The following is a 55,587-nucleotide window of genomic DNA, read 5'->3' as shown; positions in this document are numbered from 1 at the left end:
GACGGAACCTCGGCTTCCGTCACACTTTCGCAAGTGGGTACCCACCCGGCGCTGAACGCGGCAGCCGCCACGGCCGCGACGGTGGTGTAGGTGGTCATCGGCCGCGGTGCTTCATGTACGCGTCGAAGGCTCGGTAGATCAGGGGGCGTAGGGGCAGGTCCCATTCGCCGACGTGGCGTACCGCGCGGCCGCCGGTGCCGACCTTGAACTGGATCAGACCCGTGTGCGGGTCGTCGGCGTCGAGGGTGGGGGTGATGCCGCGCAGGTCGTAGACGTCGCAGCCAGAGGTCAGTGAGTCGCGGATCATCGCCCACTGGCAGGCGTTGGAGCCGCGCACCTCGCGCTTCTCGGTGGAGGAGGCGCCGTAGGAGTACCAGGCGTGGGTGCCGACGCGGACCAGGACGGTGGCGGCGACCAGGTCGCCCCGGTGGCGGGCCAGGTAGAGGCTGATGCGGTCGGGGTCCTCGGCGTTCAGCGCCGCGAACATGGTCTCGAAGTAGCGCAGCGGGCGGGGTGTGAAGCGGTCGCGCTCGGCGGTGTGGACGTAGAGGTCGTGGAACGCCTTCAGGTCCCCGCCCGTGGTGACCTCGCCGCCCCTGACCTCGCCGACCCTGACCTCGACCCCTTCTTTCGCGGCCTTCTTGATGTTGCGGCGCCAGAGCTGGTTCATCGCGCCGAGCAGGTCGTCCTCGGTGCGGCCGGCGAGCGGGAGTTCGTATCGGAACTGTGGATGGCCGACCCCGAAACCGTCCTCCGGACTCTGCGGCAGCCAGCCCGCCGCCTTGAGGCGGCCGGTCACGCGGGCGCCGACCGGGTCGGTCCACGGGTCGGGGATGTCGGTGAGCCGTCGCGTGCCCGGGTCGGCGATACCCGCTTTGACCTGCGCGGCATTCCAGGTGTGCGTGCGCACCGGTGGGCCGAGCCGGATCGCGAACGCGCCCCGCGCCTTGAGATACGCCGCGAGCGGGTCGAGCCACGCGTCGATCTCGTCGGTCCAGTCGATGACCGGGCCTTCGGGGAGGTAGGCCAGCGTGAAGCGGTCCAGCCGCGGTACCGGGCGGTGCAGGACGAGCCCGGCACCGACCAGCCGCCGCCCGTCGAACCAGCCGAGCGACTCGCTGCGCCACTCGGTCTTCACGCGCCCCCACGCCGGGGTCTGTAGAAAGCTGACCGACCGCCGCGCCCGGACGAACGCCAGATGCTCGGCGGCGCCGATCGGCTCAACTGTCGGACGCCGGGCTGCTGTTCGGGCTCGCTCGTTGTGGACCATGCCCCCAGTGAAGGGGGCGCGGTGTTGCCGGCGCGTATGCGGTTTCCGATACGGCGACGATATGGGCCGCGCGTGTTCACCAACTGATCCCGGCCGCCACCGGCAAGTGGTCGCTGCCCGTGGCCGGCAGCACCCACGACCGGGTCGGCCGTACGCCCCGCACCAGGATCTGGTCGATCCGGGCCACCGGGAACTCCGCCGGCCAGCTGAAGCCGAAGCCGTCCCCTGCCATGTCCTGGGCCGAGCGCAGTCGTGAGGTCAGGCCGGTGAACGCACGGTCGTCCGTGGTGCCGTTGAGGTCGCCGAGCAGCACCACCCGCCGGTCCGGCTCGGCGGCGACGGCCTTGGCGAGCGCCCGCGCGCCCCGGTCCCGGTCGTCCGTGCTGAAGCCGCTGCCGGGAAGCACGCGTACGGATCCCAGATGGGCCACGTACACCGCGAGCGGCCCCCGGTCCGTGGTCACCGTGGTGCGCAGCGCCCGGTTCTCGGCCGCCCTGGCACCGGCCGGCAGGCGGTCCGCGAGCGGCCCGACGTCGATCGCGGTGTCGACCGCCCGGGTGTCCGAGAGCGGCAGCCTGCTCCACACCCCGACCGTGCCCAGCACCGCGTGGTACGGGTACGCCGTCGCCAACTCCTTCTCGTACGTGCCGCTCGCCCGCGCGGTGAGTTCCTCCAGCGCCAGTACGTCCGCGCCGGAGGCGGCCAGGGCGCGGGCGGTGCCGGTCGGGTCGGGGTTGTCGGCGGCCACGTTGTGGCTGACCACGGTGAGGTCGCCGACCCCGTGGGACTTGTCGCCGAGCAGTCCGCCGAAGAGGTTCAGCCACACGGCGACGGGCAGCACCAGCGCGACCGTCGCGGCGGCGGAGCGGCGCCACAGCGCGCGGGCCAGCAGCACCGGCACGCACAGGCCGAACCACGGCAGGAAGGTCTCCACCAGGCTGCCGAGCCCGCCGATCCCGTTCGGGATCCACGAGTGCAGCAGCAGGAGCAGCCCGAGCGACAGCGCCAGCGCGGTCGACATCGGGGCACGCTTCCAGGGCCCCGGCCGGGTGCCTGGGTCGCGACGGCCCGCACTTCCCTCTCGCCCGACGCCGTCCACTCGACCGACGTCCACCTCTGCGCTCATGCCGTCAGTCCAAACCACCTCGTGTTGCCGCCGCGTATGAACTTTTCGATACGTCACCGATACGCGCGGGCTCGTAGCCTCGACGGCATGCGTGTGCTGATCGTCGAGGACGAGCCCTACCTGGCCGAAGCCGTCCGCGACGGCCTGCGCCTGGAGGCGATCGCGGCCGACATCGCGGGCGACGGGAACACCGCCCTGGAACTGCTGGACGTCAACGCCTACGACATCGCCGTCCTCGACCGTGACATCCCCGGCCCCTCCGGCGACGAGGTCGCCCGCCGTATCGTCGCCTCCGGCAGCGGCGTCCCGATCCTCATGCTCACCGCCGCCGACCGCATCGACGACAAGGCGTCCGGCTTCGAACTCGGCGCCGACGACTACCTCACGAAACCCTTCGAACTCCGCGAACTCGTGCTCAGGCTGAGAGCCCTCGACCGCAGGCGCGGCCACAACAGGCCGCCCGTCCGGGAGATCGCGGGGCTGCGGCTCGACCCCTTCCGCCGGGAGGTGTTCCGCGAGGGACGCCATGTCGCGCTCACCCGCAAGCAGTTCGCGGTGCTGGAGGTCCTCGTCGCCGCCGAGGGCGGAGTCGTCAGCGCCGAGGACCTGCTGGAGCGGGCCTGGGACGAGAACGCCAACCCCTTCACCAACGCCGTCCGCATCACCGTCTCCGCCCTGCGCAAACGGCTCGGCGAACCCTGGCTGATCGCCACGGTGCCGGGCGTCGGCTACCGCATCGACACAGTGACCGACAGAGCCGCGACCGACGGAGCCGCGACCGACGGAGGCACCCATGGATAGGCCCCCCGGTCCGGCGGACAGGCCCCCCGGTCTCAGCGTCCGCGTCAAACTCACCCTCAGCTACGCCGGGTTCCTCATGGTCGCCGGTGTGCTGCTGCTCTCCGCCGTGTGGGTGTTCCTCAGCCGGGTGCCGCACATCGGGCTGATCCTCATGCCCGGCTACCAGGGCGCCGTCGTACGCGCCTTCGCCCCGATCGCGGTCGTGTCGCTGGCGGGCCTGCTGGTGTTCGGGCTCGTCGGGGGCTGGTTCCTGGCCGGACGGATGCTCGCCCCACTGACCCGTATCACCGGCGCCACCCGGCTGGCCGCGACCGGATCGCTCTCGCACCGGATCCAACTGCCGGGCAGCAACGACGAGTTCCGCGAACTCGCCGACTCCTTCGACACGATGCTCGCGCGGCTCGAAGCACATGTCGCCGGTCAGCGAAGGTTCGCGGCCAATGCCTCGCACGAACTGCGCACCCCGCTGGCCGTCTCGAAGACGCTCCTCGACGTGGCCCGCACCGACCCGAGCCGCGACACCGGCGAGGTCATCGACCGCCTGCACACCGTCAACACCCGGGCGATCGACCTCATCGAGGCCCTACTGCTGCTCAGCCGCGCCGACCAACGGTCCTTCACCCCGGAACACGTCGACCTGTCCCTCCTCGCGGAGGAGGCCACCGAGACGCTGCTCCCGCTCGCGGAGAAGCACGGCGTCACCATCGAGACCGGCGGCGACATCACCCCCACCACCGGATCGTCGGCGCTGCTGCTCCAGCTGACCACGAACCTCGTGCACAACGCGATCGTCCACAACCTGCCCGCGGAGGGCACCGTGCGGGTGACCACCGAGGTCCGCCCGAGGACGGTGGCGCTCACCGTCGAGAACACCGGCGAGAGACTCACCCCGCAGCTCGTCTCGACCCTGACCGAACCGTTCCAGCGCGGCACCGAACGCGTCCACACCGACCAGGCGGGCGTCGGCCTGGGCCTGGCCATCGTCAAGACCATCACCGACGCACACGACGGCACCCTCACCCTCACTCCGCGCCCCTCCGGCGGACTCCGCATCACCGTGGAACTCCCCACGCGGAACCCCCGGCCGTACGAACGGCATCCCGCCGTCGGCCGATTCTGATCTCCGTGTGACAATTCCCGCCTTGATGTTCGAAGCCGCTCGAAGCTGTTCGAAGTGGGCTTCAAAGAGGGTTCGAAGAGAGATCGAAGAGAGATCGGGCTGCCATGCCTTCCCACAGACGCCGCTTCCTCGCGGTCCCGGTAGCGGCCCTCACGGCCCTCGCCGTGGCCCAGGCCGTCACCACCGTCCCGGCCGTCGCCGCACCCGCGACCGGATCCGCGACCGACGTGTCGGCGACACTCCCCGCGCGGACGACCTCCGTGCCCGACGCCACCGACCTGTCCGGTTCCGGCCAGACGGTCGTCTGGAGTCAGACCACCGCGGCCGACACGGCGGCGCACGGCTGGCTCGCCGTCGCCGGAGGCACCCCGCAGGACCTCGGCCGGCTCGCCGACACGGGCGAGACGGTGACCGTCCACACGGTGTCCGTCCAGGACGGCGTCGTGGCCGCGGCCACCTCCACCAACCCGAACGGCGCCCTCGCCGACCACGTCACCCTGCGCCACCTCGACTCCGGCGCCGAGGACGTCCTCCCGGTCGCCTACGACAGCTCGGGCGCAGCGGGCGACGAGCGCTACCGGGCTCAGGCCGGCGACGGCATCCTCGTCCAGCAGAGCTACTACGACGACGCCTCCGCCTACCGCGTGCGCCTGCTGCTGCGCGCCCCCGGCGCCACGGACCGCACCCTCCTCTCCGGCGACGCGCAGTACGAGGTCCTCGACTCGGACGCCGACGGCGCCCTGGTGGAGCGGCGGACCGCGCCCGGCTGGGGCTACGAGATCGTCTACGTCGACTTCGCCACCGGCACGACGGTCACCGTGGCCGAGCCCACGACCGGCGAACTGCCCCAGGCCCTGGAGTTCACCCCCGCCCACTTCGGCGTCGTCGACGGCGCGACCCTGACCGAGTGGCGGCGCGCGGCGCCCGGCGACGGCCCGTCCACCGTCAACCTGCCGGTCGCGAACGCCCGTTGGATCAGCGACGACACCCTCGCCTGGTACCAGCGCAACGACTCCGACGCCTCGAACGAACTGTTCGCGATACCCCGGGACGGATCCGCCGTGGCCAAGGACCTCGGCGGCACCTTCCGCGAGGTCGAGGTCGGCGACGACGGCCGGATGCGCACCTCGCTCTACCGCCCCGACGTCGACGCCGCGATCCAGACCCTCACCGACGGCCGGATCTCCACCACCGCGGGCGACGCCACCACCATCCCCGCCGGACTCGCCCGGCTGGACGCGCTGGCCCTGTCCGGCGGCACGCTCTACACCGCCGACGACTCGTCCCGGCCCGACGGGGTCGTGCTCCGCTCGGATCTGACGGTCGGTGCGTCCGGGGCCTCGGCGAGCACGCCGTCGCGGGTGCTCGCGTACTCCGGCGGCGTGGTGCACCAGACGCTGGCCGCGGCCGGCGCACGGATCCTGGTCGAGCAGACGCAGGCCGGGAACGCGGGCCAGTTCCAGGTCTACGAGAACGGCACGCAGGTCGGCACACCGCTCGCGTACACGGACACCTCGGTGGTGGCGGTCGAGGACTTCGACGGCGCGCACGCGCTGCTCTCGGACAAGACCACGGTGTACGGCGGCACCCTGCTCCTCTACACCTTCGCGGACGGGCACTCCCAGCGGGTGCCGTCCGGCAGCGCCCTGTCCGACGGCGGTCTGTACACCTCGGAGCGCAACGGCACCACGACCACCTGGTCGATCCACCGCACCGACATCACGACCGGCGCGGTCACCACCGTCGCCACGGTGAACTGCCAACCCGGCGGTCTCCAGGTACGAGGCTCCCGCATCCTGGCCCTCTGCGGAGCCACCTCCTCCACCTACCTGCTCCTCACGGCGGGCAGCTCGGCGACCACCACCGTGGACGACTCCGATTTCGTCCGCAGCCCGATCCTCGGCACGGACGTCCTCTACACGTTCACCAAGGCCTCCGGCAGCGCCGCCGTCACGCTCGACGCCCAGTCCCTGACCGGCACGGACACCACGGCACACGCCCTCTTCACGCTCCCCGACCGCGCCGACTCGGCCGCCGCCGAACGCTGGACGGTCGACCGTGACGCCCCCTGGGCGGCCTGGATGGACGACTCCGGAGTCACCCACGTGACCTGGGCGGGCGTCCCCACCGCGGCCAAGGCCGCGACCGCCCCGACCGGCTTCAGCCCCAACGGCGACGGTTCGTCGGACAGTTGGACCCCCACCTGGACCTACGACCGTCCGGTGAACTGGACGCTCACCCTCAAGTCAGGCTCCACACAGGTCCGTTCACTGACCGGCACCAGCGCCACCGGCAAGGTCGCCCCGTCGTGGAACGGCACCACGGGGACCGGCACGTCAGCGGGTGAGGGCGCCTACACCTGGACGCTGACCGCGACCGACACGGTCACCGGCCGCCCGGCGGCCGACGCCACCGGCAAGGTCACCCTGCGCCGGGCCGTTCCCGCCGCCACCGTCACCGCACCGGCCGTCGCGAGCAGCGCGGGAACCACCGCGGCCGTGCCGGTCACCTGGTCGGCGAAGACGGCGGGCGTGAAGTCGTACGACATCGCCTGGCGCGTGACCACCCGCAACAGCGCGGGTACTTGGACGCTCGGCCCGCTCCAGACCTGGCGCACCGCGACCACGGCGACGTCGGCGACCTTCGGCAAGTCGGGCAGCCCCGTCAAGCCCGTGCCCGGAGTCACCTACCGCTTCTCCGTCCGCGCCCACGACGACGCCGGCCAGACCGGCGCGTGGAGCAAGGCGGCGACGACGGGCATCCCGCTCGACGACCGGGCCACGGCCCTGCACTACACGGGCAATTGGAAGTCGGCGTCCTCGACTGCCGCGTGGGCGGGCACTGTTCGCACCTCCGCCAGCAAGGGCGCGTACGTCTCCTTCACCGCGAACGGCACCCAACTCCGCGTCGTGGCCACCAAGAAGTCCAACGGAGGCCGCTTCGCGGTCGTCGTCGACGGAAAGACGGTCGGCACGGTCAACACCTACGCGGCGAAGACCGCCTACCGCCAAGTGGTCTTCACCCGCACCCTCGGCACCACGGTCAAGTCCCACAAGGTGCAGCTCCGCGTCCTCGCGGGCAGCACCTCGGCCCGCTCGACCGTCACCCTTGACGGGGTGCTGACCACCCTCTGACCCGCTCACCCCGTCGCCGACCGCCAGATCTGTTCCGTGGTCTCCGTGGCGGACTGGGTCGGCGGCGGGTCGTTCGGGAGTTGGGCCGGTGCGGTGGTGTTCTTCTTCTTGCCCGGGCGGTCGGCGAACAGGGCCACCGTCAGGGCGAGTTGGGAGTCCAGGCGGGTGGACCACACGGTGCGGCGGGTGATTCCGCCGCCCGCGCCGGCCGTGAAGACGGTCACCGGGGCGCGCTGCGCGGCGGGGACCGCGGGGAGCGCGCCGACATACGACTTGGACAACATCGCGTTCACCATCAAGGCGTCCTTCTCGTCCAGCGCGCGCCGGGTGTCGGGGTGCGCGGTGTACACCTGACGGCCGTCCCGGGTGATCTTCGTGACCGTGTACGGCGCCGCGTAGATTCCGTTCGCCGCGACGGTCGCGTATGCCGAGGCCAGCTTGAGCGGGGTGGGCGCCGCGGTCTTCGGCAGCGCGGTCAGCGGGGCGCCGAGCGGGAACTTGGCGAAGGGGTCCAGGGCCGTCCCGGCCTCCACCGCGCCGCCCACCGCGTCGTTGAACGGCTGCCGGGCATAGTCGGAGCCCCCGTACAGCAGCCGTACCGCCCCGTCGCCGGGCACGATCGCCACGGCGGCGGTGTGCAACGTGATGCCCTTCCCGCCCTTGATGTCCTTGACCGCCTCGGTGGTGGCGTCCTGGAGCGCCAGGTCGAAGGTGGTGTGCACGGTGTAGCCGCCGCGCGCCAACTGGTCCTCGGTGATGCCCAGTTGATCGGCGGCCTCCTGCGTCGCCACGTCGATCATGTACTGCCGCTGCCCCTCGGTCGCCCCCGGCGGATAGAAACGGAACGCGGGGAACGCGGCCTCGGCGCGCTGCTTCGCCGTGATGCTCCCGCTCGCCGCCATCGCGTCGAGCACCCACTCCCAGCGCGCCCGGAGCGTCGCCGTCACCTTGGGGTCGGAGCCCGCCTTCTCGTAGTACGACGGGATGTTGACGATCGCGGCCAGCGCGGCGCCCTGGGAGACGGTCAGGTTCCGGGTGTCCACGCCGAAGTAGTTGCGCGCCGCGGCCTCGATACCGGCCGAACCCCGGCCGAAATACACGGTGTTGAGATAGCCCGCCAGGATCTCGTCCTTGGAGCGGGTGCGGTCGAGCTTGATCGCGATCAGTGCCTCGCGGGCCTTGCGCGACAGCGACTGCTCCGGGCTCAGCAGCGCGTTCTTGACGTACTGCTGGGTGATGGTGGAGCCGCCCTGCCGTTCGCCGCCGGTCAGCGAGGCCAGCACCGCGCGGGCGAGGGCGCGCGGCGACACCCCGTCGTCGGTGCGGAAGGTGCGGTTCTCGGCCGCGATCACGGCGTCCTGGACATACCTCGGGACCTGTGACAGCGGCACCTCCTGGCGGTCGACGGGACCGCGCCTGCCCAGATAGGAGCCCTTGTCGTCGACGAAGACCGTGCTCTGGGTGACGGTCTCCGGGTGCGGATCCGGGATCCCCGTCAGCCGGTACGCGACGACCGCGGCCGTGCACAACGTCACGACCAGCAGGAGAAGGGCGATGATCAGCCGCCGCAGCAGACGGCCCCGGTTGCGGCGGAGCCGCAGGCGGAGCGGGACGCGCGGCCTGGCGGACCTGGCGGTGCGCTTCACCAGCCGACCCCGCCCCGCGCGACGACCTTGCCGGCCGCGTCGTACACGGTGACGGTCGGACCGCCGTCGCCGTAGCTCGACTTCAGCTCCGCCAGGGACAGCGACGCACGCGTGTACCAGACGCCCCAGCCCGGACTGCCCGCCAGCGTGAGGACCGTGCCGGTCATCCTGTTGTCGTCGACGGTGATCTCGACGCGCGCCGGGTCGGCGGACAGGCCCCGGTACAGGCCGGACAGGAAGTACGAGCTGTTCAGCCGGTCGGGCTGCATGGAGGCGGCGGGCTTCCCGGCGCCCGCCTTCGAGCCGCTCGCGTAGCTGCCGTCGGTCAACCCGACGAACTGGTTGGGCCGTTGCGGTGTCGACCAGTGCTTGCCGTCGCTCGTCAGCCACACCTGCACCCCCGGCACGGCGGCCACCCGCTCGCCCGGCGCGACGATCCGTATCGGACTCCGCGCCACGTCCACCGCCCCGGCGACCGCCCCGCCCGCCGAGCCACCGCCCACGATCCGCCCGACGGCGAGGACACCCGCCGGAACCAGCAGCAGCGCGCAGACCGCCGCGCCCACGGCTCTACGGCGGCGGCGCAGCGCCCGGCCCCGCCGCTCGACGTCATCGAGCGCCACGCCGAACGGGACGTCCCCGGCGCCGACTTGGGCCGCCTCGGCAACCTCCGTCAAGCGTTCCCGCAGCCGCCCCGCGTCACCCCCGCACACCGCCAGCCCCCGCCGGGCCCTGCTGCCCACCGCACCGGCCGACCAGCCGAGCAGCTGGGCGACCTCCACCTCCCGCAGCCCCTCCCGGTGCAGCAGCACGAGCACCGCCCGCTGCCGCGCGGACGTGTCCTTCAACACACCGCCGGACAGGGCCCGTTGGCGGCGCGCCCCGCGCAGGAACTCCTTCACCAGGGACCGCAGCACATAGAAGTCCACGTCGTCCCGAGGTATCCGGCGCCACCGCGCACACACCCTCACCAGCGTTCTCCGCACCGGCTCGGCCGCCTCCCGGGGGTCTCCGGTGGCGCCCGAGAGCAGGTGCGCGGTGGTGACCAGCCGGGGCAGTTGCGCGTGCGCGTACGTGGTGAAGTCGTCGTGGGGGTCGGGCACTTCGGTGGTCCTCCGATGCGGCTGTCTCTGATACGACTGTGGGGGAAGTGGATCCTGGGACGCGTGTTCGCCGTCTTTCCTGTACGCACGGTGCGGCGGCCAGGTTGCACGGAATTCCAAGACGCCGGTGAGGTCATGACCGAGGACGAGTTCGACGCCTTCTACGCCGCCGCGTTCCCCCGGCTGACCGGCCAGCTCGCGGCGTTCACCGGGGATCGCGAGGAGGCGCAGGACGTGGTCCAGGAGGCGTTCGTACGGGCCTGGGACCGGCGCGGGGACTTCCTCGCGGACGAGGCACCCGAGGCGTGGATACGCACCGTCGCCATGCGGCTGGCGGTCAGCCGCTGGCGCCGGGCCAGACGCTGGCTGGAGCTGGTGCGCCGCACCCCGCCGCCCGAGTCCACGCCCGGACCCGGCCCCGACCACACGGCACTTGTCGCCGCGCTGCGCCAACTGCCCACGGCGCAACGGATGGTGATCGTCCTGCACCATCTGTGTGATGTGAGTGTCGAGCAGATAGCCTCCGAGACGGGTGCGCCCGTGGGGACGGTGAAGGCCAGGCTGTACCGGGGAAGGGCGGCGCTGGCGAGGCAGTTGGGTCCGGACGAGGCAGAGGGACCGGTTCGGAAGGAGAGCGGCCGTGTCGGATGAACTCTCGGTCGCGCTGCGCGAGTTGGCCGCCGAACAGGAGGCCCGTCCGGTCCTCACCGGCGCCGAGGTCCGTGGCCGTGCGGTGCGCCGGGCGCGCCGTCGGACGGTCGGCGTGCTGGGTGCGGGTGCGGTGGCTCTCGCCCTGGTGGGCTGCGCGCTGACCCTGGACCTCACGGGGAAGGAGAACGGCCGTCAGCTCCCGGGCGCCGCCGCGCCCCCCGTCCCGTCGCAGTCGCAGTCGGGGTCGGCGTCCCCGTCGCCTTCCGCCGCCGCCTCCGCCTCCGCCGCGGTGTCGACCCCCGTCTCCGCGGTGCCCGCCACCGGCACGCTGGAACTCACCAAGCGTGCCCTGTTCCTCGGGGGCCGGGTCATGCCGCTGACCTCGGACTCCTCCAACAGCCCAGCATTCGCCGGGCCGTTGACCGTGTACGCGAAGCACAACACCAAGGTGGTGACCGTCACCGACTCCACCGACGGAGTCGGCTCCTACACCGAGGTCATGCTCGCGGTCGAACTGCGTGACGCCGACAACACGCCGGTCTATGTCGGCGTCACCACCTTCTACAAGGGGAAGAGCCTCGGCAAGCAGGGCACCGGCGGCACCGGCGGCTGGATCGGCCTGGACGGCGGCGACGCCAAGTGGTTCTACCAGGACGTGAAGATCGGCACCGTCATCTCGGTCACCGGCGATTGAGCGCGAAGTCCCCGTCGTAGCCCATGAACCGGGCCCAGATCCGTGGCGGGAAGACATTGCCGCGGAGGGAATCGGCGCCACCCGTGTCCTTGAGGGGGAGCAGCGGGGCCTGGCCGGGCTTGTTGCGGAAGAGGGTGATCGCGGTGGACTGGTCCTTCGTGTAGCCCACGAACCAGGCCGACTTGGTCAGGTCGTCGGCGCCGGTGGCGACGGAGGCGGAGCCGGGGACGATCTTCTGGGAACCGTTCAGGGAGGCGACACCCCGGAGCACCTCGTCGACGGTGGCGGCCACTCCCGGAGTGAAAGCGGTCCGCGCGTCCGGGTGTTGGAGGCCGCCGACCGGCTTGCCGTGCCGGAGCACCCCGGTCACCGAGTAGGGGTCGTTCTGCCGGCCGCTGTTGGCGAAGGTCGCGTAGGCGTCGGCCGTCCGGATGGCGCTGGGGGTCGAGGTGCCGATCGGGAAGGTCTGCTCCAGTGGGGCCATGCTGCTCTTCAGCAGCCCGGCCTTGACGGCCGCGTTCCGGATCCAGACCCAGCCTATGGACTTGCCCAGTTGGACGAAGGGCGCGTGCGCCGAGGTCACCAACGCGCTCTGCATGTCGGCGATTCCGGGAGGCGGTGTCGCCACCGGCCAGTGGAGGCGGCGGGGGCCCCGCTCGCCGTCGACGATGGCGGCGAGCGCGAAGGGCTTGAACACCGACCCGGCCGGTACGCCGGAGGTGTCCGCGTTGTCGGTGAAGTGCTGGGTGGCGTCCGGGCCGCCGTACAGGGCGAGTACGGCGCCGTCCGCGGGCCGGACGGTGGCGGCGCCGACCTGGACGTAGCGGTCGGCGGCGCGGTGCTTCGGGTCGAGGCCCTGGCCGGTGACGTCCTTGACGGCCTGTTCCAGCCGCCGCACCTTGTCCTTCTCGAAGGTGGTGTGGATGCGGTAGCCGCCGCGTGCGAGGTCCTTGTCGGCGAGCCCGGTGCGCTTGGTGATGTACGCGTCGGCGACATTGACGAGATAGCCGATCTGGCCGGCCATGCTCGTCGCCACCGACTGCTTCCTCGGCTCCGGGAACGTGCGGTACTTGTTCCGCTCGGCCCGGGTCATCAGCCCGCTCGCCACCTCGCGGTCCAGGATCCAGCTCCAACGGGTCACCGCCCGGGCGTGGTTGGCGGCGCTCAGCGAGGGGTCGTACTGCTCCGCGCCCTTCAGTGTCGCCGCCAGCAGCGCCGCCCGGCTCGGGTCGAGGTCCTTGGCCGGGATGCCGTAGTAGGCGTAGGCGGCGGCCTGGATGCCGTAGGCCTGGCGGCCGAACCAGCTGCTGTTCAGATAGCCCTGGAGGATGAGGTCCTTGGACTTGGTGCGGCTCAGCTTCAGGGAGATGAAGAACTCCTTGATCTTGCGGGTGTAGGTCTGGTCCTGCGACAGATAGGTGTTCTTCACGAACTGCTGGGTGATGGTCGAACCGCCCTGCACGTCCTGGCCCTTGACCATGTTGACGACCGCCCGTAACTCGCCCGTGAGGGAGACGCCGGGATCGCTGTAGAAGCTCGCGTTCTCCGCCGCGACCACCGCGTTCCGCATCGGGACGGGGATCTGGGACAGCGGCACGATCTGCCGGTTCACCGCTCCCACGGCCGTCATCTGGCTGCCGTCGGCCCAGTAGTAGACGTTGGCCTCCTGCCGGGCCGCCGCGTTCTCGTCCGGGATGGAGACCCGCGCGTACCCGTAGGCGAAGAGCCCGCACAGGCTGCCGACGGTGAGCAGAAAGCCGCCGAGCAGCTGCCGCCAGGAGGGCAGCCAGCGGCGGAGGCCCCTTCCGCCGCGGCGCGGGTAGTCGAGCAGGCGCCCGCGGCCGGAGCGCGCGGCACGGTGGGATCGCATCGTGGGGGACTCCTCGTTCACCTTGTTCCCCGCCAACTGGAGTCGGCGGAAAGGGCGTTGTGAGGTGATCGAGGCTGGAGGAGCCATGTGATCGAGCCTGGCCCGAAAGGTCACGAGACCGTAACGGCCTGTCCGGACCGGCAAGTCCGGGTGATCGTCCACCAACTGCCGTCCGCGTACGGATACTTGTGCGCATGCCACGTGTCCTGCTGATCGAAGACGACCGCGCGGTACGCGAAGGTGTCCAACTCGCGTTGCGCCGCCAGGGACATGACGTGGCCGCCGTCGCGACCGGCGAGGACGGACTCGGACGGTTGCGGTTCCACGGCGCGGACGTGGTGGTCCTCGACCTGATGCTGCCCGGCATGTCGGGACTGGAGGTCTGCCGGCTGATCCGCGCCGACGACAACCAGGTCCCGATCATCATGGCGACCGCCCGCGGCGACGACGTCGACATCGTGGTCGGGCTTGAGGCGGGAGCCGACGACTATGTCGTCAAGCCCGTCCAGGCCAGGGTTCTCGAAGCCCGGATCCGCGCTCTGCTGCGGCGGGTCGGCGCGTCCCCCGACGGGGGCGGCCCGCCGAAGGTCGAGACACACGGCGAACTGACCATAGACCGGACCGCGTTGACCGTCAGCAGCAAGGGCGCACCGGTCGCGCTCGCCCCCTCCGAACTACGGCTCTTGCTGACCCTCTCCGCCTCACCGGGCCAGGTCTTCAGCCGGCAGCAACTCCTCGAAGCGGTCTGGGAGCACAACTACCACGCGGACGCACGACTGGTGGACGCCTGCGTCAAACGGCTGCGCACCAAGATGGGCGAACCCCCGGGCCGGCCGCGCTACGTCCACACCGTGCGCGGCTTCGGCTACCAGTTCAAGGACGCCCGCTGAAAGCCCTGCGCGGGGTGCGGGTCCGGCTGGTGCTGGCCTTCGCCCTGGTCGCCGGTGTCGCCACCCTCTCCACCGGCGCCCTCACGTTCCGGGAGGCGCGCACCGGGGTGCTCCAGCAGAGCCAGGACGCGGTGATCCGGCAGTTCCGCGACCATGTGAACAATGTCGTGGCCGACTACCGGCTGCCCCTGAGCACCGGCCGACTGCGGTCGTTCGCCGCCGCCGTGGCCAGGTCCGAACCCACCCAGACCTGGCGGGTCCTGGCCACCTACCGAGGCCGGAGCGCCACCTCCACGCCCGGGGACCCGTTCACCGAGCTGACCCCCGGCCTGCGCGAGGCCGTGGCCACCCACTCCTCCGCGGTCTTCCAGCGGGTAACGGCCCACGGCGGCCCCGCACTTGTCGTCGGCCTGCCGGTCCCCTTCCAGAACCCACCACGGGCGACCTCCCAACTGTCGGGACTCGACGTCTTCCTGACGATCCCTCAGACCACCGAACAACGCTCCATCGACGGCCTGGTCAGCGCCGTCGAACGGGCCACGGTACCCGCACTCGTCCTGGCCGTACTGCTCGCCCTGCTCGCCGCCCGCGGAGTGCTGCGCCCGGTGCGCGCGCTGCGCGACGCCACCCGCTCCATCGCCGAGGGACACCTGGACACCCGGCTCACCGTCGACGGCTCCGACGAACTCGCCGACCTCTCCCACACGTTCAACGAGACCGCCGCCGCGCTGGAGGGCTCGGTCGCCGAACTGCGCCGGATGGAGACGCGCGCCCGCCGCTTCGCCGCCGACGTCTCCCACGAACTGCGCACCCCGCTCGCCGCCATGTCGGCCGTCACCGACATCCTCGACGAGGACGCGGCCCAACTCGACCCGGACACCGCCACCGCCGTCCGGCTGATCAGCCAGGAGACCGTCAAACTCGCCCGCCTTGTCGACGACTTGATGGAGATGTCCCGCTTCGACGCGGGCGCGGCCACCCTTCAGCTGGACGACATGGACCTCGCCGAGTCCATCCACAGCACCCTCGCCACCCGCGCCTGGCTGGAGACCGTGCACACCCAACTCCCCCCGCCCGGCGCCCTGCGCGGCCGTCTCGACCCCCGCCGCTTCGACGTCATCGTCGCCAACCTCGTCGCCAACGCACTCCGGCACGGCGCGCCCCCCGTCCATCTGCGGCTGTACGCCTACGAACGCCGGGGCGCCGGGCTGTGGGCGGTGGTCGAGGTCCTGGACAGCGGCCCCGGAATCCCCCCGGACGTCCTGCCCCTGATCTTCGACCGCTTCTACAAGACCGACACGGCCCGCACCAGGACCGAGGGCAGCGGTCTCGGCCTCGCCATCACCACCGAGAACGTCCGCCTCCACCACGGCACGGTCCACGCCGCGAACCATCCGGGGGGCGGGGCCCTGTTCACCGTAGAACTGCCCCTGCCCCAGGAGGAGTTGACGGCCGTGGCGACGGAAACGGAAGAGGGGCGGTTGCCATGACGGCGTCCGTCAGGACTGTGCGCGGGCGGGCCGTCCGGCTCGTCGCCGGGTTGCCGCTGCTGTTGCTGGCCGGGTGCGGGGTGCCCGGGAGCGGGGTGGTGCCGGCGGGGGTGTCCGCCACCGGGATCGGACGGAACACGATGCTGTACTTCGTCCAGGGCGGCGGGCTGACGGCCCTGCCCGACGACAGCGGCCCGGACACCGATCTCAAGTCCGCGCTGGCGGCCACGGAGTCGCGTGCCGACGCGGTGCGGTTCGATGTGGAGCTGGCCGTGTGGCTGCTGTCCGACGGTCCGGGGAAGGGCTACCGGTCCCGGGGGGTGACCAGTGAATTCCCGCCGCTCCAGTTCACGAGACCGACCGTCCGTGTCACGGGCAGCGCGGTGACGGTCCAACTGCCGTCGCTCACCGTGCCGTTGGCCGCCCTCGCCACCCGCCAACTGCTCTGCACCGCCGCCGACGCCTTCCTCACCGCGAGCCCCGGCACCGAACCGGCGAAGCTGACGGTGAAGGTGCCGGGGCGTGCCGTGTGGCACGCGGACGGCTTCGACAAGACCTGCGGTTAGGCCAAGGCCTGTGCCTAGCTACAGAACCAAGACGAGACGAACCAGGGGCGGTCTTCGGCCGCTGGTCACATGGTCGCCGTACGCAACGCAACGCAACGTACCGGCGACACGAAGGAGAGAACGCTGTGGGTAGGCATGCGCTTCCGCGTGGCAGGAACGGGAAACTCGGGAAGAGCGGTCAGCGGGTGGCCGTGATCGCGGTTCCGGTGGTGGCCGCGATGGCGATGACCGCCGCCTCCGCGTCGGCGGCGAGTGCCCTCACGGCCGCCGACAAGGCGATGGCCGGGAAGCTCAACACGCGGGTGGGCACAGCCGAGTTGGGCACCAATGTGGTGGGTGAGGTGCGGGACGTGGCCTCCGGCCAGAAGGTGTGGTCGCAGAAGCCCACGACGGGGGTGATGCCCGCCTCCACCAACAAGCTGGCCACCGCTGTCGCCGCGCTCACCGTGCTGGGCCCCGGCCACACCGTGCGGACGAAGGCCGTCTACCGTTCCGGCACCGTCTACCTGGTCGGCGGCGGCGACCAGCAGCTCGGCTCCGCCGACCTCAAGAGCCTCGCCAGCGCCGCCGCCAAGTCCCTGAAGGCCAAGGGCCTGCACTCGGTACGGCTGATGTTCGACGACAGCCTCTTCGCCGCCCCCAGCCTCGCCACCGGCTGGAACAGCGGCTACTACCCGGACACTGTCGCCCCGGTCCGCGCCCTGCGCATCGAGGGCGACAACACGTCGGACACCGCGCTCACCGCCACCAAGTACTTCGCCCAGCAACTCGCCGCCCAGGGCGTCACGGTGGGCACACCCGCCCGCGCCAAGACCCCGGCGGGCACCACGGTCGTAGCCACCCACACGTCCAAGCCGCTGTCGACGACGGTCGAGTACATGCTCAAGCACAGCGACAACGACATCGCCGAGGGCCTGCTCCGCCTCACCGCGCTCGGCCAGGGCCGGGCCGCCACCTTCGCGGGCGGCGCCGCCGCGGTCCACGCGGTCCTCGTCCAGTACGGCATCCCCCTCACCGGCGTGAAGGAGTACGACGGCAGCGGTCTCTCCCGCAGCGACCGGATGACCGCCGACGCGCTCTCCGCCATCGCAGGCCTCGCCGTCGACACCCACTACCAGGCCAAGTTGTGGCCGATCCTGGCGGGCCTCCCGGTCGCTGGCGTCGACGGCACCCTCAGCACCTCCTACGGCCGCTTCACCACCACTCCCGCCTCCTGCGCCGTAGGAAAGGTCGACGCCAAGACCGGCACGCTGAGCGATGTGTCCGCGTTGGCCGGGGTCAGCAAGGGCGCGGACGGCCGCTGGAAGAGCTTCGCGTTCGTCGAGAACGGCACGGCGCCTACCGCGACCGTCACCCAGGGTCTGGACGGTCTCGCGGCGACGGTCGAGGGCTGCTGGTAGACAGCCGGGACGCCCCGGTCCGTGGTGCTGGACCGGGGCGTCTGTCGTGCGTGTCAGCTGGTGGTCGCCTTGGCGGCGTCCTCGATGAGACCGGCGACGATCTTGGGGTGACTGAGCATCACGACGTGCGAGGAGCCCGGGACCTCGACGACCTTGCGGGCGTTCGCGCGGCTGTACATCCAGCGCTCGCAGGCCGGCGGGATCGCCTTGTCCTGACCGGCGACCAGGCCCCACACCGGGATCGTCTTCCAGGCCGCGGCCGTGGTCGGGAAGGTGAACGAGTCGGCGTCGAACGGCCGTTGGGTCGCCTGGAGGACCTTGAAGTCGGCGGTGGAGATGTCGGCCGCGAACGCCGCCTGCCCGTCCTTGCTCAGATACAGGTCGATGCCGGTCGTCCCGTCGGCCTTCGTGTACGGCACCGGGACGCTCACCGGCTCGACCTCGCTGCCGGGGAACTTGGTGATCAGCTCGCCCTGCGTCTCGCCGACCTCGGGCACGAACGCGGCGACGTAGACGAGCGCCTTGACGTTGCTCTTCCCGGCGGCGGCGTTGGTGATGACCGTTCCGCCCATGGAGTGCGCGACCAGCACGACGGGTCCGGTGATGGAGTCCAGCAGGCTCGCGATGTAGGGGGCGTCGGTCGGGATGCCGCGCAGCGGGTTCGACCCGGAGATCGTGGTGTAGCCCTTGTGCTGCAACTCCTTGATGGTGGCGTTCCAGCAGGACGAGTCGGCGTAACCGCCGTGCACGAGGACGATCGTGGGCTTCACCTTGGACTTCTCCTTGCTCGTACCGGCCGGGGCGGTCGCCGCGTCGGCCGTTCCCGCGCCACCGGCGACCAGCGCTGCCGACCCGGCCACCGCCGCTCCGGCGGCGAGCACCTGACGGCGGGAAACATCGGAACTCATGGGACTCCTCGGGCGGCTGGGTCGGTGTGGCATGTCAAGGACCCTAGGAGGAGGGGGTGCGCGGAGGCATCCGCACAATGACCTAGTTCCCGGGCCGGTGAATGTCCGGTCGGCCGTCGCGGTGGGCGGTCGGGTGGCCGACCATGAGGTGTGCGATTCGATTCCGTTCCCATGCCGGCCACCGTCGGGGCCAGGCCTCGTGACAGCCGTGGCTATCCCGTGCCCGCCATCACTCCGTGGGAGGGCGACGAGCCGCGGTTCGCGCTCACCGACTACGGGCGCAGCGCGGAGTGCGCGCGGCGGCGGCTGTGCTCCGTCTGCGACACCCTGATGCCCAAGGGGCCGGTGTGGCGGGTGGTCGGCGCCGCGGAGAGCGCGGCGATCCGTACGGCGCTCGACGCTGGGCGGCCGTACCGCAACATGGCGGCGACGCTGGAGGCTCCGGGGCACCGCGCGTGCATGCTCTACGCCTCGATGGTCTGCCCGTACCTGGCGCGTCCCAACGCGCGGCGGGGCCTGACGGCGGAAAGCCCGGACGACATGACCGCTCATGTCGTCCGGGGCGCCGTGCGTGGGGACCTGGGTGCCGTGGTGGGGTTCGGCGACTACGAGTTCGCCGTGACCAAGACCCAGGTCCTGTTCCGTTTCCTCGATGTGGTCGAGTATCTGCCGCACGACACGGCCGACCAGCATCTGGCGGAGCTGCGGGCCGAACTCGCGCGCTCGGGCGGGCGGTTGGGCGGCGGTCAGCCGCGGTAGGCGGGCAGGCCGGTGTGGGTGGAGACCTTCACGGGCCTGCCGAAGCCGTGGGCGCCCTTGGTGATGGTGTACGTACCGGTCGGGGCGCGGAAGGCGATCGTCTTGCCGTTGGGGGACCAGGTGGGCTCGGTGTAGTCGGTGGTGGCGGTGGGGGTGACGTCCTTGACGGTGGTCGTCGAGCCGCCGAGGTCCTCCACGAAGAGGTGGTCGTGGCCGTGGACGGAACGGACGAAGACGACCTCCTCGTTGTCGGGGGAGAGCGCGGGCTCGGAACCCTTGGCCAGCGCGCCGCCCTGCTGCCGCAGGTAGTCGTCGCGGATGTAGACCTCGCCGGTGTGGGTGTTCGCGTAGACGGCCGAGCCGTACTTGCCGCCGACGTTCGGCCAGGTGTTGCCGGTCTGGGGGATGGCGCCCTCGCCCGCCTCGCCGTTCAGGCTGATCTTGGCCGGCCTGCCGTGATTGGCGGTGGCCTTGATTCCCTCCAGGACGGTGCTGCCGTGGATCTTCGCCGAGAAGACGATGTTGTTCTTCGCGGGGATCTGGTTCGTCCGGTCGGCTGCGGCCACCTGCCAGGTGGGGTGGGACCAGGTCTGCCCGCCCGGGTTGGCGGCGACGGTGACACGGTGGGTGCCGTCGGGGTTGGAGACGACGAGGCTGCCGTGCCCGTCGATGAAGGCGGCCTTGCTGCCGCTCGGGTTCCAGGCCAGGTCACGGACCGTGGTGCCGAAGTCGATCGACCTGCCGTTGACGATCACGTGGCGGGTGCCGTTGCTGAGGGTCAGTCCCCTCGGCACGGTGAGCGTGTGGGTGGACGCGGCCGCGGCGACCATCGCCGCGCTGCCCTTGGCCCCGCCGGAGCCGGAGGACGGGGCGGCCGACGCGGCACAGGCCGTACCGCACAGGGCGAGCAGGGCGGCGGCACCCGCGGTGACGATGGTTGCGCCGGTGCGCCGGCGATTACGAGCGGACATCGAGGTTCCCCCAGTGATGTGAGTGACGCTGCGGAGCATTCCCGCAGTGGGTGACGGGGCTGTGCGTCCGCTGTCACAGGTGTGCAATAGGGCGGCGGGCTGGAGGGGGCCCGAGTCGGTCGCCGCCGCTCGCCGCCGCGTTCTCGTCCGGGTCAGCCCCCGTCCCCCACACGCAGCACGATCTTGCCGCGCCGGTGCTCCTTGGCGAGGGACTCGTACGCGGCCCGGGTCTCGGCCAGCGGTACGACCCGGTCGACCGCCGGAGTGAGCCGGCCGCCGTCGATCAGCTCGGTGACGGCCTCCAGGCCGGCGCGGTCCGGTTCGACGACGAAGAAGACGCCGCGTGCGGTGGCGTCGGTGCTCGCGGCGGGATCCGGGGGCTCGACGATGCTGACGAGGGTGCCGCCGGGGCGCAGTACGGCCCAGGAGCGGGACTGGGTCTCGCCGCCGACCGCGTCGAACACCACGTCCACATCGGTGACTTGGTCCTCGAAGCGTTCGGTGCGGTAGTCGACGACCCGGTCGGCGCCGAGGCGCGTGACGAACTCACGGTCCTGTGGGAGGGCGGTCGTCGTCACCCGGGCGCCCAGGGCCCTGGCGATCTGGACGGCGAAGGAACCGACGCCCCCGGCACCGCCCTGGACCAGCACCTGCTGCCCGGACGCCAGCCCCGCGTGCCCGACCAGTCCCTGCCAGGCGGTGAGCGCGGCGAGGGGTACGGCCGCCGCGCTGTCGTGGTCCAGCAGGGCGGGCTTGGCGGCGAGGACGTCCGCAGGGACGGTGACGTACTCGGCGGCGGCTCCGTCACGGGTGAAGGGGATCAGGCCGTAGACCGCGTCACCGACGGCGAAGTCGGTGACGCCGGTGCCGAGTTGGGCCACCACTCCGGAGACCTCGTGGGAGGGGACGACCGGTGTGCGGTCGTGCCCGGTCCCGTCGAAGCTGTCGGTCCAGCTGGCGTCCCAGTCCAGCTCGCCCGAGGTGATGGACGCGGCGCGCACCGCGACCAGGACCTCGCCGGGGGCCGGTTCGGGACGCGGGGCCGACTCGTACGTCAACTGCTCGGGCCCGCCTCGCTCGTGGGCTCGTACGGCATGCATGGTGGTCGTGGTGGTCATGGTGCGGTCACTCCTCCGGTGGGGTCGGGTGCCGGTGTGTTCACCAGGTGGGGATGAAGCCTCCGTCGACGGTGATGTCGGCGCCGGTCACGTTCGCCGTGCGGTCGGCGGACAGGAGCAGGACCACGTCGGCGATCTCGGCGGGACGGGAGAAACGGCCGGTCACCGTCGTCCGCGCGGCGTTGTCGATGACGTCCTGGGGTTTCAGGCCGGTCGCCTCGGAGACCGTCGCGGCGACCCCGCCCTCGCCCAGCCAGAGATCGGTCTCGACCGGTCCCGGACTGACGGTGTTGACCCGGATCCCCTTCGGGCCGACCTCCTTGGACAGGGCCTTGGAGAAGCCCGCGAGGGCCGCCTTCGAGGCGCTGTAGTCGATGACCGCCGGGTCGGGGAGCGCCGCGTTGACCGAGCAGATGCTCACGATCGAGCCCCGGCCCCGGGCGAGCATCACCGGCAGGACGCTGCGGGTCGTACGGACGGCCGCCATCAGGTTGAGGTTCAGGGTGGTGAGCCACTCCTCGTCGGTGACCGAGAGGAATCCTCCGGTACGGGCCGGAGCCGTTCCCACGTTGTTGACGAGGATGTCGATCCGGTCGCCCGCCGCCTTGACGAGCCGCGCGGGTCCCGACGCCTCGCCCAGGTCGACCGGCACGATCCGCACGCTGCCCGTCGCGGCCAGTTCCTCCAGCCCGGGTGAGGAGTGCCGGGCCCCGGCATGGACCGTGACGCCCTCCGCGGCCAGCGCCCGTACGACCGCCAGCCCGATCCCCCTGCTGGCGCCGGTGACGACGGCCACCTGTCCGTTCAGTCCGAGATCCATCGTGAGTTCTCCCGTCCTTGCCTACATTCCACACGCCGGCCGGCGAGGTCGCCTGCCGACGTCGAGCACGGTCCCGACCCGAGCATGCGCCCACCGCGCCGTGAACCGCCGGTCTATCGGCGGAACGGCCTCCTGACCGGTCACTCGCCGTCACCGGACCGCTGCGGATAGAACTGCGCGTACCAGCGGCGCAACGCCTTGATGCCCTGTTCGTGGGGGAGCAGGACCGGGTGCGGGCGGTGGATCTTGTGGTCCCAGATCCGGAGCTCCTCGCGGACCTCGCCCAGGGCCTGCGTCCGGAAGACGAGCTTGAGCACGGGCGTCAGGAACGGGAACCGGGCCGGTTTGCGGAGGTAGTACAGCATCCGCATCTCGCTGGTGCGGTCGTCGACGGGGGTGGTGAGGGCGACGGCCGTCACCGACAGGGCGGGGCCGTGGGTGCGGACGACCATGACGCCCGGCCCGTACATGAACGCGTCGAAGCTGTTGTCGATGTCCCGGCCGAGGACGCGTCGGCGGATCCGGCCGCGGGCCTCGGCGAAGGGGCCGTCGGACCGCCAGTCCTGGACGAGGGGTTCGCGCTGACCGTGCAGGAAGTGGAAGTGGGACTCGTCGACGATGTTCTCGCGCATCTCCTGGACGTGGATGCGCGCGCGGCAGACGTCGTCGATCGGCCTGGCGAACCGCCCGGACACGGCCTCCGGTATCTCCGGCACCTCCCACAAGGGTTCGCCCGAGGATTCGCCCGGCCCGCAGTGGACCAGGACCAGCCCACTGTGCTCACGGACCGGAAAGCCGCCCAGGGACACCTTCGGAGTCCGGCGCGCGAACGGCGCCGCCACGCACTCCCCGTCCGGCCCGAACCGCCACCCGTGGAACGGACACTCCACCGCCCCGTCCACGACCTTGCCGCCCGCGCCGAGGTGCGCGCCGTAGTGCGGACAGTGCGCATCCCGTACGGCGGCTCGACCGTCCGCTCCGCGAAAGGCGATGAGCGCCCGTCCGAAGTAGTGGAGGCTGACGACCTCGCCCGGCCGGAGCTCGTCACTGCGGAGCACGGCGTACCAGCCGTACGGCACGGTCGGCATCGGATAGTCGTCGGCTCGTGGATCGCGGGGCAGGGCGGCGAGCTTGTCATGGCGCCGACGTAAAGGCATGGCCAGATGCTAGCGAGGGCCCGGTGGGCTGTCGGGCTCGCGGGCTGTCCCAACGCGTTGAACCAGGTATGACGGAGCATTCGAGGCAGAGGCGTGGAGGCAGGGACAGATGTCGATGACGTGGGACGAGGCGGGCCTTTCCGGTCTGCGGGCGCGACTGGCGCGTGAACTGCTGGGCCGTGCAACGGCGTTCACGCTCGGACCGGACGTCCGGCTCGTCCGCGGAGTGGTGACGCCCCCGGAACGGAGCGACGTCGGCCGCGTCGTCGTATGGGACGGGCGACGGCTCGACAGCTCGGTCGCCTTCGATCTGGGTTCCTCCGCCTGATCGCCGAGCACCGCGGGTCGCCACCTCGGAGTCGTAGGGTCGGAGGCATGACGACGCATCTTGCCGGTAGTGCCTTCGACCTGCTCCGTCTCGACGCCGTGTCCGACCAGGACGCGCTGCGCCGGGTCTACGACCTCCCCGGCGAAGCCGCCGTGCGGAAGCAGATGACCGAACTCACCGAGCAGACACGGCAGTTGATCGGCTGCTCGTCGCTGGTCATGGTCGCCAGCGCGGACGCCGAGGGCAGGTGCGACGTCTCCCCGCGCGGCGGTCCCGCCGGGTTCGTCACCGTCCTGGACGCCCGGACGGTGGCGATACCGGACGCGACCGGCAACAAGCGTCTGGACACCCTTCAGAACGTCGTCGCCACCGGACGGGCCGGGCTGCTGTTCGTCATCCCCGGGCGCACCACCACACTGCGGGTGAACGGCCGGGCCTGCGTCTCCACCCGCCCGGAACTGCTGGCGCAGCTGACCGCCGTGGGTAAGCCGCCCGCCAGCGCGCTGGTGGTGGGCATCGACGAGGTCTACCCGCACTGCCCCAAGTCCCTGCTGCGCAGCGGGGCTTGGAAGCCGGAGCAGTGGCTCCCGGCAGACGCCCAGCCGGCCTCGGCGGAGGTGACACTCGCCCAACTGCGGATGCCGGAACTCACGATCGCCGACATCGAGCAGCGGGAGGCGGACGCGCTGAAGTACCGGTACGAGTGACGGGCCGGGCCGGGCCGACCTGGCTCACCGCACTTGGGAGCCGCCGTGCTCAAGGCAGTTGAGGACTTTCTGTCACGGCCGTTGGGCCGGTCGCGGCGCGGTCATGTCACCCACGCCACTCACGCCACCCGCGTCACCCACATCGCTCATGCCACCCATGTCACCCATGTCGACCCTGTCGAGCAGCAGCATGGCGTCGTGGTCCGGGCTGCCCGGCTCGGAGGTGTAGACGCCGATGCGCTGGCCGGGGGTGCCCTCGATGTGGAGGGACTGGGAGACGAGGGTGAGCGTGCCGACCTGGGGGTGGTGGAAGGTCTTGTGGGCCGCTTTGCGGCCGGTGACCTCGTAGCGCTCCCAGAGTCCGGCGAAGTCGGGGCTCTTGAGGAGGAGTTCGCCGACGAGGTTGGTGAGATCGGGTGCGTCGGGGGCGGTGCCGGCGATGGCGCGCAGACGGGCGACGCAGGTGGTGATCTGCCGGTCCCAGTCGTGGCGGAAGAGGTCGCGGGCCGCGGGGTGCAGGAAGAAGTAACGGGCCAGGTTGCGCTGCTTGACCGGCCAGTCGTCCAGGCCCGCGTAGAGGGCGAGGCCGCCGGGGTTCCAGGCGAGCAGGTCCAGGCTGCGGCTGATGACGTAGGCCGGGTTCGGGCGGAGGGATTCCAGCAGCAGCTTGAGGTGGGGGCGGACCGTGCGGCTGGGCGCGGGCGGCGGTTCGGGGGCGTAGCGTGCGGCCCGGGCGGCGAGTTCGCGCAGGTGCTGGTGCTGCTGGTCGTCCATGTGCAGGGCGCGGGCGAGCGAGTCGAGGACGGCGGGGCTGGGGCGGGTTTCCTTGCCGCGCTCCAGCCGCACGTAGTAGTCGATGCTGATGCCGGCGAGCGTGGCCAGCTCCTCGCGGCGCAGCCCGGGGGTGCGGCGGATACCCGCGCCGACGGTGAGGCCGACGTGGCCGGGGCTGGTCTGGGTGCGGCGGGCGCGCAGATAGCGGCCCAGCTCGGCGCCCTCGCTGTGCGCGCTCTCGGTTGCCATGTCTCCAGTCTCGCCCGCCGCCCACGCGTCGCGCAGGCGGGAGGGGGGCCCTGTCGTTACCCCTGAAGAGCCCGCCCTGCCAGATCGCCGCGATCCGGGCGAAGGTTGAGGGGAAGCACGCCGCGACGGACCGGAGAGGGCGAAATGCACTACATCAAACTGCGTGACCTGGAGGTTTCCCGGATCGGCCTCGGCGCCATGGGCATGTCCCACGGCTACACCGGTTCCGGCACCGACGACGCGGAGTCGATCAGGACCGTGCACCGGGCCCTGGAGCTGGGCGTCACGCTCATCGACACCGCCGAGATCTACGGCCCCTACATCAACGAGGAGCTGATCGGCCGGGCGCTGAAGGGCCGTAGGGACGGGGTGGTGCTGGCCACGAAGTTCGGTCTGGTCTCGCACGCCGGTGCGGGCGCCTGGAACCAGGACTCCAGCGCGGCCAACATCCGTGCCGCCGTCGAGGGCTCCCTCAAGCGGCTGGGCACCGATCACATCGACCTGTACTACCAGCACCGCGTCGACCCGAACACGCCGATCGAGGAGACCGCGGGCGCGGTGGGCGAGCTGATCGCCGAGGGCAAGGTGGGCGCCTTCGGCCTCTCGGAGGCGGGCCCGGACACGATCCGGCGCGCGCACGCCGTGCAGCCGGTGACCGCGGTGCAGTCGGAGTACTCGCTGTGGACGCGGGGGATCGAGGACCGTGTCCTGCCCGTCCTGCGGGAGCTGAACATCGGCCTGGTGCCGTTCTCCCCGCTGGGCCGCGGCTTCCTGACGGGCACCATCCGCTCCACCGACCAGTTCGACGACTCCGACTTCCGGCGCGACAACCCGCGCTTCAGCGGCGAGAACTTCGACCGCAACCTCGCGCTCGCCGACGAGGTCAAGGCCCTGGCCGTCGAGGTCGGCGTCACCCCCGCCCAGATCGCGCTGGCCTGGCTGCTCGCCCAGGGCGACGACATCGCCCCGATCCCCGGCACCAAGCGGGTCGGCCGCGTCGAGGAGAACACCGCCGCCGACGCCGTCACCCTCACCGCCGAGCAGCTCGACAAGCTCAGCAGCCTGCCGCCCGCCGCGGGCGACACCCACACCGAGGCCCAGGCGCGGATGCTCGAACGCTGACCGTCCGCCCGCTATCTGGAGTGACCATGCGTGCAGCAGTGATGTACGGAGCCGGCGACGTCCGCGTCGAGAACCGGCCCGACCCCAAGATCGTCCGGCCCGCCGACGCCGTGGTCCGCGTCGTCGCCGCCTGCGTGTGCGGCAGCGACCTGTGGCCGTACCGGTCGATGCCCGCCACGGACACCGGCCGCCCGATGGGGCACGAGTTCCTCGGGGTCGTCGAGGAGACCGGCGCGGAGGTGACCGGCCTGAAGTCCGGTGACCTGGTTGTCGCACCCTTCACCTACAGCGACAACACCTGCGACTACTGCGCGAGGGGCCTGTACACCTCCTGCCGCAACGGCGGTCGCTACGGCTTCGCGGGCGTCGACGGCGGACAGGGCGAGGCCGTCCGCGTCCCGTACGCCGACGGCACTCTGGTGAAGCTCCCGGTGGCCGCGGACTCCGCCCTCCTGCCGTCCCTGCTGGCCCTGTCGGACGTGATGACGACAGGCCACCACGGCGCGGTCACCGCCGGCGTCGGCCGCGGCGACACTGTGCTCGTCGTCGGCGACGGCGCGGTCGGCCTGTGCGCGGTGATCGCCGCCCGGCGGCTGGGCGCCGAACGGATCGTGCTCGCGGGCCGCCACGAGCAACGCACCGGCCTGGGCCGCGAGTTCGGGGCCACCGACGTCGTCGCCGAACGCGGCGAGGAGGGCGTCGCGCGCGTCCGCGAACTGACCGGCGGTGGTGTGGACAAGGTGATCGAGGCGGTCGGCACCCGCCCCAGCCTCGACACCGCGCTCGGCGCGGTCCGGGACGGCGGCACGATCAGCCGGCTCGGCGCCCCGCAGTACGAGGAGGGCCCGATCGGCCCGGCCGTCTTCATGCGCAACATCACGCTGACCGGCGGCGTCAGCCCCGCCCGCGCCTACATCGAGGAACTGCTGCCCGAGGTCCTGGACGGCACGATCACCCCGGGCCGGGTCTTCGACCGTACCTTCCCGGTGGACCGGGCCCCGGACGCGTACCGGGCGATGGCCGACCGCGAGGTCCTCAAGGCCCTGATCACCCCGTGACCGAGGTGCGGACGGGCGTCGGTCAGGACGATCGCGGTGGCCTGGCGTCGCCCGTCGCGCGGCGGGACCCACCCCGCCGTACGGGCACCTGGTGAATGGGCTGTCGCAGGCCGCCGAGTTCCAGATGGACCTGCCAGGCGCGGGTCTGTGCCCGGTCGGCGTGGGCCGGGTTCCAGAGCCGTACCGTGTCGGTCGCCGTGACCTCGTGCGTCCGCCCCGGGATGTCCCGCAGCAGCCACCGGCCGCCGGGGCCGGGCACGGGCAGCCCGGTGAAGGTGCCGTCAGCGGTCTCCGCCTCCCAGACCAGGGCCTGGCAGAGGGGCCCGGCGACGTCGTGGCCGAGCCAGCGCGCGCCGAACCGTTCACCGGTCAACTCGGTTCCGGTGGCGAGGAGTTCGGCGAGGACACCCCGCTCACGATCGGCCCGCGCGGCGAGGTGCGGGAGTCGTAGCCGTAAAGCGGTCAGTTCGAGGACGTACCTCTCGTTGAGGTGCCGCATCGCGTACGACGTCACCGGCTGTCCCCGGTCGGTGCGGATCTCCACGCCGACCGAACCGTCCGGGCGTACGGCCAGGTGGGCCGTGTGGTGGTCGAGGGCGATCTCGCGGATCCCTTCGGGCAGGAACGCGTCGGCGATCGTGTCCAGCGCGGCGCGGGCCGCGGCGGCCGCCTCGGGCGGCAGCCCCGACAGGGCCCTGCGGTGCCGCCCCAGCCCCGGCATGCCGGCCGCGGCGCTCAGGGCGGTGACACCCGCCCGCGCCGGGAGAACGTCCCGGTCCGGAAGGCCCGGAAGCCGCCGTTCGAGGCGGCGGTCCAGGACCTGTGCGGCCACCAGCCCGATGAGGGCCGGGTCTCCGACGAGACAGGCCGCCCAGGCGGCCCCGGCCATGAGCCTCGCCTGTTCGAGGACGGACCTCTGCCTGCCGAGCGCTGATTCGGTCATGTGGTCGGGACGGCTCGTGTCCATGCGCAGCAGGGCGCCCACGACCTCGGGGGCGACCGTGAGCAGCTCCAGCCGCTCACGGACCTGGCCGAGCCAGGACTGGGCCGGACGGAAACCGTCGATGGTGAGAAGCACCGCGAGCAGGTCCAGCACACCGGGTTCGAAGACCAGCGTGCCCAGTTCGGCCAATACCCGGTTGCTGCCGTTGCCCCCGTCGGGGAGGACCCGCGGCAGCCGCTTGAGGACCTCGCGGTCGTACGGCAGGTCCAGCAGCTCGGTGGCCTCCTCGACGGAGAGATGCCAACGGCACTCCTCGGAGCGGGCCGGGTCGTGGTGGTCGAGGGCGCCCAGCAGGACGGTCCGTAACCGAGACCGGTAGCGGGCCCGCTCGGACGGCTCCTGCTCCCGCACGGCGGCGAGCGGCAACCCCAGGCACCGGCACACCCGGTGGAACCCGGAGGGGATGTGATCGAACTCCGGCAGAGTGAGGGCGAGCAGTTTCTCGGCCTCCTCGGGGGACCAGCCGCACGGGTGCCGTGTCAGCGCGGCCTCCACGCAGATGTCGCCCCTGGTGTGCTGCGGCTCGCTCAGCAACGCCAGCCCCAGCTGTCGGCGGTCCCGGGGTTCGAGGGAGTCGACAAGACGGTGACTGTGGCTCCACCGGGAGGGGTCGGCCGGGGCCAGCACGATGCCCCGCCGGACGTCCTCGTCCCACCTCGGGTGCCGTCCGAGGTCACGGCCCCGCGCCCGCGCCGCGGCTCTCCTCAGCGCGGCGGGCAGCGGCGGCACCACGGCACCGTTCCGGACCTGGTGGGGAAACGACCGGTCCCTCGCCCACCACGGCCACATCGGCCCCACCTCCGTGTCGGTGCCTTTCCCCACCCGGCGCCGAAATATCCGCACCGGCGGCCCGTCCCCCCGGCCTGAGGTGTCAGATCTGCGGCGGCTTGTAGGAGCTGGGCTCGAACAGGGCGACGCGGCGCAGGAGATCGCCGGACTTGGCGACTCCTTCGACGGCTCCCATGAGGAGCACGGCGCCGCCGCCGCACGCTCTTTGCTCGCCGAAGCCTCCCGGCCCACCGCCGGGATCGCCGTACCCGGCGAGATCTCGGTCGTCGGCTTCGACGACAGCCACCTCGCCCGGCTGGAGGGCAAGGGGCGGGAGGGCAAGGGGCTGGAGAGCAAGGGGGCTGGGGACAAGGGGCTGGGGACAAGGGGGTGGACGACACGGAGATCGTCATCACCCCCCACCTCGGCACCCTCGGCACCCGCGGCACCACGGCTCCGCCTCGGGCGTCCTGAACCGGCCCTCTCGCGGGAGGGCCGGTCCTCGGTCCTCGGTCCCCAGTCCTCAGCCCACGGCGTACGCGTTGTACACCGTGGTCGTCGAACTGTCGCCGTGGGTGTCGGTGACGGTCGAGCGCAGACCGACGCGGCCGGCGGCCGGGTTGTGGACGGCGGTGGTCCACTTGCCGCCGGACAGCTTCGCGGTGACGGCGTGCCAGGTGGAGCCGTTGTCGGTGGTGTACCAGGCACGTACGGACTTCACGCTGTCCGACAGCCGACCGATCGTGCCGTCACCCGTGCCGTCGCGCTGCATGCCCAGGCCGACGGTCGTGGTCGACCCGGCGGCCGCCTGGTTCCTGGAGTTCAGTGCCGCGGGCGAGAACCGGGTGATGTAGGCACGGATCTGCTGGTTCTTGCCGGCGTCGGCGTAGAAGTGCAGGGAGAGGCTGGAGGAGGTCGACAGCGAGCCGGCCGGGAGATGGTCGCGGTGAGCGGTTTCGGTGATCGTGTACCAGCCCGAACCAGGGATCCGCGGCTGCGGGCCGAGATCCTGCGCGGGGCTGAACTTGTGCGAGTAGAGCGTCCTGCCCGCGTGCGTCAGCTTCAGGGTGCCGGAGGCCAGCACCCCGCCCGCCGTGAGCGTGGGGTCGGCGAACGGGGTGCCGCTCCCGAAGTACAGCTGGTGGTACCAGGTGTACGGCAACTGCCCGCCGGGCCCCCAGACCGCGTGACCGAGGGCCAGCGTGGCGGTCTTGCCGGCCGCGTACTTGTGGAAGCCGTCGTAGATGAAGTCGTTGGCCTGCTGGCCCACCGCCCACTGGCCGGCCGGGACGTGGACGGCGAAGGAGTTGGGCAGTTCGCGCTGGAAGTCGAGGATGTCCATGGACGACGAGCAGTCGTAGCCGCTCGTCGGCTCGCCGTCGAACGAGAACCGTGCCTGTCCGCTGTCGGGACCGGAACGCGCGTACACCTTGAGGGTGGTCAGCCCCGACTTCCTGAGCGTCGCGGACACCCCGGACGGCACGCCACTGCTGTGCGTGGCGGAGGCCAGCCAGAAGTCGCCGCCGGTCGTCGACCGCGGTTCGTACGTGGTGCCGTAGGCCAGCTGGTACGCCTTGCTGCTGTTCGGGATGGCGTACAGGTCGCCCGGCGCGGCCGACGTGCTCATGGTCGCCGGGCTGTTGTCGCTGGCGCAGACGGCCGCGCTGACCTTGCGGTCGTATCCGCTGCCCGGGGCGGGACTGATCGAGACCTTGACGGGACGGCCCTTCCGGGCGTCGAACGTGGTCGTCGTGGCCCCGGAGACCTTCACACTGTGGCCGCCGACGATGCCGTCCTCGCCGTTGCCGCCGGTGAAGGAGGTGGCGAGCTCGTAACCGCCGTTGGGCAGCGACGTCTTCTTGTTGCCTTCGATGAAGCGGAAGTCGTTCGTCCGCGTGTTGTAGACCGCCACCTGCGCGTAGACCGGCTTACCGCTCCGGTCCAACGTCCTGACGGTGAGTGAGCCATTGGCCGCGGCCGACGCCGTGGAAGCGCCGACGCCGCCGCCGACCAGAAGAAGCGGCACGAGCATGGTGACGACACTCGCGGTTGCCGTGGTTCGCCGCATCAGACCCCCATAGGTGCGCGACATGAGCACGACACCGTAGCGCGGGGGGTGCGCGTCACCTTCACCGCCCCCCACTGATCCTTTACGGGCCCTCGTCGGCCCTCGTCGGCGATCACCGAGGCTGCTGCCCGTCCTTTTGCACGCGTTGACCATTGCGGCCGTACTTGCCGCTGCCATCACACCCTGCCACGCGCCGAGTTCCTCCCCAGTGCCCTGAACGGACGCGAGGACGACGAGATCAGGAGACGTTCACGGACTGGCTGTCCTGCACGACGATGCCGACTACCGCGGCCTTGCCCGGCAATCGGTAGTGCTTTGGCGTGCCCGATCTGCGCGCATCTACGGACAGGTCTCCGGCGGGAAACCCCCGCCCATAGACAAGCCCTAGACCACTGACCTGGGGCTTCAAAAGAGCGGGTGACGAGAATCGAACTCGCACTCTCAGCTTGGGAAGCGACGGCGCTTGGGGAGGTAGATGACTTCTGACCTGGTCATATGTGCTCCCGCGCGGACGCCGGAGAAGCGGAATTGCACCGCTGTTGACCGTGGTTGACTGCTCAGAAGGGCACGCTATGGGCACGCCGCCGACTCCTGGCGTGCGGGCCTTCCCTTGAGGGCTGATGACTGCCTAAGCGCCGGAGGCGAGCAGCGGCAAGGAATGGCTCCCTTGCATGAGCACACGGAGAAGGGTGCAGCGGCGACCGCCCAGCGCGGGCGCGCGTCCAGGACCGTCCCGCATGCTGTGTGCCGTGATGCCGAAGAGGCGTCGGTTCTTCTTGGTGTGACCGATGCGCTCATCTTCTGGGCGGGCGCGACGGTCGGCGACACGGCCTCCACCAGGCAGAGACCGCCGATCCATGGATAAACCTTCCTCTCCCGCCTCGCTGTGCGCGCTCCTACGGTCGGGGCTGCGGGCGCTCATCGGTCCGCCGTAGCGAAGGAGAGACCCCCATGAAGATGACCGGCAACACGATCCTGATCACCGGCGGCACCTCTGGCATCGGCCTCGGCCTGGCCCTCCGTCTGCACGAGGCCGGCAACAAGGTGATCGTCGCCGGCCGGCGCAAGGAGCTGCTGGACGAGATCACGGCCGAGCACCCGGGCATCGAGGCCCTCGTCCTCGACGTCACGGACCCCGACTCGATCGCCCGGGTCCATGAGACCGTGGCGGCCAGTCACCCCGAGCTGAATGTCCTGGTCAACAACGCCGGCATCATGCTGAAGGAGAACCTCCTCGACCCGGCCTCGCTTCCGGTCGCCGAGGACCACGTCACGGTCAACCTGCTCGGCACGATCCGGGTGACGTACGCGTTCCTGCCGCTGCTCGTGGGTAAGCCCGACGCGGCCGTCGTGAACGTCACCTCCGCGCTGGCCTTCGTACCGTTGCCGATCACCCCGACCTACAACGCGACCAAGGCCGCGCTGCACTCCTTCTCCGAGAGCCTGCGTGTGCAGCTCGCGCAGGCAGGCGCCGGCGTGCAGGTGATCGAGGTGGCCCCGCCCGGCGTGCGCACGACCCTGCTGGGCCAGCAGGACGACGAGAACTCCATGCCGCTGGACGAGTTCCTCGACGAGACCCTCGGGATCCTGCGCGACCAGCCCGACGCGAAGGAACTCGTCGTGGAACGCGCCCGGTTCGTGCGCGACGCGGAGGCCAACGGCTCCTACGACAACGTCCTCGCCTTCCTCAGCGGCGTCTGAGCGACAGGGACAGGAAGATCCGGCATGCGACCCACCCATGAAGACACCGTCGAAATAGCGCGCGTGCTCGCCCTGTGGGGCCACCTCATGGACGACCGCGAACTGGACCGGCTCGGCGAAGTCCTCACCGAAGACGCGGAATGGGACGGCAGCGTCTTCGGCTTCACCCCGGTCGTCGGGCTGGAGGCGATCACTTCCGTCCTCAGCGCCGACGGGCACGCGAGCGCCCATCACACGACGAACATCGTCGTGTCGGAGGGGCCGGGCGACGAAGTCCGCGTCCGTTCCAAGGCGTTGGGCCTCGTCGGCGGCACCGTCGTCAGCGCCGTCTACGCCGACGAGCTGCGCCGCACGGCCGACGGCTGGCGCATCTCCAAGCGGGTCATACAGGTCAAGTGACCGTCAGGGGCACGTGTCCACGGCCTCGGCCTCGTAGTGGCCGCCCTGGCGAAGGCGCCGCACGCGCATCAATTCGGTCCCCACCCCGGGAGATGATCATGAAGAACCCTGTTTCTCGCCGCTCCGCGGTCGCCGCGACTCTCGGTGCGTCCGCCGCGGTCGCACTCGCCACTGCGGGTACCGCTTCCGCCCGTCCGGAATCCGACGACAGGAGACACCGGCCCGAGAGCCAGGTGCAGCACAACAAGCGTGTCGCCGTCGCCTTCCTCGACCTGGCCTTCAACAAGAAGCAACCTCAGGAGGCAGCCGACCGGTACGTGGGCGCGCGGTTCATCCAGCACAACCCGCTGTCGGCCGACGGAACGGGGCCGTTCGTCGCGTACGTGACGTGGCGGACGACCCTGTCCCCGGAGCTGAGGTTCGACTTCAAGCGGGTGTTCGGCGAGCAGGACCTGGTGGCGGTGCACTACAAGAGGACCTACGACTCGGCCGATCGTGGCGCCGCGGTGATGGACATCTTCCGGTTCGAGAACGGCAGGATCGTCGAGCACTGGGACGTCATCCAGGACATCCCGGAGACGTCCGCGAACGACAACACCATGTTCTGAACCCGGCCGACATCTACTGGGCGGGGGAGACCAGCGCCCTCGCGAAGTCGAGCTGCTCCTTGTGGAAGGCCGCGCCGACGTAGTGGTGGTCGATGTTGTGGCCACTGCCCAGGACGCGCCGGGCAGTCACCGAGGGCGCGGCCGTGAAGGCGTTCCCGAAGGCGGCGACCGATGCGTCGCTGCTGTGCCAGAACCCTTCGTGCTCGGCCAGCCCGTAGTGGACGGGTACCTCGATCTTCGCGGCGATCCCCGCGAAATCCGTGCCCCACTGGCCCGCCACCTCCACCAGCTCCGCTACGGGAACGGGCGACTCGGTGTGCTTCGCGATGTCGAGCACACCCGGGTCGTACGTGTCCTCTGGTCCGTACATGAACCGCAGGAGGTGCTCACGGCTGAATTCCATCGAGCTGCCCGGCGGCGCTGACTTCAGCGCTTCGTTCGACCGCTGCGATTCGTGGTGGATTCCGGTGACGGAGATGCCGAGGAGCGGCCAGGCGCGATCGCCGGCTGCCAGGTGCAGCGCGATCGCACCGCCTACCGAGTGCCCTACGAGGACGATCCCGGGGGCGTTCGGGAGGTGCCGGCGCCAGAGGTCGGTGATGGCCTCCTGGAGTGCTTGAGCATTCCGGCGGAATGAGATCTCCCCCTTCAGCGCGGTGCTGCCGCCATAGCCCGGACGGTCGAGCGACACCACTGGAAAGCCCTCGCGCCGCGCGGCGTCCATCAGCGAATACCCGGGCACGTCGAAGTACGAGGCGTTGTAGCCGCCTCCGGGAAGGCAGACCAGCAACGGCATCCCGGGACGGCCTGCTTCCTCTATGCCGGTGATCCAGGTGTCCCCGAGGTTGAGCGCAATGCGGTTCGCAGTCATGAGAGATCCGCCTTCAGGAACTTCCGCAGCAGCTCGCTGTACTCCTCCGGGCGAGTCCGGTGGACCAGGTGCCCGGCGCCCTCGATCGTCGCCAGCCGGCCGTCAGGGAGGAGGCGAGCAGCCTCGGCCAGCCCCTCCTGGGGGGTGTAGCTGGTCGACCCGCCGCCGATGATGAGCGTCGGAGCGGTGATCTTGCGAAGGTCGTTCCACCAGGCCGGATCGGGGTGGTGGATCTGGTGCACCAGTGAGGTGGCCGCGGAGAAATCGAAAGGTGCCGCCCCCGGTACTTCCTCGGAGCCCTCAGGGAAGTCCACGTCGATGGGAGCGGTGTCTTCCCAGACCATCCGCTCGATCCGCTCAGGCCATTTCTCCGCGAAGACGCACCCGACCCGCGCGCCCATCGAGTGGCCGATCAGCGTGAACCGTTCCAGGGAGAGCGCGTCGGTGAAGGCTTCGAGATCGCCGCATCCCAGCTCGAAGGAGTACGCACCGGGCCAGGCGCTTTCGCCATGGCCGCGCTGGGTGAGGGCCAGGACTCGGTAGTCCTCGGCGAGGAAACCCGCTATCTCGTCCCAGTCGCGGGCGTCGTACATGAGGCCATGCAGCAGAACGACGGGCGGCGCATCCGGATCACCCGCCTCGCGATAGTGAAAAGGCAGGTGCGAAAGCTCGATGCTGTGATCGCTGAAAACGGTCATCGGCTCTTCCGTCCGTTCGGGAGGTGCTGGCGGATACCGGCGTCGACCGGTCGACCGTATGAGCGTCTTCGCGCGGGTGGGAGAGACGGTTCATCCATGGATCGGCGCTCCCTGCCTGCGATCTTTGGCATTCCGGAGGTCACGCCGGGCGGGGTGCTCAGCCATGGATCGGCGGTCTCTGGATAGCCCGGCGGCAAGCGGTGAGGATGGTGGGCATGGACAAGAAGGAACTGGCGGAATTCCTGCGCCACCGGCGTGAGGCGCTGCGCCCGCGTGACGTCGGCCTGGTCGAGGGGTCGCGCAGGCGTACCCGGGGGCTGCGCCGCGAGGAGGTCGCCCAGCTCGCCGGCATGTCCACCGACTACTACGCCCGCCTGGAACAGCAGCGGGCCCCGCAGCCCTCCGTCCAGATCACCACCGCCCTGGCCCGGGCACTGCGGCTGACCCTGGACGAGCGCGACCACCTCTTCGTGCTCATCGGCCACAACGCCCCGGCCCGTTTCCACCGCTCCGAGCACGTCAGCCCGACCCTGATGCGGGTCCTGGACCGCCTGGACGACTCCCCGGCCCTCGTACTGACCGACATGGCCGACACCCTCGCGATGAACCCGCTGGCCATCGCCCTGCTCGGCGACCAGACCCACCACACCGGCCTGGCCCGCAGCGCCTACTACCGCTGGTTCATGGACCCCGCCGAGCGCCTGGTGTATCCCGAGGAGGACCACGAACGCCACGGCCGCGCCCAGGCAGCGCGCCTACGGGTCGCACTGACCGCCGGCAGCGACATCCCCCGGGCCACCCGGATCCTGGCCGAACTCCAGGAACACAGCCCCGAGTTCGTCCGCCTGTGGGAACTCCAGGAGGTTGCCCAGCGCTACGACGAGGGCAAGACCATCCTCCATCCCGAGCTCGGCCGCATCGACGTCGACGGCCAGGTCCTGTTCACCGAGAACCGCGCCCAGACCCTGGTGGTGCTGACCACCCGCCCGGGCACGGAAAGCCACAGCAAGCTGGAACTGCTCTCGGTCATAGGGCACCAGCAGCTCACCCCCTGATGAGACTTAGGTCCATCTGCCGAGACTGCCTCGGACCGGCGCCGGATCCCGGCCCACTTCCACGTCGTTGGCCTCGGCGATCAGCCCCACTCACACGTGCCGCTCCGGGCCGGACGCCGTAGGCCACCGCCCGATGCACCCCTGTGAACCGGTTGGCACACCACCGGCGCCATGGATGCACCCGAGGAGAGCGCGATGTCCAGGAGCGGATACACGTACGTCTGCAGGTTCGACGCGCTGGAGGAGGGCGTCCCGCGGCGCTTCGAGGTGGAGGGCGTGCCCGTCTCGCTCGTCCTGACCGAGCGGGAGGTCTTCGCGATCCACGACGTGTGCTCGCACAGCGCCGTCTCGCTCTCCGAGGGGGAGGTGGACGGCTTCACCGTCGAGTGCTGGCTGCACTCCTCCCGCTTCGACCTGCGCACCGGCCATCCGCTCGACCGTCCAGCTACCCGCCCCGTGCCCGTGTATCCGGTGCGAATCGAGGACGGCGACGTGCACGTCCAAGTGACAGGAACACTGTGAGGGACGCACCGACCGACGCCGCCGAGCGGGCCGACGCCGCCCGCAACCGTGCCCGGCTGCTGGAGGCGGCGGCCCGGCTGGTGGCCGAGCGCGGGGCCGAACACGTGACGATGCAGGAGGTCGCGGAGGCCGCCGGCGTCGGCAAGGGCACGCTCTTCCGCCGGTTCGGCGACCGCGACGGTCTCCTGCTCGCCCTCCTGGGCGAAGCCGAGGCCGAATTCCACCAGGCGTACACCGAAGGTCCCCCGCCGCTGGGCCCGGGCGCACCACCGAGGGACCGGCTGGAGGCGTTCGGCCGCGCGCTGATCGAGCGCGTCGCCGCCGATGAGGACCTGGGCGCCGCGCTCGGACGCCAGGTGCTCCACGACCGCCGCCACGCCTCCGACACCGGCCGCGCCTTCCACCAGCACATCTCAACTCTCCTACGTGAGGCGGGAGTTGACGGTGACCACGACATGCTCGCCCACGCCCTGCTCGCCTTCGCGACCTTCGAGACGACGGACTACCTGCACGTCGAATGCGAGGTCCCCGTGGCACGCCTCCAGGCCACCTGGGTGGACCTGGTGCGGCGGATGATCCGCGCCGACGGCGTGTGAGTGAACCCCGGACAGCGCCCGGAACAAAGGGCCAGAACCGTCACAGGCCGTACATGGTCCGGAAGAACTGATCGATCTCCCGGCGGCCGGGGGCGGGTTGGGCGAGGGTCTCGGAACCAGGGGCGCGCAGCCCGTCCAGGAGTACGCCGACATAGCGGTCGGTCAGATCAGCCGTCGGGCCGTCGCCCCCCGGATCCTCCGCGTCGGCCAGGCGTGGCGGGATCGAGTTGAGCATCAGTACGACGTCGTAGGCGGTCACGTCGTCACGCATGGCTCCGGAGCGCTGGGTCCGGGCCACCAGGTCTTCCAGAGCGGTCAGGAGCTGTGTGCGGATGGCGGCCAGCTCGGGGCCCGGTTCCTTGGCGCGCCCACGGGACACGGGGAAGAGCTGGCTGCTGCGCAGGCGCACCATGTGACGTACCGCCCGGGTGAACGCGATCCACGTGGCCGGTTCCTCGGCCAGGGCGCGCCGCACCTCGGTCACGCTCTCCTGCATCACCTTGATCGCGATGCGCTCCACCAGGGCGGTCTTGTTCGGGAAGTGCCGGTAGATGGTGCCCAGACCCAGCCCGGAACGCCGTGCGACCTCCGCGATCGACGCCTGGTAGCCGAGGTCGGCGAAGACATCCTGGGCGACCAGGAGGATCTGCTCGACGTTCTGGCGGGCGTCGGCGCGCAGCGGACGGTCGGCAGGGGGTTCGGCAGGGGGTGTGGACGGGCTCATGTGACTGCCGATGTTAGCCTCCGAGCTAACCGGAAATTGAATTTCCGGTTAGCTGTACGACCCTGAGGAGGCCCCCACCATGACCGTTTCCGCAGATCCCTTCGCTGACTTCCCCACCGACTTCTCCGCTGGTTTCCGCGGCGCCGTGCTGCGGCCTGGCGACGACCGGTACGGCGCGGCCCGCGCGCTGTATCAGGGCCGCGCCGCCGACGAGGGCCCGGCGCTGATCGCGCAGTGCGCCGACGAGGACGACGTCGCGGTCGTCCTGCGGTACGCCTCCGTGCACGGCATCCCGGTGGCCGTGCGCGGCGGCGGGCACGGCTCGGACGGGTACGCGATGCCCGGCGGCGCGCTGGTCGTCGACCTCTCGGCGATGAAGACAATCGACGTCGACCCCGAGACGCGGGTCGTGCGGGCCCAACCAGGTGTCCTGCTCGGTGAGTTGGATGCCGCCGCGCAGGAACATGGGCTCGCCGTGCCCGCCGGAACGGTCAGCAGCACCGGCGTCGCCGGACTGACACTGGGCGGCGGCATCGGCCATCTGATGCGCCGCTTCGGCGCGACCGTCGACAGCCTGCTCGCCTGCGAGATGGTCACCGTCGACGGCCGTAAGGTCCGCGCCGACGAGGCCGAGAACCCCGAGCTGTTCTGGGCGCTCCGTGGCGGAGGCGGCAACTTCGGGGTCGTCACCGCCTTCGAGTACCGCGCACATCCGCTCGGCCCCGACGTCGTCGCCGGACAGCTGATCTTCCCCTTCGACCAGGCCGCCGACGTGCTGGCCAAGCTCCCCGCCCACATGGCCACCGCACCGCGCGAACTGGGCCTGCTGGCCGCGATCGCTCCCGCCCCCGCCCTGCCGATGCTGCCGCCGGAGGCACACGGCAGGCCGGTGCTGGTCCTCCTCCCCGTCTTCACTGGGGACCCCGCGACCGCCGACGAGATCATCGAGCCGCTCGCCGCACTCGGCCGGCCGGTCGCCAACCTGGTCACGAAGACGCCGTGGCTGCGGGCCAACAGCATGCTCGACGCCGTGGCGCCGTACGGAAAGCGCATGAACCTGCGCGGTGGCTACCTGTCAGCCCTGTCCGCCGACGCCATCGACACCCTGCTTCGCCATGCGGCCACCGCGCCGTCGAACCCCGGCGCCGCCACGGTCATCAACCTTTGGTGCATGGGCGGCGCGATCTCCGAAGACGTCGCCGAGGACGCCACCGCCTTCTCCCGTGCGGGAGCTGCCTGGCTGTGGGAGGCCGTGAACATGTGGGACGCCGCCGAGTACGACCCGCAGTACGAAGAGTCGGCGAAGCACATCACCGAGGCGATGCGGCCCCACTCACTCGCCGCCGGCTACACCAACCTCACCGACGACCTGGGCAAGGTATGGCGCCGCGGAGTCCACGGCAGCGAGGCCAAGTACCGGCGGCTCCAGGCGGTCAAGACCACCTGGGACCCCGACAACCTCCTCCGCTTCAACAAGAACATCACCCCGACCACCTGACGGCGTCAGCGACCCGACACGGCGACCTCCAGGAAGGACCCTCGATGACCACGTCGGACCCGGACGTGGTCATCGCCGGAGCCGGTCCCACCGACACGGCGCGATGTCGACTGCAGGATCGTGGAAGGGGAGAACACGGGAAGTTCTTGGTCCTTCGCGTCACCGATTCCGCGGCCTGCTCCGCGCCCGCGCCACGGACCCGATCCGCCGGCGGACAGTCGCCCTAGACTGACGGGAACCACGCCGGGCCCAACTGCCCCTTTGCGGAGGGCACGCCAGCCCCGCATTGAACGGGACAACAAACAACCCCCAGGCCGCTGACCTAGGGGCGATTTCTGGAGCGGGTGACGAGAATCGAACTCGCACTCTCAGCTTGGGAAGCGACGGCGCTTGGGGAGGGTATGCCTTCTGAGCTGGGACTACGTGTTCTTAGCTGGCGTCCGGGAGTGCGCGGTCGCACCGCCGTTGACCGTGGTTCTCCGGTCTTAAGGGCACGCTATGGGCACGGCGCTGTGATGGATGAGCCGAATGCGGGCGGGGGGTCCCCTCAAGGCTTGGGATGGCTCGGCCGACAGGCAGCCTGGGCAGGGGCATCGCGACTGCACACGTTTCATCCCGAGTCTTCCGAAGATGCCTGCCTCACCCGTTCTGCTGGGCTCAGGCTCACCTCCATCGTCACGTCCTCGTGGTTGTCGTTGATTCTGAGTGCAAGCGCCTGGATGGAGGTCTGGTCGAACCGGAACGGAGGCGGCCAGTCCAGCAGGGGATGAGTTGGGGGCCATATCTGTAGAACGGAGCCGCGGAAGTCTTCAAGGGGGGCGAGATGCCCGTCGAAGAAGGGAATGAGGACCTGAAACGCGACCTTGACGACTGAGAACGTGACGCATAGGCCGAGCAGTTCGTCTTTCCTATCCTCCCCAGGCATGTAGATCGGGCGGGTCACCATGGCCAGGGGGTTCGGGGCGTGGTAGGCGGCGATCCAGACCCGCATGCCGTGATGCGGCGCGCGGTGGATCTCCAAACCCTGACCGGCCCCGTGCGGAACGATGTTGCTGCTCACAGCGTCCATAAGGACGCCCATTTTGGCGGCCCACAGGGCGAGCCGACCTTGGGTGTGCTCGTCGAGTGACCTCACCTGGTTGAACATCGGGATGAGGATGTCCTTGACGTCGTTCTCAAGAGCCGACATCCACGTGTTGTTGCAGTGCTGGCAGACCGGTGTCGTCGGCCAGCTGATACGTCGCCGCTGCGGGTCCGTGCTCCGAATGCCGTGTCGCTTCATCTCGCGCACGAGCCACTTGGGATAGATGTCCTCGTCTGTGGACTGCCCATGTGGGTCGAAGCAGAAAGTGCAACAGCCGGGTGGAGCAGGCAACCAGTTCTCGGGTGCGCGGTCACCGAAGATCGATTCGATACTCATCACGGCCAAGGTTTCAGCGAGTTGGGCTCTGCCGGCACGGAGGAGCCCAACAGCGGTTGCGAGGCAGGATCTGTGCGCCGCGCCCAGGATGTACAGGTCCTGGTCGACCGGCGGAGGCAGCGGGTCCGCGAAGGCGCGGCCCACGTCGACGCGGGTCCCAATCAACCAACTGCCCGAGCGTGTACCGCCTATCTCGACCCAGGAGTGCCGGGCCCGCTTGACCAACTCCCCGCATCCGCCAAGGCAGTCGAGCCTGCGCCAGTCCGGCCTCCACGATCTGTACTCAGTCGCCATGTCTCAGGATGACACTCGCCGCGTTGCCGTGCTTCGAGATATGCGGCTGGGGCCGGTGCCTACGTCGGCCTGTCGAGAGTGTTGTCGCTTGTGCAGCGGCTGTGGAAACGGATCTAGGTAGTTCTCACTGGTAGCCGCCGTTTCCCAGGCTCATGTGCTCTGTCATCCGTACCGATTCCGCCGTTCAGGTCGTGCTTTCCAGTCAACTATCAGGAAACCGTGATGGGTTACTGGAGACCATCGACGCTTGAAGTCTCTTACGAGAGACCATCTGTCCGTCACCAACGCGGGTAGCACCAGCTCGGTATCTATCTCGGGGGTCTTCCACATGCTTGACGCAGCAGCCATAGCCATCTCCACCGGCGCCGCTGGCAACGTTTTCGCCTACCTGCTCCAAGGACGGATCGACGCCCTACGAACCCGGATCTCTACGATCTTCCAGCGCGGGACCGCGCAGGAAGAATCGAATGCGTTGCGTGTGCTTGAAGAGCACGCTGAAGCCCTGGCACAGCGGCGGACTACTGAGGCCCAGGTCACTGCTCAGTGGAGCAGCATGCTGACTGCCTTCCTCACCGCACACCCCGAAGCTCAAGCGGACATTGAGGAACTGCGCTCGTCCGCGCCTTCCGGTACGAAGACGGTCCACATCGGATCGCAGCACAACCACGGGCGCGGCACTTTCATCGGCGGCGACAACCACGGCACTATCCGTGTCGATGGGCAGGAGGAACGGTGACGGACGCTGATCCGGAGCCGCAGCAGTACATCACCGAGCAGCACAACCACGGAGACGGTGCCTTTGTCGGTGGTGACAACCACGGCGAGATTCACATCGAGGCGGTCGACGCGAAGACCAAAGCGCTGCTCAGGAAGATTTCAAAAGACTCCCCTGCCCTAGTCCAGCTGCTGGAAGAGGCTCTGGACGATGGGCTGATCTCCCCCGAAGTCGCGAGCTTGCTCGCCCTGGCGGCACGCAGCATCAACGAAGACGTCGCGCACACTCTCTGGCAGGCTTCGCGGCGCATCAACGAGGATGTCGCTGGGTTGCTCACGCGTGCTAGTTACAGCATCAACGAGGACGTCGCAGGCCAGATGTCCCACGCCGCAGAGACGCTCGACAAGGCATTGAAGCAACTCGACCTCGACGAGTTCAACAGGATCGTCCGTCGCCTTGAGGGCGCCGTCAGCTCGCCAAGTCGCGACGACCTCAGCGGTTTGGTCGTGCGACTTGAAGGCAGTCTGAGTTCTCTGGACCAACTGGTCAGAGACGTAGAAAGATTGCAGGGCAGGGACAAGCCTCTTGGCCGGATCGAGGGGATAGGGACCGTGCTGAGTGGCGTGGCTCAGCGGATCGAGGCCACGGTGACCCCACCTCCACCGAGGATCCTTCCCGATCACCGGGCGCGAGCCATCGCGTTCTTCTGGGGCCTCGGAATCGGCGCAGCCGTCATTCTCTACCTGGTCAACCGCTGAACTGTTCGGTCGACCTTCTGGACAACGCTCAACAGCACGCCGCCACCACGATCACCCGCCCCACACGCAAAGCCAGTTCAGATGGCACCCGATCGTGAGGCAGACCCGGTGTCGCCCGGCTGGCTGCGTGGCTGTGTCGAACTCTAGGTATGCGGGTTGTCCCCTCGGAGTGTCAGTGGTGCCCGGTAGGTTCTGCTGGGGCAGGACACCACGAACGGGGAGATATCTCGATCATGTACGACGCCGAATTAATGGCCGTGGCCACTGGTGCGGCCGGTACGCTCGTCGCGGCCATAGCCACGTCGGGCGCTGAGCAGATGCGCCTAAGGGTCGCGCACTTCTTCCGCCGTGCGACTCCGGATCAGCAGAGAGCGGCTACCCAGGCAGTGGATGACACCGCTGTGCAGCTCACCTCGCCCACTCCAGAGACTCAGGCGCTCGCAGAGACCGCCTGGGCGCAGCTCATCGCTCGATACCTTGCCGAGCACCGCGACGCCCTGAGCGAGGTGGACGCGCTCGCGGTGCCCACTCCGTCGGCGCCGAAGGTCTGGCACCAGCACAACACCGGCACAGGAACGTTCATCGGTGGTGACGTCCACGGTGGCATGACCTTCAACTATGGCGGGACGTCAGATGGCGGACGCTGAGCACCGGGAACAGCACAACCATGGCTCCGGCACGTTTGTGGGCGGCGACGTCCACGGTGGCGTCTGGCAGGTCATTCTTTCGCCCTACAGGAAGAGGACGTCCGGCAATCCGGCGCCGAGGAAGCGACAGCCCGAGCAAAATGACGAGGATGGGGATGACTACGAGGACCGCCTGGAGTCTCTGCTCGGGTCTGCATGGATTGCTAGTTCGGCCTGTCTGGCCGTCGTCTATGCGGTCATGGGCTGGCCGTGGACCGACCATGAGCCGACTCCGGGTATTGCTGCACGCATCGGCGTAGGACTAGTCGCCTTCTACGTTTGCTTGGCCGCGGTGGCTGCCTTCTTCGCCCGTCTCGCTCAGGTATTTGAGCTCTGGTCGGAGCAATGTGCGATCACGGCTACACAGAGCCGAGGTCGGTTGGTTGCCCGGCCCCCTGCGTCCATGTCCAGGGCGATGGCTGCATCAACGGCAGCAGCAGCTCTTGGAGCCGAACTGCTGGCATCTCTGTTCGGCTGGTCGTCGTTCGGGGGCGAGGTAGCGCAACGCGCACATCTAGCCCGGCTCAACGCAGCTACCAATGCAAAGTCGGCTCGCGTCGCTACGAAGAGGCGCAAGGCATAGTCACGGGCTGGCGGGGCTCACCGTAGGAAGGCGATGCCCGGCGTAGGGTGCGGGCGCCGCTGCCAATCTCCCAGACGCCGTGGTGTGTTCAAGCACGCGCCGTTACAGCCCGCATAGCTGCTGGAGGAACTTCGCTGCGTCGAACTCGGCCCGCTCTGCCAGTACAAGGATGTCTGCGCTCCCCACCTCCAACCTCGTGATCTCGGGCATGGCCTCAGGCCGGTCCCAGTTGCTCGGCGTATCGATGCGCCGAGCCGGTCGATGTCGAGTCACAGCACGGGTATCTGACGGTCGCTCAGCGATGTCAGTGGCGTGTCGTACAGTCCACCCACAGGGCGACTGCCGGTTCTCGTCGGCAGCTCCGTCCGAAATTCCGTACCGCATCGTTGCGTACATCTGTACTTTCTTTGGTGAGCGCGCGTACTTGTCAGAGTGAGGCGAGACACAGTGCAAGAACCCATACCTGTCACCGTCTACCAGTCCAGCTTTGCCGCCTGCACGCGAACGTTGGATCCTGGGCTACTCAAGGCACTGCGTATCAGTGAATCTGCCCTGCTCTTGATGGAGGCTTTCGTCTCACTGTGCAAGGTGCTGACCAATGACAGTGACCTGCGGCCGTGGCAGGAACGGGTTGAAGGCTGTTTTTCAGAAATTACGGAAGAGCGGCTGAAGGAAATGGTCCAAGCCTTCGTTGATGAATGCGAAGGTGAGCAGTTTCAACGCTGGGTGGAGCGGTTTAAGAACCAGAGCTACAGTAGCTTCGCTGAGCGCCTTCTGGGCGCGGCAGCCTATAAGCGCTTCATTGATTCCCTGAAGCAAGATGGGGCTGTGGTCGCGCTGGCTGTTCGGCGGGGGGTGCGCGCACTCACTCCTTTCGTTGTGGCATGGAATGACGCCGTCAAGATTTCTTCACTAAGCCAGCTCAAGGATGTCCAGCCAGCCAATATCATTGCGGTGAATGCCGTTGAAATGCTGGTTTCGCTCGATGACTTCCTCGGGGAGAAGGTCCTCGCCGTTCTTCCCATGGACGTGACGAGTGCGAAGGAATCTGATCTTGCAACGCTGGCGCCAGAAGGCATAGACGACCTCGTGGCCAGCTTTCGCTCCATGGTGGCGGAAGCTTCGGTCAAGCGTGTGGAGCGCAGGAATTCTCCGCTTGTAAGGAAAATTCGAGGCGCGCGGGACGCTCTTCGATTCTCGGAGGACGGCGTTTCCCAGGCCGCCAACTCTCTCATCGAGTTGCTTGATCGCATCATGCGAGAAAGCTTCAAGCCTGCAGAGGTTCTGGCCTGGGTGGATGCCAACCTTCCGGATGGGATGGATCTGACGCACGAAGTGCAAGCACAAAGGCGCCCAACCAAGCGTGCGGAAGCCCTGTGCTTTGTTTATGGCGGCGACCCCATCGCGCCACGCGAGGTGAGCGAGAATGACACTGGTCAAGGTCCCGACTTTGTCCACGACGTGATCGCTATTTCATTGGTTTCCATTCGGAATCAGTTGCAGAAGATGAAGCACGCTGATCACGGGGCACCTGAGGAGAAGAGTCAGCTCTTGAGCATCCTCGCGGCGCTTGAAGGGGCTCTTATGTTGGGCCTCACTATTGGCAGTCTGTCAGCTGAACCGGAACTTTCCGAGGAACTTCCTGCGGCGTAGCTGCTTTGAAGGGGGATGGGGCCTTCAAATCGACGGACAGGGTGTAGAGCCACTCGTTGGGATTGCGAGAGGGACTCACAACCCGGTAACAGGCTGTCCTGTGAGCGCCTGCGCGACTTGCCATAGCTGACCGCCGCGGGACGCCTTCACCAGAACGACGTCGCCGGGGCGGATGATGGAGTTCAAATAAGCGGCGGCTGTGGCGTTGTCACCGACCATTGCGATGTCCGGGACGCCGGCCGCGCCTGCCGCGAGGGCGAGTTGCTTGGCGAGAGCGTCGCCGACCGCGACGATGAGATCGACACCGTTCTCGGCCGCCATGCGCCCGACCTCGCGGTGGGCTTCGACGGCTTCGTCGCCCAGCTCCAGCATCTCTCCGAGTACGGCGATCCTGCGGCCGCCTGCGGCCTCGGTCGTGTCGCCGTCTGCCTCGCTCATCAAGACTCTCCGTTGTGAATGAGGGGCGCGAAAGTGATCGCGCGGTCGGTATAGGAAGCGGATACGCGGCTGAGGGGGACTCGATCGTGTGTCTGGCCCCAGGCCGACGGGTCTCGGAACTCGATCGTCGGGTCGGAGCCGTCCTGGTAGCCACGAAGGATGACGAGGTGGCCGCCTGCCCGGCCGTCGTCGGGGAACTGCTCGGTCACGGAGACGATGAGTGGGGCGCCGTCGAGCCGCCTCGTCAGGTCTTCGACCGGGACTGGTTCGGCGATCGAGGGGACCCCCAGGTCGGTTGCCAGGCTCGCGATCCCAGCGTGGAGCGCCCCACGCGGGGTCAGAACCTCGTTCTTGACCGCGAGTTTCAGTAGCTCCGTGACCGTGGGTGCCTCGCGCCCGTAGGCGAGCAGGATCATCCTCAGCGACGCCAGGCCGCACGCGCGGTTTGACCATTCCACTCTGTCCCCGAGTGCCCAGCCTCCGTGCAGATCCCATTCCGTGGGGTCGATGAGCTGTCGGCACATGGGGACATCGTGGACGCGCGACACAGCGGGCGGGCTCCTACGGTGAGACGGCAGCCTCCCGGGTCAGCGTGGTGCTGGAGAACGCGGGAGTGGGCAGGGGGACATCGTAGGGCGGTCGGGTCAACGCCTCGTGCAGCATGGCCACTACGACGTCCGTGTACGTGAGTCCGACCATCGCGGCGCCCACCACGAAGTTGCTGTCGCGGGACATGCCCGGCGTGCTGTTGACCTCCAGCACGTACGGCTCGTCGTCCTCGGCGAGGATGAAGTCGACGCGCGCCGAACCACGCAACCCGAGTCCGTCCCACAACGTCGTGGCGCACTCGGTGACCTTGGCCAGCACCTCCGGCGACAACTCGGCGGCCCGCACGGCCACGGCACCCCTGGAGTCCACGTCGAGCTTGGTGTCGGCGTCGTAGAACTCCGCCTCGGTCGCCTCGGTGGCCAGTGGTGGGAACACCACGACCGCGCCTTCAGGGAGTTCGAGGAGCCCGACGGTCAGCGGTACGCCGGTCAGGTAGTCCTCGACCAGTACGGCATCGCCTTCTTCGCCGGCAGCGTCTGCCAACGCACCTGGAAGGTCTGCCTGTTCGCGCACCAGGCTCATGCCCACGCTGGAGCCGCCGAACGGCGGTTTGACCATCGCCGCCCGACCGTTCCAGTGCATCGGGCCGCCGGACCACACCCACCACCCGGGGGTGGGGACGCCGAGGCTCAGCATCACCCGCTTGCAGAGGATCTTGTCGGCGGCGACCGCGGACGCTGCGACTCCGCTGCCGCAGTACGGCACGCGCAGGTAGTCGAGCAGGCCCTGGAGCCTCCCGTCCTCCCCGTACGGCCCGTGCAGGTTCGAGAGGGCGATGTCGTAGCCGGCCAACTCCGTGATGAAGTCCGGCTCGCACGGGTTCAGCACTTTCCAGCGGGCGCCGATGTCGTCGAGGGCCTTGGACAGGGCGGTCACGGAGCGCTGGTCCACAGGGCACTTCGAGTGGTAAAGCCGGTCCTCGGCTGACACCGGCCCGTAGACGAGGGCGACACCGAGCTCCTCGCGGTCGCGCTGCCAGTCGCGAAGGTTCTGGGCGGCCTCGCGCACCGCGAGGTCCGAGCTGGAGGTGAGGAACTGAGTCATGCGAGGACCCCTTCGAAGGTGTGGGTGACCGGACCGCCGACCCAGTGAGTCCGCTTCGGCCGGTCGGGATGCGGCCGGACCGTGAGCGGCTCTCCGGCGCGGTTGTGGACGGTGACGGCGTGCGGCGACACGAGTCCGCGCAGGGTGGCGATGACGACGGCCGCGACGGCTCCGCTCCCGCACGAGAGGGTTTCCGCCTCGACGCCGCGCTCGTAGGTGCGGATCTTCAACATCTGGCGGCCGGCGGCCTGTACGAAGTTGACGTTCGTCCCCAGCGGGGCCAGGTCCGGGTGGTGACGGACGAGGCGTCCGACGAGTACCGCGTCGATACCGTCGACGTCGTCCACGATGGCGACGACGTGTTCGGTGCCGGTGTGGGCGCTGTCGAACCAGGTCGGCTTGCCGTTGATGACGCTCTGCACGCGGCGGGGATGGACCGCGCCGACCTCGGCGGTGACCCACACGGAGTCGTCGCTCACGATTGCCTCGTGCATCACCCCGGCCATGCGCAGACTCATCTCGCGGAAGCCGTGGTCGTGGTGTGCGGCCCAGGCGGTACATCGCAGCGCGTTGCCGCACATCGTCGCGATCGAGCCATCCGCGTTGAAGCAGCCGACTTCGAAGACCAGCGGGCTAAGGCTGATCAGGCTGCTGACGACAAGGCCGTCCGCGCCTACGCCGGTTCGCCTGGCGCAGAGGCGCTCGGCCTCCTTTGGCCAGTCCTTCTCGCTGTCCGGAGCGGGGTCGGACAACAGGACGAAGTCGTTCCCCGCTCCGTGGATCTTGCGGAAGCGCATGGCAAAGCTCCTCGCTGGCGTGAGGTGACAGTTCTCGTGATGGCTGAATGGGGCTTCGAGTCAGAGGAGTTCGACGGGCCGATACGTCGTCGCCGACTCCTTCATGACCCACGGGCAGTGCCCGTCGAAGATCAGAACCCGGCGCCCCGCGGTGCCGGCGGACCTCATGTCGCGGACCTGCACGTACATCCCGTCGAGGAACACGAAATCGCCTACGTGGACATCGCCTGGCTGCCTGTAACCGGGGACGGTGCCGAGGGGAGCAGGCACAGGGGCCGGTTCGGTGGTGCGGCGCTCGTACATTCAGCCCCTCCAGACGGCCAGGAGGATCGAGCCGCCGAGTGCCAAGAGGCTTGCCACGTAGGCAAGTTGCTGGTTGCGGGGGCTCATGCGGCGCCGACCAGATGACCGCGCAGGCGCTCGCGGACCGACGTAATGCCGATATCGGCCACGGGCACCCAGGCAGCTGTGCCGGTTTCGATCATCGTGGGGAGGACAGCTCCCGAGTGGGCCCGGAAGAGATACCTGAAGCCGACCCTGATGCGGGGGCCGTACTCGGGCCTGGCCTTGGACACGTCGAGGAGGAAAGGGCCCTCGCTACCGGGCTCCGTCCACACGTCGCGGATGCCGACCTCTTCGGCCAGGAGTCGCAAGGCCGCGCCGCTGAGCGAATCGTCCTGGGGCTCAGGCTGGGCCTCGGCGAGAGCGAAGCCACCTCCGTGCCGCAGGGACAGCACACGCTGGTGCTCGTCCACAACGACCGCTCCGGTCATCACCAGGGGACAACGCATGTCGTGGAGGCAGGCTCCGCGCTGTGCGTGATCACGTGCAGCGTCGTACACGGGCATGAGCAACATCGTCTCGGCGGGGTGCGCGTGGATGTAGTGGGACAACTCCCGGACAATCTGGTCCTCTCGGATACTCACGGTGCACCGAGCCCGTGGCGCTGTGTGTAGATCCACAGGAGCCTTCGCGTGACGTCGGCGGCATCCCGGAGGTAGATGAAGGCGCCGAACGACGGTGTCTCCGCGGTCGGCCGGTTCTGCAGGTCGAGGAGCCGGTACCCCGTGCGGAACAACTCCCGTACGTCCTCGTCCTCGTCGGCCCCCAGATCCTCACCCAGCAGAAGGTTGAGGTGCCCGACGATCTCCGGCAGGGCGGTGTCCATGTCCTTGCGGGTGGAGGTGGCCATCTGCATGGAGAGGGCCGTCTCGGTGCTTTCCGAAATCGTCTCGACGTCGACGGGGAGAACTTCCGTTCCCGCGCTGTCGGTTGCTCTCGATGCCTTGCCGCTACTTGCCACAGTGATCACCGTCTCGCCCCTTCAATGCGCGTTTCCGGCCGTGCCAGTAACGCTAGGAAGGGCGATGGGAAGGGCTCTACGAGTGTGCCAGAACTTGCCCGGCATTCACCCCAGGGATTCGATGGCCGCTGTGATGATTTCGCGCGCCGCCGAGCCGTAGACGGCAAGTTCGGCCAGTTCCGTGAACGTCTGGGCATACATGGCAAGTTCGTGCTTCTGCGTGACGGCGAGATGGGCCGAGACGAGTTCGACGTGAACCGTGTGGTCGTCGTACAGGAAGAACCCCTCGACAGGCCAGAGACCGGAACGGTCTGCGTCCTCGGGAATGATCCCGATGCTCACCGAAGGCAGCGCCATAACGCTGAGCAGATAGCCGAGTTGGCCGGCCATCACCTCCGTCCCGCCTATGCGCTTTCGGAGTGCTCCCTCTTCCAGAAGGATCGCGAACGTGTGATTGCCGTACACGATCTGCTGCTTCTCCACGCGCACCCTGACGGCCGCCGGCACGTCATCAATGAGGCCGCGGCGGTCGCGAATTGATGTGAGCAGTGCAGTGATGTATGAGGCCGTCTGCACCGGGCCGGGAATGAGCCACGGGGAGTAGATGCGGAAGCGCTGGGTGCGTTCCCACAGGGGGAGGACGGACTCCTGCGCCTGTTTCAGGCCGGTGCGCTCCATCCGGCGCCACTCGACGTACATGCCCTCGATGCCGCGGGCTGTCGAGATGAGATCCTCTGCCACGCTCTCCGCACCGCAAGCGGTGGCCCACGCACGCAGGTCGCGCTCCGAGGGCGGACGTGTGCCGCTCTCGAAGCGCGAACACTTCGACTCGTGCCAGCCGAGGCTGCTGGCCAACGCGCGTTTCGTGAGCCCGGCTTCGAGCCGGATTTCGCTCAGGCGTTTCCCCAGAGCCCTGCGGGCTTCCTGAACGCTCGAAGATGGCGATGTCATGTCGTTGCGACGGTGCTGTTCGGGCTGTCAGACCGGCTGGAACTCTGCGTGCGGTGTTGCCCGCGCCCACACGGCCTCGAAGGCCGACTCGCAGAGCTTCGCGACCGCTGGGTCGTCGGTGAGTTCCACCTCCATATTCTCGCCTTCGCCGTCGAAGTGGTTGACGAGGACGAGGCTGGAGTCGAAGAGCCAGAAGTCGTTGCCCGGGAGCGCGAGGTCCGTGGCGCTTCGTCGGGAGAGCCAGCGGACGTCTTCGCCGGCGGCGATGTTGAGTCCGTCTGTCACGTCGTACTCGAAGCGGATGTACTCGCTGACGGGAGTCGAGACGACGCGGGCGCGGCGGACCTCGACGCTTCGCGAGGTCGCCTCCGTGACGATGGCGTGCCAGTCGCCCCAGCGCTCGGCCGGGTCGAGTGCGATGCCGGACTTCCAGTCGATGAAGGCCGGGTCCGACTTCATGTATGCGTCGCGCATCTCCAGATGGACGGCCGTCCGCTGGCAGTCGCGGAACAGTTCCTCAAACGTCGGGGTCCTCGTCAACCTTCTTCACCTCCAGGAAGAACTGCACCATGCGCCGGGGGATCTCCACCACCGACTCATGGCCTGGGATGTCCATCTGCCCGAGGCGCTCGATGTCCTCCACCTTCAGCCCCTGCACGAGGTAGCTGTCCTTCTCCTCGTCGAGGTAGATGGTGGGGGAGCCGCCACTGGGACTCTCCGGGTCCTTACCGAGCTTGCGTAGGGCCATGATGTCCTCCTCGGATGCCGGTAACGATCTCTGTGCCAGAGCTTGCCCGTGGGTGCGTCGTGGAGCTAGGAACTTGCCGAAACTTGCCAGATGGGCATGGGAGTTGACCTTACGTGGCTGAGGTCGGGGCGACGAGAAGTGGGCGCGACGCGGCCCTCGGGATGGCCGGATTCGATTGCTGTAGGCCCCAATTCACCAGTTCGCCGGAGGCAGACACGGAAGATCCCGAAGGGACTGGTGTTCCGCGACGGAGCATGTCAACGTACAACACCCTGCTCGGAGAGCCTTTCCGAGCCCATGGCCATGGAGGCGCCCCTGCTCCCGTACCATCCCGGCGAACCATCCCCTCCCGACTCGCCAGATCCCGTCTACTGGGTCACCCCGCGCCACTTGGCCGGTGACGACGGCATGCTCGCCGAGCGGATTGGCGACACCCTGGCCGACCTCGGCTGGCGCATGTGGCCCACTGCTCGCGACACCCTGCTCTACGTGAGTCCGGACGGGCTGCGCGGTGCGGAGTGGCTCCTCGCGGCCTATCCGTTCAAGCTGGGCGGGCTGTCCATAGCTTGGCAGTTGAGTGTCCGTCAGCATGCCGACGCCGCGATGGCGGAGTGGAACGCGTACTTCACCACCGGCGTTCCGTACGAGGTGCTCGCCGATCTCCTCATGGCGATCGATGCCCGTGAGGCGCCCGACCTCGCCTTCGAGGGAGCTGAGGTGGTGATCGACGCGATCAGCGCCCAGGGCTGGGTCCGCGACGTGGATCGCCCTCGTACGACTGCTATCGATCCCGGACTCACCTCCAGCGTCTCCCTCGAACCAGTGCCCCCGTTCATCCAGGACGCCGACCCACGCCCTGATCTGTTCGGTTGGCAGGCGTGGGCAGAGCCCGTTCTTGGCGTCCCGTACCTGTGGTGCGCCAGCTTCAGCGCCAGCGTCCCGCATGACCTGGTCGCTGTTTTCGCCTCCTCGCTCGCCTCGCCGGTCCCGGTGCCCCGCCGGGTGTTGCCCAAGAGCGCCGAGGGTCGGCTGACCATCCGTCGCCGCTGACGCGCCAAGTCCTGGGGGGCTGTCTGCCTCATCGGTGCCCCTCTGCCTGTCCTAAAGCGCGTTGCAGAAGGCTGTGATCTGGGCATTTCCCTTGTATGCGTGGGGTGTTGAGGACTGAGCCGCTGTGGGTGGAGACGTTCACGGGGCTGCGGATGAGGCAGTTCGAGCGCTTGCTGAAGGTGGTGCGGGAGCGGGGTGGCGATGGGCCGCGGATCGGACGGCCGTGGTGGCTGCCGCTTGCCGACCGGGTGCTGGTGGTAGCGGTCTACTACCGCAGGAACCTCACCATGCGGCAGCTCGCGCCGCTGTTCGGGGTCTCGCCGGCGACGGTGTGCAGGGTCATCCAGCGGCTGGGCCCCTCCTCGCGATCGCGCCGGTCTCGCGTCCGGCCGATGCCACGGACCGGTTGTGGATCGTCGACGGCACGCTGGTCCCGGTCCGCGACCGCACGGTCGGCGCCTCCAGTCGCAACTACCGGTTCTCCGCGAACGTGCAGGTCATCATCGACGCCAACACCCGCCTGGTCGTTGCCACTGCCCGTCCGGAGCGAAAGACGCCGTCGGTCGGTCGTACCACGGTTATCGCGGACGGCGGTTGTCGGGGCACCGGCCTGGTCATCCCGCACCGCCGCGAACGCGGACGGGCTGAACTCCTGGCCTGGAAGGAGGAGCACAACGCCTCCCATCGCAAGGTCCGCGCCCGCGTCGAGCATGCGTTCGCCCGTGTGAAGACCTGGAAAATCCTGCGCGACTGCCGTCTCAAGGGCGACGGCGTCCACCACGCCATGCTCGGCATCGCCCGCCTGCACAACCTCGCGCTCGCCGGATGACCAAGCGATCAGCCAGGTCAGCAAACATGCGTGATGTGACGCCGACCGGCGGGCTGCCATATCACCCTGTTTCCACTGCCCGAGACAGGTCCAAACGTCTGCCTGAGGCCCAGCAACTCGTCTTGGTTCGGTGACCCGCGTCACACCCAGGTCCTGTCAGGAATCGGAGCGCTGTCTCGTTCGAAGGGCACGCGAACGAGACAGGAGCAACGCCATGAAGTACCGCATTGCCGTACTCGGTGCCGGATATGCTGGGGCCTTCGCCGCCGGGAACCTGGCCCGTCGGCTTTCCCCCTCGGATGTCGAGATCACCGTCGTCAACGCTGTGCCCGACTTCGTCGAGCGGATGCGGCTCCATCAGCTTGCGATCGGCCGGAACCTCGCGTTGCGCAAGCTCGCCGACGTGTTCGAGGGCACCGGGGTGCGGCTGCGCCTGGCGCGCGTCATGGGCGTCGACCCTGGGCGCAGGACCGTCGTGGTGACCGGTGAGGACGGCGATGGCGAGCTCGCGTACGACACGCTTCTCTACGCGCTGGGCAGCTCCGTGGCCGACCACGGCGTCCCCGGCGTGGCCGAGTACGCCTTCGATGTGACCGGCCTGTCCTCGGCGCTGCGTCTGCGTGAGCGCTTGGCTGGCCTGGGTGAGGGCGCCGCCGTGCTGGTCGTCGGTGAGGGGCTGACCGGCATCGAGACCGCCACCGAGTTCGCCGAGTCCCGGCCCGACCTCTCGGTCGCGCTAGCCGCCCGCGGCGAGCTGGGCGCCTGGCTCTCGCCAAAGGCCCGCCGTCACCTGCGCCAAGCCTTCGACCGGCTCGGCATCACCGTCCACGAGCACACCGGCATCGAAATGGTCGAGCCGACCCGGGCGATCGCCGCCGACGGTACGTCCGTCCCGGCCGATGTGACTGTGTGGTCGGCCGGGTTCGCCGTGCACCCCATCGCGGCCGTCAGCGGCCTGGAGGTCGCTGACACCGGCCAGATCGTGGTCGACCGCACGATGCGCTCGGTCTCCCACCCGGACGTCTACGCCGCCGGTGACTGCGCGTACGCGATCGGCGAGAACGGCCGGCCGCTGCCGATGTCGTGCGCCTCGGCCGGCTCCACCAACATGCAGGCGACCGCCGCGATCATCGCGCGCTTGACGGCCCGTGACGTGCCGACCATCGGCCTGAAGTACTACGGCAACCACATCAGCCTCGGGCGGCAGGACGCAATCTTCCAGATGGTCGACAGGGACGGCAGGTCGAAGCCCTGGTACCTGGGCGGCAAGGCCGCCGCGCGGCTCAAGTCGGGCGTGCTCAAGGGGGCCGGGTGGGGTATCGATCACCCGACCTTCGGCATGCCGAAGCGCAAGCGCCGCCTGGCCACCGTGCCTGACCGGGCCGGTGTGAGGGCCGCTGCATAGGCTGCTTCGCATGGACAGCGCAGCCATCGACCGGTTCGAGGCCAGCCGGGGCCGGCTGGCC

At 69.5% G+C, this 55,587-nt stretch carries 55 protein-coding genes and 1 pseudogene; 28 read left to right on the top strand and 28 right to left on the bottom strand.

Annotated features, from left to right (window positions below; genetic code table 11):
• Positions 1-94: 94 nt before the first annotated feature.
• Both ACWIHT_RS32530 and ACWIHT_RS32525 read right to left on the bottom strand, forming a co-directional pair.
• Complete coding sequence (locus ACWIHT_RS32530) at positions 95-1,270, bottom strand: lipid II:glycine glycyltransferase FemX (RefSeq protein WP_456171868.1); 1,176 nt, start codon at positions 1,268-1,270, stop codon at positions 95-97.
• Positions 1,271-1,346: 76 nt separating this feature from the next.
• The gene (locus ACWIHT_RS32525) at positions 1,347-2,291 is read right to left on the bottom strand and encodes an endonuclease/exonuclease/phosphatase family protein (RefSeq protein WP_456171867.1); all 945 of its coding nucleotides are present in this window, start codon (positions 2,289-2,291) and stop codon (positions 1,347-1,349) included.
• Between the two features lie 192 nt (positions 2,292-2,483).
• Between ACWIHT_RS32525 and ACWIHT_RS32520 the strand changes: the two genes are divergently transcribed.
• From ACWIHT_RS32520 to ACWIHT_RS32510, 3 genes are all read left to right on the top strand, one after another.
• Complete coding sequence (locus ACWIHT_RS32520) at positions 2,484-3,197, top strand: response regulator transcription factor (RefSeq protein ID WP_456171866.1); 714 nt, start codon at positions 2,484-2,486, stop codon at positions 3,195-3,197.
• Positions 3,190-4,317, top strand: a complete 1,128-nt coding sequence (locus ACWIHT_RS32515) for a sensor histidine kinase (RefSeq protein ID WP_456171865.1) — start codon at positions 3,190-3,192, stop codon at positions 4,315-4,317. Before ACWIHT_RS32520 ends, ACWIHT_RS32515 begins: the two co-directional genes overlap by 8 nt.
• Positions 4,318-4,421: 104 nt before the next feature.
• Positions 4,422-7,451: a hypothetical protein gene (locus tag ACWIHT_RS32510; protein ID WP_456171864.1), complete on the top strand. Its 3,030-nt coding sequence runs from the start codon at positions 4,422-4,424 to the stop codon at positions 7,449-7,451.
• Between the two features lie 5 nt (positions 7,452-7,456).
• On the opposite strand, the gene ACWIHT_RS32505 is transcribed toward ACWIHT_RS32510, so the two are convergent.
• Both ACWIHT_RS32505 and ACWIHT_RS32500 read right to left on the bottom strand, forming a co-directional pair.
• Complete coding sequence (locus ACWIHT_RS32505; protein ID WP_456171863.1) at positions 7,457-9,097, bottom strand: transglycosylase domain-containing protein; 1,641 nt, start codon at positions 9,095-9,097, stop codon at positions 7,457-7,459.
• The gene (locus ACWIHT_RS32500) at positions 9,094-10,200 is read right to left on the bottom strand and encodes a sigma factor-like helix-turn-helix DNA-binding protein (protein ID WP_456171862.1); all 1,107 of its coding nucleotides are present in this window, start codon (positions 10,198-10,200) and stop codon (positions 9,094-9,096) included. The genes ACWIHT_RS32505 and ACWIHT_RS32500 overlap by 4 nt, the downstream gene beginning before the upstream one ends.
• Positions 10,201-10,335: 135 nt before the next feature.
• Here ACWIHT_RS32500 and ACWIHT_RS32495 point away from each other — a divergent pair, with 135 nt between their 5' ends.
• Together ACWIHT_RS32495 and ACWIHT_RS32490 are read left to right on the top strand one after the other, a co-directional pair.
• Entirely contained in the window at positions 10,336-10,851 is a 516-nt protein-coding gene (locus tag ACWIHT_RS32495; RefSeq protein WP_456171861.1) for a SigE family RNA polymerase sigma factor, read from the top strand.
• Entirely contained in the window at positions 10,841-11,545 is a 705-nt protein-coding gene (locus tag ACWIHT_RS32490; protein ID WP_456171860.1) for a hypothetical protein, read from the top strand. Before ACWIHT_RS32495 ends, ACWIHT_RS32490 begins: the two co-directional genes overlap by 11 nt.
• Here the strand turns inward: ACWIHT_RS32490 and ACWIHT_RS32485 are convergent.
• Positions 11,532-13,415, bottom strand: a complete 1,884-nt coding sequence (locus ACWIHT_RS32485) for a transglycosylase domain-containing protein (protein WP_456171859.1) — start codon at positions 13,413-13,415, stop codon at positions 11,532-11,534. The two genes, ACWIHT_RS32490 and ACWIHT_RS32485, sit on opposite strands and share 14 nt — an antisense overlap.
• Before the next feature lie 194 nt (positions 13,416-13,609).
• Between ACWIHT_RS32485 and ACWIHT_RS32480 the strand changes: the two genes are divergently transcribed.
• From ACWIHT_RS32480 to dacB, 4 genes are all read left to right on the top strand, one after another.
• Positions 13,610-14,305 (top strand): response regulator, encoded by a 696-nt coding sequence (locus tag ACWIHT_RS32480; protein ID WP_456171858.1) that lies wholly within the window; start codon positions 13,610-13,612, stop codon positions 14,303-14,305.
• 14 nt (positions 14,306-14,319) lie between these two features.
• Positions 14,320-15,795 (top strand): sensor histidine kinase, encoded by a 1,476-nt coding sequence (locus ACWIHT_RS32475; RefSeq protein ID WP_456171857.1) that lies wholly within the window; start codon positions 14,320-14,322, stop codon positions 15,793-15,795.
• Positions 15,792-16,361, top strand: coding sequence for a hypothetical protein (locus ACWIHT_RS32470; RefSeq protein WP_456171856.1), 570 nt, complete (start codon positions 15,792-15,794; stop codon positions 16,359-16,361). Before ACWIHT_RS32475 ends, ACWIHT_RS32470 begins: the two co-directional genes overlap by 4 nt.
• Positions 16,362-16,486: 125 nt before the next feature.
• A complete protein-coding gene (dacB, locus tag ACWIHT_RS32465) occupies positions 16,487-17,761 on the top strand; it encodes a D-alanyl-D-alanine carboxypeptidase/D-alanyl-D-alanine endopeptidase (protein ID WP_456171854.1) in 1,275 nt (424 codons plus the stop codon).
• A gap of 53 nt (positions 17,762-17,814) precedes the next feature.
• Here dacB and ACWIHT_RS32460 read toward each other — a convergent pair whose 3' ends face one another.
• On the bottom strand, positions 17,815-18,669 hold the full coding sequence (locus tag ACWIHT_RS32460) for an alpha/beta fold hydrolase (RefSeq protein WP_456171853.1): 855 nt from the start codon (positions 18,667-18,669) through the stop codon (positions 17,815-17,817).
• A 219-nt stretch (positions 18,670-18,888) separates the two neighbouring features.
• On the opposite strand from ACWIHT_RS32460, the gene ACWIHT_RS32455 reads away from it, so the two are divergent.
• Positions 18,889-19,428 carry a hypothetical protein gene (locus ACWIHT_RS32455; RefSeq protein WP_456171852.1) on the top strand — a complete coding sequence of 180 codons (540 nt, stop codon included), beginning with the start codon at positions 18,889-18,891 and terminating at the stop codon, positions 19,426-19,428.
• Here ACWIHT_RS32455 and ACWIHT_RS32450 read toward each other — a convergent pair.
• The 4 genes from ACWIHT_RS32450 to ACWIHT_RS32435 form a co-directional block, all read right to left on the bottom strand.
• Positions 19,416-20,399: a TolB family protein gene (locus ACWIHT_RS32450; protein WP_456171851.1), complete on the bottom strand. Its 984-nt coding sequence runs from the start codon at positions 20,397-20,399 to the stop codon at positions 19,416-19,418. The two genes, ACWIHT_RS32455 and ACWIHT_RS32450, sit on opposite strands and share 13 nt — an antisense overlap.
• Positions 20,400-20,551: 152 nt before the next feature.
• Entirely contained in the window at positions 20,552-21,517 is a 966-nt protein-coding gene (locus ACWIHT_RS32445; RefSeq protein WP_456171850.1) for an NADP-dependent oxidoreductase, read from the bottom strand.
• A 40-nt stretch (positions 21,518-21,557) separates the two neighbouring features.
• Complete coding sequence (locus tag ACWIHT_RS32440; RefSeq protein WP_456171849.1) at positions 21,558-22,337, bottom strand: SDR family NAD(P)-dependent oxidoreductase; 780 nt, start codon at positions 22,335-22,337, stop codon at positions 21,558-21,560.
• 140 nt (positions 22,338-22,477) lie between these two features.
• Entirely contained in the window at positions 22,478-23,494 is a 1,017-nt protein-coding gene (locus ACWIHT_RS32435; protein ID WP_456171848.1) for a Rieske 2Fe-2S domain-containing protein, read from the bottom strand.
• A gap of 115 nt (positions 23,495-23,609) precedes the next feature.
• Between ACWIHT_RS32435 and ACWIHT_RS32430 the strand changes: the two genes are divergently transcribed.
• Together ACWIHT_RS32430 and ACWIHT_RS32425 are read left to right on the top strand one after the other, a co-directional pair.
• Positions 23,610-23,822 (top strand): hypothetical protein, encoded by a 213-nt coding sequence (locus ACWIHT_RS32430; protein WP_456171847.1) that lies wholly within the window; start codon positions 23,610-23,612, stop codon positions 23,820-23,822.
• Positions 23,823-23,869: 47 nt separating this feature from the next.
• Entirely contained in the window at positions 23,870-24,529 is a 660-nt protein-coding gene (locus ACWIHT_RS32425) for an MSMEG_1061 family FMN-dependent PPOX-type flavoprotein (protein WP_456171846.1), read from the top strand.
• A gap of 72 nt (positions 24,530-24,601) precedes the next feature.
• On the opposite strand, the gene ACWIHT_RS32420 is transcribed toward ACWIHT_RS32425, so the two are convergent.
• Positions 24,602-25,552: a helix-turn-helix transcriptional regulator gene (locus ACWIHT_RS32420; protein ID WP_456171845.1), complete on the bottom strand. Its 951-nt coding sequence runs from the start codon at positions 25,550-25,552 to the stop codon at positions 24,602-24,604.
• A gap of 144 nt (positions 25,553-25,696) precedes the next feature.
• On the opposite strand from ACWIHT_RS32420, the gene ACWIHT_RS32415 reads away from it, so the two are divergent.
• A complete protein-coding gene (locus ACWIHT_RS32415) occupies positions 25,697-26,674 on the top strand; it encodes an aldo/keto reductase (protein WP_456171844.1) in 978 nt (325 codons plus the stop codon).
• A gap of 26 nt (positions 26,675-26,700) precedes the next feature.
• Positions 26,701-27,732: a zinc-binding dehydrogenase gene (locus ACWIHT_RS32410; protein ID WP_456171843.1), complete on the top strand. Its 1,032-nt coding sequence runs from the start codon at positions 26,701-26,703 to the stop codon at positions 27,730-27,732.
• Between the two features lie 22 nt (positions 27,733-27,754).
• On the opposite strand, the gene ACWIHT_RS32405 is transcribed toward ACWIHT_RS32410, so the two are convergent.
• The 3 genes from ACWIHT_RS32405 to ACWIHT_RS32395 all read right to left on the bottom strand — a co-directional run bounded on the left by ACWIHT_RS32405 (position 27,755) and on the right by ACWIHT_RS32395 (position 31,595).
• Positions 27,755-29,464, bottom strand: a complete 1,710-nt coding sequence (locus ACWIHT_RS32405; RefSeq protein ID WP_456171842.1) for a DUF4132 domain-containing protein — start codon at positions 29,462-29,464, stop codon at positions 27,755-27,757.
• 142 nt (positions 29,465-29,606) lie between these two features.
• The gene (locus ACWIHT_RS32400; RefSeq protein WP_456171841.1) at positions 29,607-29,810 is read right to left on the bottom strand and encodes a hypothetical protein; all 204 of its coding nucleotides are present in this window, start codon (positions 29,808-29,810) and stop codon (positions 29,607-29,609) included.
• Between the two features lie 216 nt (positions 29,811-30,026).
• Positions 30,027-31,595: a hypothetical protein gene (locus tag ACWIHT_RS32395; protein WP_456171840.1), complete on the bottom strand. Its 1,569-nt coding sequence runs from the start codon at positions 31,593-31,595 to the stop codon at positions 30,027-30,029.
• A gap of 927 nt (positions 31,596-32,522) precedes the next feature.
• On the opposite strand from ACWIHT_RS32395, the gene ACWIHT_RS32390 reads away from it, so the two are divergent.
• The 3 genes from ACWIHT_RS32390 to ACWIHT_RS32380 all read left to right on the top strand — a co-directional run bounded on the left by ACWIHT_RS32390 (position 32,523) and on the right by ACWIHT_RS32380 (position 34,279).
• Positions 32,523-33,272 carry an SDR family oxidoreductase gene (locus ACWIHT_RS32390; protein WP_456171839.1) on the top strand — a complete coding sequence of 250 codons (750 nt, stop codon included), beginning with the start codon at positions 32,523-32,525 and terminating at the stop codon, positions 33,270-33,272.
• A gap of 24 nt (positions 33,273-33,296) precedes the next feature.
• Positions 33,297-33,671: a nuclear transport factor 2 family protein gene (locus tag ACWIHT_RS32385; protein ID WP_456171838.1), complete on the top strand. Its 375-nt coding sequence runs from the start codon at positions 33,297-33,299 to the stop codon at positions 33,669-33,671.
• 98 nt (positions 33,672-33,769) lie between these two features.
• Complete coding sequence (locus ACWIHT_RS32380) at positions 33,770-34,279, top strand: nuclear transport factor 2 family protein (protein ID WP_456171837.1); 510 nt, start codon at positions 33,770-33,772, stop codon at positions 34,277-34,279.
• 13 nt (positions 34,280-34,292) lie between these two features.
• On the opposite strand, the gene ACWIHT_RS32375 is transcribed toward ACWIHT_RS32380, so the two are convergent.
• Together ACWIHT_RS32375 and ACWIHT_RS32370 are read right to left on the bottom strand one after the other, a co-directional pair.
• Positions 34,293-35,150, bottom strand: a complete 858-nt coding sequence (locus ACWIHT_RS32375; RefSeq protein ID WP_456171836.1) for an alpha/beta hydrolase — start codon at positions 35,148-35,150, stop codon at positions 34,293-34,295.
• Entirely contained in the window at positions 35,147-35,848 is a 702-nt protein-coding gene (locus ACWIHT_RS32370) for an alpha/beta fold hydrolase (protein ID WP_456171834.1), read from the bottom strand. The genes ACWIHT_RS32375 and ACWIHT_RS32370 overlap by 4 nt, the downstream gene beginning before the upstream one ends.
• A 215-nt stretch (positions 35,849-36,063) precedes the next feature.
• Here ACWIHT_RS32370 and ACWIHT_RS32365 point away from each other — a divergent pair, with 215 nt between their 5' ends.
• From ACWIHT_RS32365 to ACWIHT_RS32355, 3 genes are all read left to right on the top strand, one after another.
• Positions 36,064-36,903, top strand: a complete 840-nt coding sequence (locus tag ACWIHT_RS32365; RefSeq protein WP_456171833.1) for a helix-turn-helix transcriptional regulator — start codon at positions 36,064-36,066, stop codon at positions 36,901-36,903.
• Between the two features lie 195 nt (positions 36,904-37,098).
• Positions 37,099-37,425, top strand: coding sequence for a non-heme iron oxygenase ferredoxin subunit (locus ACWIHT_RS32360; RefSeq protein WP_456171832.1), 327 nt, complete (start codon positions 37,099-37,101; stop codon positions 37,423-37,425).
• Complete coding sequence (locus tag ACWIHT_RS32355; RefSeq protein ID WP_456171831.1) at positions 37,422-38,021, top strand: TetR/AcrR family transcriptional regulator; 600 nt, start codon at positions 37,422-37,424, stop codon at positions 38,019-38,021. Before ACWIHT_RS32360 ends, ACWIHT_RS32355 begins: the two co-directional genes overlap by 4 nt.
• Before the next feature lie 40 nt (positions 38,022-38,061).
• Here ACWIHT_RS32355 and ACWIHT_RS32350 read toward each other — a convergent pair whose 3' ends face one another.
• Complete coding sequence (locus ACWIHT_RS32350) at positions 38,062-38,745, bottom strand: TetR/AcrR family transcriptional regulator (protein WP_456171830.1); 684 nt, start codon at positions 38,743-38,745, stop codon at positions 38,062-38,064.
• 79 nt (positions 38,746-38,824) lie between these two features.
• On the opposite strand from ACWIHT_RS32350, the gene ACWIHT_RS32345 reads away from it, so the two are divergent.
• Complete coding sequence (locus ACWIHT_RS32345) at positions 38,825-40,243, top strand: FAD-binding oxidoreductase (protein WP_456171829.1); 1,419 nt, start codon at positions 38,825-38,827, stop codon at positions 40,241-40,243.
• Positions 40,244-40,853: 610 nt separating this feature from the next.
• Here ACWIHT_RS32345 and ACWIHT_RS32340 read toward each other — a convergent pair.
• The gene (locus tag ACWIHT_RS32340; protein ID WP_456171828.1) at positions 40,854-41,957 is read right to left on the bottom strand and encodes a hypothetical protein; all 1,104 of its coding nucleotides are present in this window, start codon (positions 41,955-41,957) and stop codon (positions 40,854-40,856) included.
• A gap of 328 nt (positions 41,958-42,285) precedes the next feature.
• On the opposite strand from ACWIHT_RS32340, the gene ACWIHT_RS32335 reads away from it, so the two are divergent.
• From ACWIHT_RS32335 to ACWIHT_RS32320, 4 genes are all read left to right on the top strand, one after another.
• Entirely contained in the window at positions 42,286-42,693 is a 408-nt protein-coding gene (locus ACWIHT_RS32335) for a hypothetical protein (protein ID WP_456171826.1), read from the top strand.
• Positions 42,690-43,430 carry a hypothetical protein gene (locus ACWIHT_RS32330; RefSeq protein WP_456171825.1) on the top strand — a complete coding sequence of 247 codons (741 nt, stop codon included), beginning with the start codon at positions 42,690-42,692 and terminating at the stop codon, positions 43,428-43,430. The genes ACWIHT_RS32335 and ACWIHT_RS32330 overlap by 4 nt, the downstream gene beginning before the upstream one ends.
• A 233-nt stretch (positions 43,431-43,663) precedes the next feature.
• The gene (locus ACWIHT_RS32325; RefSeq protein ID WP_456171824.1) at positions 43,664-44,077 is read left to right on the top strand and encodes a hypothetical protein; all 414 of its coding nucleotides are present in this window, start codon (positions 43,664-43,666) and stop codon (positions 44,075-44,077) included.
• A 1,069-nt stretch (positions 44,078-45,146) separates the two neighbouring features.
• Entirely contained in the window at positions 45,147-46,352 is a 1,206-nt protein-coding gene (locus tag ACWIHT_RS32320; RefSeq protein WP_456171822.1) for a hypothetical protein, read from the top strand.
• Positions 46,353-46,427: 75 nt separating this feature from the next.
• Here ACWIHT_RS32320 and ACWIHT_RS32315 read toward each other — a convergent pair whose 3' ends face one another.
• From ACWIHT_RS32315 to ACWIHT_RS32270, 10 genes are all read right to left on the bottom strand, one after another.
• Entirely contained in the window at positions 46,428-46,790 is a 363-nt protein-coding gene (locus ACWIHT_RS32315; protein WP_456171821.1) for a glutamate ligase domain-containing protein, read from the bottom strand.
• Positions 46,790-47,314, bottom strand: a complete 525-nt coding sequence (locus tag ACWIHT_RS32310) for a C39 family peptidase (protein ID WP_456171820.1) — start codon at positions 47,312-47,314, stop codon at positions 46,790-46,792. The genes ACWIHT_RS32315 and ACWIHT_RS32310 overlap by 1 nt, the downstream gene beginning before the upstream one ends.
• A gap of 37 nt (positions 47,315-47,351) precedes the next feature.
• On the bottom strand, positions 47,352-48,443 hold the full coding sequence (locus tag ACWIHT_RS32305; protein WP_456171819.1) for a D-alanine--D-alanine ligase family protein: 1,092 nt from the start codon (positions 48,441-48,443) through the stop codon (positions 47,352-47,354).
• Complete coding sequence (gene dapF, locus ACWIHT_RS32300; protein WP_456171818.1) at positions 48,440-49,240, bottom strand: diaminopimelate epimerase; 801 nt, start codon at positions 49,238-49,240, stop codon at positions 48,440-48,442. Before dapF ends, ACWIHT_RS32305 begins: the two co-directional genes overlap by 4 nt.
• Before the next feature lie 60 nt (positions 49,241-49,300).
• On the bottom strand, positions 49,301-49,543 hold the full coding sequence (locus tag ACWIHT_RS32295; RefSeq protein ID WP_456171816.1) for a hypothetical protein: 243 nt from the start codon (positions 49,541-49,543) through the stop codon (positions 49,301-49,303).
• 83 nt (positions 49,544-49,626) lie between these two features.
• Positions 49,627-50,166 carry an NUDIX domain-containing protein gene (locus ACWIHT_RS32290; RefSeq protein WP_456171815.1) on the bottom strand — a complete coding sequence of 180 codons (540 nt, stop codon included), beginning with the start codon at positions 50,164-50,166 and terminating at the stop codon, positions 49,627-49,629.
• The gene (locus ACWIHT_RS32285) at positions 50,163-50,552 is read right to left on the bottom strand and encodes a hypothetical protein (protein WP_200682047.1); all 390 of its coding nucleotides are present in this window, start codon (positions 50,550-50,552) and stop codon (positions 50,163-50,165) included. The genes ACWIHT_RS32290 and ACWIHT_RS32285 overlap by 4 nt, the downstream gene beginning before the upstream one ends.
• A 96-nt stretch (positions 50,553-50,648) precedes the next feature.
• Complete coding sequence (locus ACWIHT_RS32280; protein ID WP_456171814.1) at positions 50,649-51,494, bottom strand: helix-turn-helix domain-containing protein; 846 nt, start codon at positions 51,492-51,494, stop codon at positions 50,649-50,651.
• Between the two features lie 27 nt (positions 51,495-51,521).
• Positions 51,522-52,034: a DUF6879 family protein gene (locus tag ACWIHT_RS32275; RefSeq protein WP_456171813.1), complete on the bottom strand. Its 513-nt coding sequence runs from the start codon at positions 52,032-52,034 to the stop codon at positions 51,522-51,524.
• Positions 52,012-52,242 (bottom strand): hypothetical protein, encoded by a 231-nt coding sequence (locus tag ACWIHT_RS32270; RefSeq protein ID WP_067022411.1) that lies wholly within the window; start codon positions 52,240-52,242, stop codon positions 52,012-52,014. Before ACWIHT_RS32270 ends, ACWIHT_RS32275 begins: the two co-directional genes overlap by 23 nt.
• Before the next feature lie 303 nt (positions 52,243-52,545).
• Here ACWIHT_RS32270 and ACWIHT_RS32265 point away from each other — a divergent pair, with 303 nt between their 5' ends.
• The 3 genes and pseudogenes from ACWIHT_RS32265 (at position 52,546) to ACWIHT_RS32255 (ending at position 55,526) form a co-directional block, all read left to right on the top strand.
• Positions 52,546-53,292 (top strand): DUF317 domain-containing protein, encoded by a 747-nt coding sequence (locus tag ACWIHT_RS32265; protein ID WP_456172069.1) that lies wholly within the window; start codon positions 52,546-52,548, stop codon positions 53,290-53,292.
• Positions 53,293-53,387: 95 nt separating this feature from the next.
• Positions 53,388-54,121, top strand: a pseudogene (locus ACWIHT_RS32260) (transposase family protein).
• A gap of 214 nt (positions 54,122-54,335) precedes the next feature.
• Positions 54,336-55,526, top strand: a complete 1,191-nt coding sequence (locus ACWIHT_RS32255; RefSeq protein WP_456171812.1) for an NAD(P)/FAD-dependent oxidoreductase — start codon at positions 54,336-54,338, stop codon at positions 55,524-55,526.
• Positions 55,527-55,587 lie beyond the last annotated feature (61 nt).

It is taken from the genome of Streptomyces sp. NPDC002276 (genome assembly GCF_053891435.1).
This window is presented reverse-complemented; position numbering and strand designations above follow the sequence as displayed.

Coding starts and splice junctions, on each gene's coding strand:
- ACWIHT_RS32315 (WP_456171821.1), bottom strand. CDS start 46,790: ATGAGCGAGGCAGACGGCGACACGACCGAGGCCGCAGGCGGCCGCAGG.
- ACWIHT_RS32425 (WP_456171846.1), top strand. CDS start 23,870: ATGACGACGCATCTTGCCGGTAGTGCCTTCGACCTGCTCCGTCTCGAC.
- ACWIHT_RS32265 (WP_456172069.1), top strand. CDS start 52,546: ATGGAGGCGCCCCTGCTCCCGTACCATCCCGGCGAACCATCCCCTCCC.
- ACWIHT_RS32410 (WP_456171843.1), top strand. CDS start 26,701: ATGCGTGCAGCAGTGATGTACGGAGCCGGCGACGTCCGCGTCGAGAAC.
- ACWIHT_RS32310 (WP_456171820.1), bottom strand. CDS start 47,314: ATGTGCCGACAGCTCATCGACCCCACGGAATGGGATCTGCACGGAGGC.
- ACWIHT_RS32395 (WP_456171840.1), bottom strand. CDS start 31,595: ATGTCGCGCACCTATGGGGGTCTGATGCGGCGAACCACGGCAACCGCG.
- ACWIHT_RS32420 (WP_456171845.1), bottom strand. CDS start 25,552: ATGGCAACCGAGAGCGCGCACAGCGAGGGCGCCGAGCTGGGCCGCTAT.
- ACWIHT_RS32510 (WP_456171864.1), top strand. CDS start 4,422: ATGCCTTCCCACAGACGCCGCTTCCTCGCGGTCCCGGTAGCGGCCCTC.
- ACWIHT_RS32435 (WP_456171848.1), bottom strand. CDS start 23,494: ATGCCTTTACGTCGGCGCCATGACAAGCTCGCCGCCCTGCCCCGCGAT.
- ACWIHT_RS32525 (WP_456171867.1), bottom strand. CDS start 2,291: ATGTCGACCGCGCTGGCGCTGTCGCTCGGGCTGCTCCTGCTGCTGCAC.
- ACWIHT_RS32470 (WP_456171856.1), top strand. CDS start 15,792: ATGACGGCGTCCGTCAGGACTGTGCGCGGGCGGGCCGTCCGGCTCGTC.
- ACWIHT_RS32325 (WP_456171824.1), top strand. CDS start 43,664: ATGTACGACGCCGAATTAATGGCCGTGGCCACTGGTGCGGCCGGTACG.
- ACWIHT_RS32295 (WP_456171816.1), bottom strand. CDS start 49,543: ATGTACGAGCGCCGCACCACCGAACCGGCCCCTGTGCCTGCTCCCCTC.
- ACWIHT_RS32370 (WP_456171834.1), bottom strand. CDS start 35,848: ATGACCGTTTTCAGCGATCACAGCATCGAGCTTTCGCACCTGCCTTTT.
- ACWIHT_RS32515 (WP_456171865.1), top strand. CDS start 3,190: ATGGATAGGCCCCCCGGTCCGGCGGACAGGCCCCCCGGTCTCAGCGTC.
- ACWIHT_RS32450 (WP_456171851.1), bottom strand. CDS start 20,399: ATGTCCGCTCGTAATCGCCGGCGCACCGGCGCAACCATCGTCACCGCG.
- ACWIHT_RS32480 (WP_456171858.1), top strand. CDS start 13,610: ATGCCACGTGTCCTGCTGATCGAAGACGACCGCGCGGTACGCGAAGGT.
- ACWIHT_RS32485 (WP_456171859.1), bottom strand. CDS start 13,415: ATGCGATCCCACCGTGCCGCGCGCTCCGGCCGCGGGCGCCTGCTCGAC.
- ACWIHT_RS32385 (WP_456171838.1), top strand. CDS start 33,297: ATGCGACCCACCCATGAAGACACCGTCGAAATAGCGCGCGTGCTCGCC.
- ACWIHT_RS32365 (WP_456171833.1), top strand. CDS start 36,064: ATGGACAAGAAGGAACTGGCGGAATTCCTGCGCCACCGGCGTGAGGCG.
- ACWIHT_RS32335 (WP_456171826.1), top strand. CDS start 42,286: ATGCTTGACGCAGCAGCCATAGCCATCTCCACCGGCGCCGCTGGCAAC.
- ACWIHT_RS32440 (WP_456171849.1), bottom strand. CDS start 22,337: ATGGATCTCGGACTGAACGGACAGGTGGCCGTCGTCACCGGCGCCAGC.
- dapF (WP_456171818.1), bottom strand. CDS start 49,240: ATGCGCTTCCGCAAGATCCACGGAGCGGGGAACGACTTCGTCCTGTTG.
- ACWIHT_RS32360 (WP_456171832.1), top strand. CDS start 37,099: ATGTCCAGGAGCGGATACACGTACGTCTGCAGGTTCGACGCGCTGGAG.
- ACWIHT_RS32530 (WP_456171868.1), bottom strand. CDS start 1,270: ATGGTCCACAACGAGCGAGCCCGAACAGCAGCCCGGCGTCCGACAGTT.
- ACWIHT_RS32375 (WP_456171836.1), bottom strand. CDS start 35,150: ATGACTGCGAACCGCATTGCGCTCAACCTCGGGGACACCTGGATCACC.
- ACWIHT_RS32340 (WP_456171828.1), bottom strand. CDS start 41,957: ATGGCGACTGAGTACAGATCGTGGAGGCCGGACTGGCGCAGGCTCGAC.
- ACWIHT_RS32445 (WP_456171850.1), bottom strand. CDS start 21,517: ATGACCACCACGACCACCATGCATGCCGTACGAGCCCACGAGCGAGGC.
- ACWIHT_RS32390 (WP_456171839.1), top strand. CDS start 32,523: ATGAAGATGACCGGCAACACGATCCTGATCACCGGCGGCACCTCTGGC.
- ACWIHT_RS32520 (WP_456171866.1), top strand. CDS start 2,484: ATGCGTGTGCTGATCGTCGAGGACGAGCCCTACCTGGCCGAAGCCGTC.
- ACWIHT_RS32460 (WP_456171853.1), bottom strand. CDS start 18,669: ATGAGTTCCGATGTTTCCCGCCGTCAGGTGCTCGCCGCCGGAGCGGCG.
- ACWIHT_RS32280 (WP_456171814.1), bottom strand. CDS start 51,494: ATGACATCGCCATCTTCGAGCGTTCAGGAAGCCCGCAGGGCTCTGGGG.
- ACWIHT_RS32350 (WP_456171830.1), bottom strand. CDS start 38,745: ATGAGCCCGTCCACACCCCCTGCCGAACCCCCTGCCGACCGTCCGCTG.
- ACWIHT_RS32270 (WP_067022411.1), bottom strand. CDS start 52,242: ATGGCCCTACGCAAGCTCGGTAAGGACCCGGAGAGTCCCAGTGGCGGC.
- ACWIHT_RS32495 (WP_456171861.1), top strand. CDS start 10,336: ATGACCGAGGACGAGTTCGACGCCTTCTACGCCGCCGCGTTCCCCCGG.
- ACWIHT_RS32430 (WP_456171847.1), top strand. CDS start 23,610: ATGACGTGGGACGAGGCGGGCCTTTCCGGTCTGCGGGCGCGACTGGCG.
- ACWIHT_RS32305 (WP_456171819.1), bottom strand. CDS start 48,443: ATGACTCAGTTCCTCACCTCCAGCTCGGACCTCGCGGTGCGCGAGGCC.
- ACWIHT_RS32380 (WP_456171837.1), top strand. CDS start 33,770: ATGAAGAACCCTGTTTCTCGCCGCTCCGCGGTCGCCGCGACTCTCGGT.
- ACWIHT_RS32415 (WP_456171844.1), top strand. CDS start 25,697: ATGCACTACATCAAACTGCGTGACCTGGAGGTTTCCCGGATCGGCCTC.
- ACWIHT_RS32345 (WP_456171829.1), top strand. CDS start 38,825: ATGACCGTTTCCGCAGATCCCTTCGCTGACTTCCCCACCGACTTCTCC.
- ACWIHT_RS32255 (WP_456171812.1), top strand. CDS start 54,336: ATGAAGTACCGCATTGCCGTACTCGGTGCCGGATATGCTGGGGCCTTC.